53 protein-coding genes (1 of these 53 only partly in view) are annotated in these 56,723 nt (G+C 64.7%); 38 read left to right on the top strand and 15 right to left on the bottom strand.

The window, feature by feature from the left end; genetic code table 11:
- Positions 1-344: the 5' portion of an RNA polymerase sigma factor gene (locus tag ACYCVF_RS18035; protein ID WP_459599664.1), read on the bottom strand. 217 nt of this gene lie to the left of the window's left edge; the window shows 344 of its 561 coding nt (coding positions 1-344); it begins with the start codon at positions 342-344; the stop codon falls past the left edge of the window.
- A gap of 139 nt (positions 345-483) precedes the next feature.
- Positions 484-1,215, bottom strand: coding sequence for an outer membrane protein (locus tag ACYCVF_RS18030; protein ID WP_459598498.1), 732 nt, complete (start codon positions 1,213-1,215; stop codon positions 484-486).
- Positions 1,216-1,373: 158 nt separating this feature from the next.
- Here ACYCVF_RS18030 and ACYCVF_RS18025 point away from each other — a divergent pair, with 158 nt between their 5' ends.
- Genes ACYCVF_RS18025 through ACYCVF_RS18015 form a run of 3 tightly spaced genes read left to right on the top strand, consistent with a single transcriptional unit; the run spans position 1,374 to position 3,906 of the window.
- The gene (locus ACYCVF_RS18025; protein ID WP_459598496.1) at positions 1,374-2,774 is read left to right on the top strand and encodes an MATE family efflux transporter; all 1,401 of its coding nucleotides are present in this window, start codon (positions 1,374-1,376) and stop codon (positions 2,772-2,774) included.
- The gene (locus ACYCVF_RS18020) at positions 2,771-3,259 is read left to right on the top strand and encodes a DUF2867 domain-containing protein (protein WP_459598494.1); all 489 of its coding nucleotides are present in this window, start codon (positions 2,771-2,773) and stop codon (positions 3,257-3,259) included. The genes ACYCVF_RS18025 and ACYCVF_RS18020 overlap by 4 nt, the downstream gene beginning before the upstream one ends.
- Entirely contained in the window at positions 3,256-3,906 is a 651-nt protein-coding gene (locus ACYCVF_RS18015) for a DsbA family protein (RefSeq protein ID WP_459598492.1), read from the top strand. Before ACYCVF_RS18020 ends, ACYCVF_RS18015 begins: the two co-directional genes overlap by 4 nt.
- Positions 3,907-3,936: 30 nt before the next feature.
- On the opposite strand, the gene ACYCVF_RS18010 is transcribed toward ACYCVF_RS18015, so the two are convergent.
- Together ACYCVF_RS18010 and ACYCVF_RS18005 are read right to left on the bottom strand one after the other, a co-directional pair.
- Positions 3,937-4,347: a barstar family protein gene (locus ACYCVF_RS18010; RefSeq protein WP_459599662.1), complete on the bottom strand. Its 411-nt coding sequence runs from the start codon at positions 4,345-4,347 to the stop codon at positions 3,937-3,939.
- A 26-nt stretch (positions 4,348-4,373) separates the two neighbouring features.
- A complete protein-coding gene (locus tag ACYCVF_RS18005) occupies positions 4,374-5,489 on the bottom strand; it encodes an FUSC family protein (RefSeq protein ID WP_459598490.1) in 1,116 nt (371 codons plus the stop codon).
- A 118-nt stretch (positions 5,490-5,607) separates the two neighbouring features.
- On the opposite strand from ACYCVF_RS18005, the gene ACYCVF_RS18000 reads away from it, so the two are divergent.
- Positions 5,608-6,975 (top strand): MmgE/PrpD family protein, encoded by a 1,368-nt coding sequence (locus tag ACYCVF_RS18000; protein ID WP_459598488.1) that lies wholly within the window; start codon positions 5,608-5,610, stop codon positions 6,973-6,975.
- Between the two features lie 65 nt (positions 6,976-7,040).
- Here the strand turns inward: ACYCVF_RS18000 and ACYCVF_RS17995 are convergent, their stop codons facing one another.
- Entirely contained in the window at positions 7,041-8,468 is a 1,428-nt protein-coding gene (locus tag ACYCVF_RS17995; protein ID WP_459598486.1) for a serine hydrolase domain-containing protein, read from the bottom strand.
- Between the two features lie 143 nt (positions 8,469-8,611).
- Positions 8,612-9,673, bottom strand: coding sequence for a helix-turn-helix domain-containing protein (locus ACYCVF_RS17990; RefSeq protein WP_459598484.1), 1,062 nt, complete (start codon positions 9,671-9,673; stop codon positions 8,612-8,614).
- A gap of 281 nt (positions 9,674-9,954) precedes the next feature.
- Here ACYCVF_RS17990 and ACYCVF_RS17985 point away from each other — a divergent pair, with 281 nt between their 5' ends.
- Together ACYCVF_RS17985 and ACYCVF_RS17980 are read left to right on the top strand one after the other, a co-directional pair.
- The gene (locus ACYCVF_RS17985) at positions 9,955-10,872 is read left to right on the top strand and encodes a pirin family protein (protein WP_459598482.1); all 918 of its coding nucleotides are present in this window, start codon (positions 9,955-9,957) and stop codon (positions 10,870-10,872) included.
- Between the two features lie 77 nt (positions 10,873-10,949).
- Positions 10,950-11,864 (top strand): phosphoribosylaminoimidazolesuccinocarboxamide synthase, encoded by a 915-nt coding sequence (locus ACYCVF_RS17980; protein ID WP_459599660.1) that lies wholly within the window; start codon positions 10,950-10,952, stop codon positions 11,862-11,864.
- A 214-nt stretch (positions 11,865-12,078) separates the two neighbouring features.
- On the opposite strand, the gene ACYCVF_RS17975 is transcribed toward ACYCVF_RS17980, so the two are convergent.
- Together ACYCVF_RS17975 and ACYCVF_RS17970 are read right to left on the bottom strand one after the other, a co-directional pair.
- A complete protein-coding gene (locus ACYCVF_RS17975; protein ID WP_459606571.1) occupies positions 12,079-13,572 on the bottom strand; it encodes an NAD-dependent succinate-semialdehyde dehydrogenase in 1,494 nt (497 codons plus the stop codon).
- 190 nt (positions 13,573-13,762) lie between these two features.
- Positions 13,763-14,083: a hypothetical protein gene (locus ACYCVF_RS17970; RefSeq protein WP_459598478.1), complete on the bottom strand. Its 321-nt coding sequence runs from the start codon at positions 14,081-14,083 to the stop codon at positions 13,763-13,765.
- Positions 14,084-14,430: 347 nt separating this feature from the next.
- Between ACYCVF_RS17970 and ACYCVF_RS17965 the strand changes: the two genes are divergently transcribed.
- A complete protein-coding gene (locus ACYCVF_RS17965) occupies positions 14,431-15,624 on the top strand; it encodes a serine hydrolase domain-containing protein (RefSeq protein WP_459598476.1) in 1,194 nt (397 codons plus the stop codon).
- 158 nt (positions 15,625-15,782) lie between these two features.
- On the top strand, positions 15,783-17,477 hold the full coding sequence (locus tag ACYCVF_RS17960; protein ID WP_459599658.1) for an AMP-binding protein: 1,695 nt from the start codon (positions 15,783-15,785) through the stop codon (positions 17,475-17,477).
- Between the two features lie 107 nt (positions 17,478-17,584).
- On the opposite strand, the gene ACYCVF_RS17955 is transcribed toward ACYCVF_RS17960, so the two are convergent.
- The gene (locus ACYCVF_RS17955; RefSeq protein WP_459598475.1) at positions 17,585-18,586 is read right to left on the bottom strand and encodes an adenosine kinase; all 1,002 of its coding nucleotides are present in this window, start codon (positions 18,584-18,586) and stop codon (positions 17,585-17,587) included.
- Between the two features lie 124 nt (positions 18,587-18,710).
- On the opposite strand from ACYCVF_RS17955, the gene murJ reads away from it, so the two are divergent.
- The 16 genes from murJ to trmB all read left to right on the top strand — a co-directional run bounded on the left by murJ (position 18,711) and on the right by trmB (position 33,734).
- Positions 18,711-20,261, top strand: a complete 1,551-nt coding sequence (murJ, locus tag ACYCVF_RS17950; RefSeq protein WP_459598474.1) for a murein biosynthesis integral membrane protein MurJ — start codon at positions 18,711-18,713, stop codon at positions 20,259-20,261.
- A gap of 73 nt (positions 20,262-20,334) precedes the next feature.
- Entirely contained in the window at positions 20,335-21,387 is a 1,053-nt protein-coding gene (trpS, locus tag ACYCVF_RS17945) for a tryptophan--tRNA ligase (RefSeq protein ID WP_459598472.1), read from the top strand.
- Between the two features lie 90 nt (positions 21,388-21,477).
- Entirely contained in the window at positions 21,478-21,972 is a 495-nt protein-coding gene (locus ACYCVF_RS17940) for a universal stress protein (protein WP_459598470.1), read from the top strand.
- A 195-nt stretch (positions 21,973-22,167) separates the two neighbouring features.
- Positions 22,168-22,737: a NifU family protein gene (locus tag ACYCVF_RS17935; protein ID WP_459598468.1), complete on the top strand. Its 570-nt coding sequence runs from the start codon at positions 22,168-22,170 to the stop codon at positions 22,735-22,737.
- 89 nt (positions 22,738-22,826) lie between these two features.
- Complete coding sequence (gene tsaB, locus ACYCVF_RS17930; RefSeq protein WP_459598466.1) at positions 22,827-23,522, top strand: tRNA (adenosine(37)-N6)-threonylcarbamoyltransferase complex dimerization subunit type 1 TsaB; 696 nt, start codon at positions 22,827-22,829, stop codon at positions 23,520-23,522.
- Complete coding sequence (gene rimI / locus ACYCVF_RS17925; protein ID WP_459598464.1) at positions 23,519-24,004, top strand: ribosomal protein S18-alanine N-acetyltransferase; 486 nt, start codon at positions 23,519-23,521, stop codon at positions 24,002-24,004. Before tsaB ends, rimI begins: the two co-directional genes overlap by 4 nt.
- A gap of 40 nt (positions 24,005-24,044) precedes the next feature.
- A complete protein-coding gene (locus ACYCVF_RS17920) occupies positions 24,045-24,500 on the top strand; it encodes a Fur family transcriptional regulator (RefSeq protein WP_459598462.1) in 456 nt (151 codons plus the stop codon).
- Positions 24,501-24,525: 25 nt separating this feature from the next.
- Positions 24,526-25,206 (top strand): HAD family hydrolase, encoded by a 681-nt coding sequence (locus ACYCVF_RS17915; RefSeq protein ID WP_459598460.1) that lies wholly within the window; start codon positions 24,526-24,528, stop codon positions 25,204-25,206.
- Between the two features lie 192 nt (positions 25,207-25,398).
- Positions 25,399-26,793, top strand: coding sequence for a tRNA (N6-isopentenyl adenosine(37)-C2)-methylthiotransferase MiaB (gene miaB / locus ACYCVF_RS17910; RefSeq protein ID WP_459598458.1), 1,395 nt, complete (start codon positions 25,399-25,401; stop codon positions 26,791-26,793).
- A gap of 64 nt (positions 26,794-26,857) precedes the next feature.
- The gene (locus ACYCVF_RS17905) at positions 26,858-27,853 is read left to right on the top strand and encodes a PhoH family protein (protein ID WP_459598456.1); all 996 of its coding nucleotides are present in this window, start codon (positions 26,858-26,860) and stop codon (positions 27,851-27,853) included.
- A gap of 78 nt (positions 27,854-27,931) precedes the next feature.
- Positions 27,932-28,420: an rRNA maturation RNase YbeY gene (ybeY, locus tag ACYCVF_RS17900; protein ID WP_459598454.1), complete on the top strand. Its 489-nt coding sequence runs from the start codon at positions 27,932-27,934 to the stop codon at positions 28,418-28,420.
- 1 nt (position 28,421) lies between these two features.
- On the top strand, positions 28,422-29,540 hold the full coding sequence (locus ACYCVF_RS17895; protein WP_459598452.1) for a hemolysin family protein: 1,119 nt from the start codon (positions 28,422-28,424) through the stop codon (positions 29,538-29,540).
- A complete protein-coding gene (lnt, locus tag ACYCVF_RS17890) occupies positions 29,537-31,150 on the top strand; it encodes an apolipoprotein N-acyltransferase (RefSeq protein ID WP_459598450.1) in 1,614 nt (537 codons plus the stop codon). The genes ACYCVF_RS17895 and lnt overlap by 4 nt, the downstream gene beginning before the upstream one ends.
- A gap of 219 nt (positions 31,151-31,369) precedes the next feature.
- Positions 31,370-31,783 (top strand): helix-turn-helix domain-containing protein, encoded by a 414-nt coding sequence (locus tag ACYCVF_RS17885; protein ID WP_028133651.1) that lies wholly within the window; start codon positions 31,370-31,372, stop codon positions 31,781-31,783.
- An 86-nt stretch (positions 31,784-31,869) separates the two neighbouring features.
- Positions 31,870-33,027, top strand: a complete 1,158-nt coding sequence (locus tag ACYCVF_RS17880; protein WP_459598448.1) for a M20 family metallopeptidase — start codon at positions 31,870-31,872, stop codon at positions 33,025-33,027.
- Positions 33,024-33,734: a tRNA (guanosine(46)-N7)-methyltransferase TrmB gene (gene trmB, locus ACYCVF_RS17875; protein WP_459598446.1), complete on the top strand. Its 711-nt coding sequence runs from the start codon at positions 33,024-33,026 to the stop codon at positions 33,732-33,734. The genes ACYCVF_RS17880 and trmB overlap by 4 nt, the downstream gene beginning before the upstream one ends.
- A gap of 114 nt (positions 33,735-33,848) precedes the next feature.
- Here trmB and ACYCVF_RS17870 read toward each other — a convergent pair whose 3' ends face one another.
- On the bottom strand, positions 33,849-34,931 hold the full coding sequence (locus tag ACYCVF_RS17870; protein WP_459598444.1) for a DUF2336 domain-containing protein: 1,083 nt from the start codon (positions 34,929-34,931) through the stop codon (positions 33,849-33,851).
- A 359-nt stretch (positions 34,932-35,290) separates the two neighbouring features.
- Here ACYCVF_RS17870 and rimP point away from each other — a divergent pair, with 359 nt between their 5' ends.
- The 8 genes from rimP to pnp all read left to right on the top strand — a co-directional run bounded on the left by rimP (position 35,291) and on the right by pnp (position 45,636).
- A complete protein-coding gene (gene rimP, locus ACYCVF_RS17865; RefSeq protein WP_459598442.1) occupies positions 35,291-36,046 on the top strand; it encodes a ribosome maturation factor RimP in 756 nt (251 codons plus the stop codon).
- 2 nt (positions 36,047-36,048) lie between these two features.
- Positions 36,049-37,659 carry a transcription termination factor NusA gene (gene nusA / locus ACYCVF_RS17860; RefSeq protein WP_459598440.1) on the top strand — a complete coding sequence of 537 codons (1,611 nt, stop codon included), beginning with the start codon at positions 36,049-36,051 and terminating at the stop codon, positions 37,657-37,659.
- Between the two features lie 23 nt (positions 37,660-37,682).
- A complete protein-coding gene (locus ACYCVF_RS17855; protein WP_459598438.1) occupies positions 37,683-38,366 on the top strand; it encodes an RNA-binding protein in 684 nt (227 codons plus the stop codon).
- A gap of 69 nt (positions 38,367-38,435) precedes the next feature.
- Positions 38,436-41,120, top strand: coding sequence for a translation initiation factor IF-2 (gene infB / locus ACYCVF_RS17850; protein WP_459598436.1), 2,685 nt, complete (start codon positions 38,436-38,438; stop codon positions 41,118-41,120).
- Between the two features lie 155 nt (positions 41,121-41,275).
- Entirely contained in the window at positions 41,276-41,710 is a 435-nt protein-coding gene (gene rbfA / locus ACYCVF_RS17845; protein ID WP_459598434.1) for a 30S ribosome-binding factor RbfA, read from the top strand.
- Positions 41,707-42,825 carry a tRNA pseudouridine(55) synthase TruB gene (truB, locus tag ACYCVF_RS17840; RefSeq protein WP_459598432.1) on the top strand — a complete coding sequence of 373 codons (1,119 nt, stop codon included), beginning with the start codon at positions 41,707-41,709 and terminating at the stop codon, positions 42,823-42,825. The genes rbfA and truB overlap by 4 nt, the downstream gene beginning before the upstream one ends.
- A gap of 2 nt (positions 42,826-42,827) precedes the next feature.
- Positions 42,828-43,097 (top strand): 30S ribosomal protein S15, encoded by a 270-nt coding sequence (gene rpsO, locus ACYCVF_RS17835; protein WP_124162439.1) that lies wholly within the window; start codon positions 42,828-42,830, stop codon positions 43,095-43,097.
- 376 nt (positions 43,098-43,473) lie between these two features.
- On the top strand, positions 43,474-45,636 hold the full coding sequence (gene pnp, locus ACYCVF_RS17830; protein WP_459598429.1) for a polyribonucleotide nucleotidyltransferase: 2,163 nt from the start codon (positions 43,474-43,476) through the stop codon (positions 45,634-45,636).
- A gap of 346 nt (positions 45,637-45,982) precedes the next feature.
- Here pnp and katG read toward each other — a convergent pair whose 3' ends face one another.
- Positions 45,983-48,148, bottom strand: a complete 2,166-nt coding sequence (katG, locus tag ACYCVF_RS17825) for a catalase/peroxidase HPI (RefSeq protein ID WP_459598427.1) — start codon at positions 48,146-48,148, stop codon at positions 45,983-45,985.
- Between the two features lie 113 nt (positions 48,149-48,261).
- Between katG and ACYCVF_RS17820 the strand changes: the two genes are divergently transcribed.
- The 5 genes from ACYCVF_RS17820 (at position 48,262) to ACYCVF_RS17800 (ending at position 52,246) form a co-directional block, all read left to right on the top strand.
- Positions 48,262-49,188, top strand: coding sequence for a LysR substrate-binding domain-containing protein (locus tag ACYCVF_RS17820; protein WP_459598425.1), 927 nt, complete (start codon positions 48,262-48,264; stop codon positions 49,186-49,188).
- A 6-nt stretch (positions 49,189-49,194) separates the two neighbouring features.
- A complete protein-coding gene (locus tag ACYCVF_RS17815) occupies positions 49,195-49,659 on the top strand; it encodes a GNAT family N-acetyltransferase (protein ID WP_459598423.1) in 465 nt (154 codons plus the stop codon).
- Positions 49,660-49,750: 91 nt separating this feature from the next.
- Positions 49,751-50,584: a hypothetical protein gene (locus ACYCVF_RS17810; RefSeq protein WP_459598421.1), complete on the top strand. Its 834-nt coding sequence runs from the start codon at positions 49,751-49,753 to the stop codon at positions 50,582-50,584.
- A gap of 220 nt (positions 50,585-50,804) precedes the next feature.
- A complete protein-coding gene (locus tag ACYCVF_RS17805) occupies positions 50,805-51,533 on the top strand; it encodes a hypothetical protein (protein ID WP_459606570.1) in 729 nt (242 codons plus the stop codon).
- Positions 51,534-51,649: 116 nt separating this feature from the next.
- Complete coding sequence (locus ACYCVF_RS17800; RefSeq protein WP_459598417.1) at positions 51,650-52,246, top strand: glutathione S-transferase family protein; 597 nt, start codon at positions 51,650-51,652, stop codon at positions 52,244-52,246.
- A 50-nt stretch (positions 52,247-52,296) separates the two neighbouring features.
- Here the strand turns inward: ACYCVF_RS17800 and fabI are convergent, their stop codons facing one another.
- The 3 genes from fabI to fabA form a co-directional block, all read right to left on the bottom strand.
- Positions 52,297-53,097: an enoyl-ACP reductase FabI gene (gene fabI, locus ACYCVF_RS17795; protein ID WP_459598415.1), complete on the bottom strand. Its 801-nt coding sequence runs from the start codon at positions 53,095-53,097 to the stop codon at positions 52,297-52,299.
- Between the two features lie 122 nt (positions 53,098-53,219).
- Entirely contained in the window at positions 53,220-54,443 is a 1,224-nt protein-coding gene (gene fabB, locus ACYCVF_RS17790; RefSeq protein ID WP_459598413.1) for a beta-ketoacyl-ACP synthase I, read from the bottom strand.
- A gap of 39 nt (positions 54,444-54,482) precedes the next feature.
- The gene (fabA, locus tag ACYCVF_RS17785) at positions 54,483-55,004 is read right to left on the bottom strand and encodes a bifunctional 3-hydroxydecanoyl-ACP dehydratase/trans-2-decenoyl-ACP isomerase (protein WP_459598411.1); all 522 of its coding nucleotides are present in this window, start codon (positions 55,002-55,004) and stop codon (positions 54,483-54,485) included.
- Between the two features lie 354 nt (positions 55,005-55,358).
- On the opposite strand from fabA, the gene irrA reads away from it, so the two are divergent.
- Positions 55,359-55,850: an iron response transcriptional regulator IrrA gene (gene irrA / locus ACYCVF_RS17780; RefSeq protein ID WP_028133631.1), complete on the top strand. Its 492-nt coding sequence runs from the start codon at positions 55,359-55,361 to the stop codon at positions 55,848-55,850.
- 124 nt (positions 55,851-55,974) lie between these two features.
- Here irrA and ACYCVF_RS17775 read toward each other — a convergent pair whose 3' ends face one another.
- Positions 55,975-56,505, bottom strand: coding sequence for an SH3 domain-containing protein (locus tag ACYCVF_RS17775; RefSeq protein WP_459598408.1), 531 nt, complete (start codon positions 56,503-56,505; stop codon positions 55,975-55,977).
- Positions 56,506-56,723: the final 218 nt, after the last annotated feature.

Here is a 56,723-nt window from a genome sequence, read left to right as displayed (position 1 = left end):
GCGATCATGCTTTCGGCCGCATGCGGCGCCGTATCGGGCACGTCGCCCGCCTCATCGAGGGGATGGAAGCTACGCCGCCTCGTGCGGTCGAACGTCAGGTTGAGGACGATCCGGTAGAACCACGTCGTGAACTTCGCGACCTGCGGATCGAATGAGGCTGCGTGGGACCAGACACGCAGGAACGCTTCCTGGCCGATATCGTCGGCCTCGGCCGGGTCGCGGACGATCCGTTGCGCGACCCGCAGCGCCCGCGGCATGTGGCGTCGCATCAGGATACGAAACGCGTGCTGTTGCCGCGCCGAAACCTCCACCATCAAGGCCTCGTCCGATGGCTCTTCCGTCATCTCGCCCTGTTGCCCTGGCCTGCGGTCATCGTTGCTGCGGAGTACGTCCCGGTCCCGGCCAGGGGAGATATGCCGCATTGCCGGCGCGCACCGCCGCTTCAATTGAGGCACCTGCGGCAACAAGCCGCGACCGCCCCGGTCAAAAGCGCCAATATACGCCGGCTCGAACGGTATGCGTATCGAGCTTGGACTCGCGCTCACCGAAGGCGGTCGCCCCGACCGTCTGCGCGCCGAGCATCTTTGATCCATAATTGTCATAGAGGTATTCGAGGCGAACCGATCCCTGAGGTGCGACCCGAAACTCCGCTCCCGCTCCGATCGACCAGCCAATTCGGGTGTCGCTCCAGTTCGCGACAGCGCCGCTCGCATTGTCGAAAGCCTTGCTCTCGACGCCTGCAATCGCAAGGCCGCCGCTGGCGAACAGCAGCGTCCGGGGGAAAGCGTAGCCGATGCGCCCGCGCAGATGGCTATTCCAGTTGACGGCCGATTGCAGCTGCGTGACGGATGGCACGGGCGCGAAGCCGGTATCGACCGTCGCTCGCGCATCGACGAAGTTCACATCGCCCTCGAGGCCGGCGACGATCCGGCCCCATTGCGCCGAGAAGCCCGCCGTTGCACCCACGGTCGCTCCCTTGGGATCGACGAAATGAAACTCACCGGTTGCGGGAAACGAGACTTCGGAGCGGCCCGACAGATAGCCACCCTGCACGCCGAAATAGGGCCCGGCCCAGCTCAAGAGCGCCGCTGACGCGGCCAGGGCTGGCGGCGGGGGAGAGGCAGGCAGCCTCAGATCGGCGGCAGCGACGTGGCCAGCACCCGGGACAGCACAGAGGATCAACGCGGCGAGCGTCAGTCCAAATCTCGTTATCATGCTCAACTTCCCAATCTAGGACCGGCGGAGGTTCGCCGCACATGACGAATACGGCGCAGGCCACACTTTCCTTCGTCAGCGCGCGCCTTTTTTACGGGACCGACCCGCCTCTCTTTCTTTGCCGTTACTTCGCCAAGCGGGGCTGCTATGCCCCTGCCATGACTGACCTTGTGGATACCAAGCAGCCGTACCGAGCACGATCGGACGCGCCGTCGAACCATCTCGCCCGAGAATTCGTCGAGACGCTGCGCCTGGCCGTGCCGCTGATGCTGACCCAGCTCGGGCAGATCGCGATGATCACCACCGATCTCGCGATGATCGGGCGGCTCGGCGAGGACGCGGTGGCCGCGGCGGCGCTAGCCCATACAGTCTATTTCGTCAGCTTCACCTTCGGGCTCGGATTGACGTCCGCGGTGTCGCCGCTGGCGGCGCAGGCTTTCGGAGCCGGCGATGTCAGGCTGATCCGCCGCTCCTTGCGCGTCGGGCTTTGGGTCGCGCTGCTGATCTCGCTGCCGATGATGGCCTCGCCGCTCTATGGCGAGCAGATCCTGCTCGCGCTCGGACAGGCGCCGCATTCAGCCAACCTCGCCCAGCGCTACCTGAACGGACTGGCCTGGGGCATTGCACCAGCGCTCGGCTTCATCGCGCTGCGCGGCATGATGAGCGCGGTGAACCGGCCTCAGGCGCCACTGTGGATCACGGTCGCGGCGATCCCCCTCAATGCCGCGCTGGTCTATGCCCTGATCCACGGCCTGTTCGGCCTGCCGGAGCTTGGCCTGTTCGGCGCGGGGCTCGCGACCTCGCTCGTCAATCTCGGCACCTTCGTGGCTGCTCTCGCCATCGCAGGGCTGCGCAGGCCGTTTGCGGACTACCGCCCGCTCGCCCGTCTGTGGCGGATCGACTGGCCCTTGATGCGTCAGCTGATTGCGATCGGCGCGCCGATCTCGTTTTCGCTGCTGCTGGAATACGGCCTGTTCTCCTCGGCCGCACTGCTGATGGGACTGATCTCGACCGCCGCGATTGCCGCGCACCAGATCGCGCTCCAGGTCACGGCCGTGCTGTTCATGGTGCCGCTCGGCATCGGCATGGCCGCGACGGTGCGGGTCGGCCATGCCTTCGGCCGCGGCGATCCCGCCGCGGTGAAGCGCGCAGGGCTGGCCGCGGCCGTGCTCGGCATCGTCCTGGTCTTCGTGCTGACCATCGCGATCATCCTCGGGCGCTACCAGCTCGGCCGGCTGTTCTTCGGCGGCGGCAGCGAAAGCGCGTCCACCATCGACTTGACCGCGACACTGCTGGTGGTCGGCGCCACCTTCTTCATCGCCGATGGCCTCCAGACCATCATGGGCGGCGCGCTGCGCGGCATCAACGACACCAGGATGACGCTGCTGTTCGCGGCGATCGGCTATTGGGGCGTCGCCTTTCCCATCGCCTGGGTGCTGGCGTTCAATGCCGGGCTCGGCGCGGTCGGAGTCTGGATCGGGTTCTCGGTCGGGACCTTCGTCTATGCCGGGCTGCTGATCTTGCGCTTCCGGTTGCTGACGCGCAGATTGGCGGGATGATAGGGACCGTCCGCGAAGTCACCCCTGACGTCGATGCCAGTACACTGCTGGCCGGCGCCCAGTTTATCGACGCGTTTCGCGTCGAAATCGGTGCGACGGCAGTGAATGCCCGCGAGGCCTGCAGCAGGATGGTGCTGAACGGGCCGCGCTGGATCGACGCCCTGCTGCGCCTGCGCAACATCCTGGTGAGACCGTTCGGGCTGAAGACATCGGGCGAAGGCGCGCCGGCGCCGGGCGGGTTGATCGGCCTGTTTCCGGTGCTGAGTGAAACGCCCGAACGGCTGGTCGCCGGCTTCGATGATTCTCATCTCGACTTTCGCATCGTGGTCGATGTTTCAGGCAATGCCGCGAGCGGCCAGGTGACCTCGACGACGCTGGTGCGAACGCATAACCTGCTCGGCAGAACCTATCTCACCCTCATCATGCCCTTCCACAAGCTGGTGGTCCGCAACATGATGGGACGGATCGTGGAGCCGGCGCGATGAGCTTGTCAGTCGATCTCTTCTTCTCTTTCCGCAGCCCCTACAGCTATCTCGCGCTGCCCAAGACGCTGAAGCTCGTCCAAGACTACGATCTCGCGGTGAACCTGCGTCCCGTCTACCCACTCGCGTTGCGCGTGCCCGGCTTCTTCAAGAAAGCCAATCCGCAGTTCGCGCGCTACGTTGTCCGCGATTCCACCCGCGTGGCGGAATACGAGGGCATTCCGTTCCGCTTTCCCCGCCCAGACCCGATCGTGCAGAACATGACGACGCTGGAGGTCGCGGCCGAGCAGCCCTACATCCACCGACTGACCCGGCTGGGCGCCATGGCGCAGCTAGAAGGCCGCTCACTCGTATTCACCTCTGAGATCGCACGCGTGCTATGGGACGGGTCGGTCACCGGATGGAACGAGGGCGATCATCTCGCGCGCGCGGCGGAGAAGGCTGGCTTCGATCTTGCCGCCATGGACGCCGCGATCACCGCCGACCCGGACCGCTACGAGCGTGTGATCGCAGAGAACGAGAAGGACCATGCAGCCTCGGGCCATTGGGGCGTGCCGACCTTCGTGTTCGAGAAGGAGCCGTTCTTCGGCCAGGACCGCATTGACCTCCTGGTTTGGCGCATGCGGAGCAAGGGCCTCGTGCAGCGCTAATTGGGCGCGCACTCACGAGCCGAGGTCCGGTCACCGAAGAGTGAGTTCGATGCCATCCTCAGCTTCATCGCCGCCAGGACAATGGCATCCGATTATTTCGATAAGCCAGTCGAATACTGTGGGTCCTTCGTGTCTGAGCGCCTCAGTCAGCTGACTTTCGACTCGCGCTCTGTTGGAAGGGTGACATCGTTCCAGCCTCGTCCGCAGTTGGCGAGCGGTCTCGTCATATCCGAGATTCCGCTTCGAGATTTCATGATTGTCCCAGCAGAAAACGAAACCCTCGTCAGGCGTCCCAAAGCCACCTCGCAGAATGTCATTGAAGGCGTCAAGATTTCTGCCCCACTTAGCACCCGGGATAATGCGAAGGCTGACCTGCTCATAAAATCCTTCGAGCGTCGAAAATTCGGAACCGTCGATGCGTAGCTCCGGCTTCGAGGCCATCATGGTTGCACCTCGGATCCTTTCACTCATTCCGCCACGCGCACAGACTTGTCGGTGGCGACTTCCGACCATTCACCGACGACGCGGTCGAGATCGCACAGATTCTGGTGCATCTGCTCCAGGGAGAATCCGAGCGCGAAGAAGCGCTCGGCGGTGTCGCCGGGCTGGCCGCGAATCAGGCCGTCGTGACGGACGGCGGCGACCGCCTCGGCATAGTGCTGGAGCGCGACGTGGACGGGATGGATCGGCGGCGCACCGGCGCCTTCGCGCAAGGCCGCGGCGGCCGAACGCAGGAAACGCGCGATCACGGTGGAGACCTCCGTCAGCGGAGCTGCGAGCCGCGTCTGCACGTCGGCGGGCAGCGGCACCACGGTGGCGCGACCGATCATCACGACGTCATGGCGCAGCCTCAGGACGGTCCGCAGCAAGGGGCCGGTATCGGGCCCGCTCGACAGGCGTGCGGCGCGCTCGCGTTCGGCCTCGGCGCCGATCGCGTTGAGGTTGACCATGGCGGTGCCGATGCCGTCCTGGATCCGGTGCAGCGCGTCGTTGTCCCGGCCGCGCGTGAGGCCCGCGAGCAGCTCGGCGAAGGCATCCGCGATCAGCTCGAGCAGTTTCGCCGCGCTGGCGCGAATCTGCCGCACCGCGCGCGAGGGCAGCACCAGGAAGGAGACGAGCAGACCCGTGATGGCGCCGACGGCGACCTCGCTGACCCGGTCGATCGCCGAAGCCAGGGGATCCGAGTGGTTCATGGTCGGGACCAGGAGCACGATCACGGCCGTGACCGTGGCCGCGCTGAGGCTCGGATTGATCGCGGCGATGAAGGCGAGCGGGGCGACGGAGAGCACCAGGAGCCCCAGCAGCCCGGCTTCGCTGGAATAAGGGATCAGGATCGCGATGGCGCCGCCATAGACGGCGCCGCCGATGGTGCCGAGCATGTAGTCGCGCGTCGCCTTCAGCGAGCGGCCGACGCTCATCTGGGTCACGATCAGCGAGGTCAGCACCGCCCAGAGCGGCAGCAGCAGATGCAGGGCGGTGGCGATGGCATAGGCCGCCGTCGCCGCCACGGTGACCCGGATCGCCAGCCCCAGCTGCGTCCGCCGCGACCGGATGCGGTCGAACAGCTCTCTTGCGCCTGTCATGATCAACCTTCCGGTCCTCTCGAGCCAGGCAAAAAGCATGGCTGGTGCCCGCCCCCGCAAGGCCGCTTGAAAGGCCAAATCAGCCCGCCTAACTTGCGCGCCAAAACGAGGAAACACGATGGCCCACGAAACCGCAACGCTCGCCGCCTATGTCTTCAATCTGAAATACCAGGATATTCCGGCGGAAGTGCTGGATCGCGCCAAAGTGCTGACGCTGGACTTCCTCGGCAGCGCCATCCGCGCCCGCCGCGAGGCGGAATCGACTCCGTCGATCCTGAAGATGCTGGAGGCGCTCGCGCTCGACACCAAGGGCGAATCGACCGTGTTCGGCGACAGCAAGACCTGGACGCCGGCGGTCGCGGCGCTGCTGAACGGCGCGCTCGGCCATTCCCTCGACTTCGACGACACCCACGCCGATTCCTCGCTGCATCCGAGCGCGCCGGTGGTTCCGGCCGCCTTCGCCGTCGGCGAGATGGTCGGCGCGTCCGGCCGTGACGTGCTGACCGCGATCGTGGCGGGCTATGAGGTCTGCTGCCGGCTCGGCAACGCGCTCGACCCGACCTCGCATTATGCACGCGGCTTCCACCCGACCGCGACCGCCGGCACCTATGGCGCGGCTGCGGCGGCCGGCAAGCTGTTCGGGCTCAACGAGAAGCAGCTCATCGCCGCCTTCGGCGTCTCCGGCAGCCAGGCCGCGGGCTCGCTGCAATTCTTGGTCAACGGCGCCTGGAACAAGCGCTACCAGGTCGGCGCCGCCGCGATGAACGGCGTGATCGCCGCAACGCTGGCGCGCAACGATTTCGTCGGCGCGACGGAATCGGTCGAGGGCAAGCACGGCCTGCTCGCCGGCTATACCGACGACGCGCATCCGGACAAGGCGGTGGCCGAGCTCGGCAAGACCTACGAGACCATGAAGATCGGCGTAAAGCCCTATCCGAGCTGCCGCTACACCCATGCCGCGATCGACGCGCTGATCGCGATGCGGCGCGAGCACAATCTGACACCCGACCAGGTCAAGCGCGTCGAGATCGGGCTGCACCGCAACGGCATCACGTTGACCGGCGATGCAACAACCAAGCGCCATCCGCGCTCGATCGTCGGCGGCCAGTTCTCGATGTTCTTCACCGGCGCGCTCGCGCTCGACCAGGGCTCGTTCGGCTGGGACGACTATAGCCGCCTTGGCGATGCTGCGATCGACGCGCTGGCCGACAAGTTCGACGTGGTGCAGGACGACCGGCTCGAGATCGGCCGCACCCATCCGTTCGGCGCCCGCGTCAGCATCACCACGGACGATGGCGTGCATGAGCGGCTCTATGCCGATCCCTCCGGCGAGCCGACATCCTTCCCGGACACGCAGGCCATGCAGCAGAAATTCTTGACGCTGGCGCGGCCGGTGCTGAACGCGCGGGCGGAGAAATTCGCGGATGCGATCATGACGCTCGAGCGGTTCGACCGCGTGGCAAAGGCGACAGAGCTGGGACGGTGAGACCAGCGCCGCGGCCTCTTCTTACCCTCCCCTTGAGGGCCCTCCAGGGGCGGGTAAGAAGGACATCAATCCGCACCCACCACCTTCCCCTCCTCCCGCGTCGCCGCGACCACATCGCGCACCAGATCGAAGACGCCGTCTGCTTCCGGCGGCGCGTTCGGCGAGCGGCCAAGCCGCACGATCACCAGGCGTTCTGACGGAATCACGATCGTGTACTGCCCGATGGTGCCCTTGGCGAAGAAGGCATCGCGGGGCCAGCCATGTTCGATGCGGAAGGTTGCGCCGTAGCTATTGCCCTGGTTGGTCCAGAAGCCGGCGCCGATGCCGACCCAGGCATTCGGCGTGGGCGTAGCCGTGTAGCTCACCCACCCCTCAGGCAGGATGCGCTTGCCGCCGGCGACGCCACCGTTGAGATAGAGCTGGCCGAAGCGTGCCCAGTCGCGCGCGGATGCCAGCATCTCGCTCGACCCTTCGATCGTGCCCGAACCATCGAGCTGGAGGACGACGTGGCGCATGCCGAGCGGGCCGAACAATTCGCGGCGCGCGAAGCGGAGCGCGTCAGCGGGGCTGCCGCCGACGGCGTTACGGATCAGCTGCGAGACAATCATGGAATTGCCGTCGTGATAGTTCCAGGCGGTGCCCGGTGCGGTCTCGAGCGGGATGCTCGCCGCATAAGCGGCCATGTCGGTCTCCACGAACTTCATCCTGTTGACCGGCTCGAACGTCGAGCCGAGCGAGGCCTGCAACGAGCTGCCGAGCGCAAGCCCCGCGGTGTGACGCAACAACTGATCGACGGTGATGGCATGACGCGGATCATCGCGATCCTTCCAGGTGGCGACCGGCGCCGGCCCTTCGAGCTTCAGCTTGCCCTGGCGCACCAGCATGCCTGTCAGCGCCGAGATCACCGACTTGGTCATGGAGAAGCCGAGCAGCGGCGTCTCAGGTCCAATTCCATCCGCATAGCGCTCAGCAACGACGCGGCCCGCCTTCATCACGACAATCGCGCGGGTGCGGCGATACGGCGGCCGTGTAGGCTCGGCAAAAGCGCGCTCGAGCGCTGCGGCCAGCGCCGCGCTCTGCGGCGGCACGATCCCTGGACCGGCGATCTCGGGAAGCAGCACGGGCTGCCTGTCGTCCACCGGCGGTGCCACGGCTTCAATCCTCGCATCATGCTCGAGCGTGCAGCCAAGACCCTCGCGGTAGACAGCGCGGCTGCGGCCAAGGCCGAACAGCGTCACAGTGACATCCTTGCGCGTGCGGTCCACCTGGTAGTCCATCGCCCAGCCGATCAGGCCGGCGCCAGGCATCGCATCGGTGGTCTCGGTGAAACTGCGGCTGGCATCGAGGCCGGAGACGAAGGTCTCGGAGCACAGGACGTCGGCGACGAAGCCAGTGGCGACCTTGGGCACGTCGCGGGCTCGCGCGGCGCCGAGTGCGAGGCCTGCAGAGGCTATGATGGTGACGAGGAGGACGAGCTTGCGGCGGCGGGTCACGGGCTATCTCCGGCTGGGGTGGTGCCGCCAAGGAAGCCTGAATGTGCAGGGAAGCGCCCGCCGGATTTGAAACTAACCTGGCTGAAACCCGTGCCGAGGCTCGCCGATTCTGAAATTTCGACGTAATTACAAGGCAGTGGAATCTAGGCGGCGTTCACCTTCAGCCGCCGGTACTCCGTCGGCGTCACGCCCGTGACCGCCTTGAAGGCGCGGTTGAACGGGCCGAGCGACTGGAAGCCGGCATCCATCGCGATGGTGATGACGGGGACCTCGATCTGGGCGGGGTCGGCGAGCGCGGCCTTGGCCTCCTCGATCCGGTGGTTGTTCAGGAACACATTGAAGTTGCGATAGCCGAGCCGTTGATTGATCAGTCGGCGCAGGCGGTATTCGGGAATCTTGAGCCGGCCCGCCAGCGCACCGATGGTGATGTTCTCCTGACGGTAGATGCGCTCGTCGGCCATCAGCCGCATCAGCGCATCGACGAGTTTCCGGTCGGCAGCGTCCTCGATTGCAGCGGCATGGCTCGGAGCAGTCGCCGGCGCCGGCTCCGCAACAGGCAGAAACAGATCGGCGCCATCGACACGCATCATCGCATAGGCGATGGCCGCGACGACGCAGGCGAGCACGCCGGTATTGATCGTGTCGGCGACATCGCCAGCGCTGCCGGCAACGAGGATCTGGAGCACGGCATTCAAGCTGCCATAGAGGGCCGCCGCACACACAATGAAGACGCGAACACGGCGACGACGTTCGACCAGATCGGCCGACCACGAATTGATCGTCTGCGCAACCGCGAGGCCGATGAAGCCGAGCACGATCAGATCGGCCGCAATGACCTGGAAGCGCATGTTTCCGCCGGGGGCGACCCAGAGGCACCCGACAAGGCTGAAGGCAGTCACCGCCGCCCAGATCAATCCGTGCCACCATTGCAGGCGAAACTCGTCATCGAACAGCGCGCGCGTGAATAGCCAGAACACCACGATGTTGCCAGTCGAGAGCGCAATCAGCGGTGCATGCCAGGCCGGGACCAGCGACGATACGCCGATCGAATAGCTCGCCGCATGCGCGGCCGAGCCGAGCGCGAAGGCAGCGCCGAGGCGGGCGGCGAGGACATTACGGAAATCCGCGACGAGTGAGGCCGTCAAAACCAGCAGCAACGCGACGCTGGCGGAACGGAAGGCAAGCTCGGTTGCGGCAAGGGTCATCGGCTGCGGCGATCGGTCGTGGTTGGAAGCAGCCGAACATCGTTCGTCACGCTCGACTTTTCAAGGACCATCCACACCACAACTGTCATCGTCCGGCTTGCCGTCTTCGCCAGAGCTTCGCCGGCCGAGCACCGCTATCGCCCGGGATGCCCGGTCGAGCCGGGGCATGACAGCAGAGCATGGAGCTATTGTCGTCCGCGCCATCCGGGCCCGGCTTTGCCGCGACGATGCCGCGAAATCCTGCTACGATCGGACTCACTGAGATACAGAAGGAGTCCCCCATGAGCTGGCAACCCTCGAACGATCCCGTGCTCGGCGATCCCATGTCCTGCGATGCGCTCGATCTCGTCATCGTGCCGCGGACGCGCGATCTCGGCGATGGATTCGCGGTGCGCCGCGCGCTGCCGCATGGCAAGCGGCAGATGGTGGGGCCCTTCATCTTCTTCGATCATTTCGGCCCCGTGCAGTTCGTCTCCGGCAAGGGCATGGACGTGCGGCCGCATCCGCATATCGGGCTCGCGACCGTCACTTATCTGTTCGACGGCGCGATCATGCATCGCGACAGCGAGGGTAACGTCCAGGAGATCGCGCCAGGCGCGATGAATCTGATGACGGCCGGCCGCGGCATCGCTCATTCCGAACGCACGCCGGATACGCAGCGCGCTTCGGGTCAGAAGATGCTCGGCCTGCAGAGCTGGATCGCGCTGCCGGTCGGATCGGAAGAGATCGCGCCGTCGTTTCAGCATTATGCTGCGGGAGACTTGCCGATGATCACCGAACGGGATTTCACGGCACGCGTGATCGCGGGCTCGTCCTTCGGCATCGCCTCACCCGTCACGATGGTATCGCCCTGGTTCTACACCGAGGTCACGGCAGTGGCGGGCGCGAGCGTTCCGCTCGATCCTGATCACGAGGAACGTGCGATTTACGTGGTGGACGGCGAGGTCGAGATCGCGAACGAACGTTACGAGGGGCCACGGCTCCTGATCTTCCGACCGGGCGACCGCATCACCGTGAAGGCGCTCAAGGCGACTCGGATGATGTTTCTTGGTGGTGATGCGCTGGAAGGCCCGCGCCACATCTGGTGGAATTTCGTGTCCTCCAGCAAGGAGCGCATCGAGCAGGCCAAGCAGGACTGGAAAACAGGTCGCTTCGCGGCAGTTCCACAGGAACACGAGTTCATTCCGCTGCCGGAATAAGCTATCCCGGTGTCCGGCTGCGCCATCCGGCGTGGCCGGATTATTGCCTGAAGGCCCTGCCTGCGAAAGCCATGCCGATGACCACCATGCTCTCCAGCGACCTGCCGCTGCCCAAGATCGGACGCGGCAAGGTGCGCGACATCTACGCCATCGACGACGACCGCCTGCTGCTCGTCACCACGGACCGGATCAGCGCCTTCGATGTGGTGATGGGCGAGACCATACCGATGAAGGGCGCGGTGCTGACGCAGATCAGCGCGTTCTGGTTCAACGAGCTCGAAGGCGTTGTGCCGCATCACATGATCAGCGCCGACACCGACGAGATCATCGCGGCCGTGCCGGCGTTGCAACAGCATCGCGCCGATATCCTCGGCCGCGCCATGCTGTGCAAGCGGACCACCGTTTTCCCGATCGAATGCGTGATCCGCGGCTATCTTTCAGGCTCGGCCTGGAAGGAATATGCCGCGAGCGGCACGCTGGCCGGCGAGAAGCTGACGGCGGGCCTCGTCGAGACCGAGAAGCTGGAGCCTGCGATCTTCAGCCCGGCGACCAAGGCCGAGAGCGGCCATGACGAGAACATCACGATCGCGCGGATGCGCGAGGTCGTCGGCGACGAGGTCGCCTACACCCTGGAGAGCATGACGCGCGCGATCTACACGCTCGGCGAGGAGCTGGCGCGCGAGCAGGGCATCATCATCGCCGACACCAAGTTCGAGTTCGGCCGCGACAAGGAGGGACGCATCATCCTCATCGACGAGGTCATGACGCCGGATTCCTCGCGCTTCTGGGCGGTGGATGCCTACAAGCCCGGCCAGCCGCAGGCGAGCTTCGACAAGCAGCCCTTGCGCGATTATCTCGACGTCGAACGCCGCGCCGGCCGCTGGAACGGCGACGCCCCGCCGCCCCCGCTGCCAGCGAGCGTCGTGGACGCAACCAGCAAACGATATCTGGAAGCGTATCGGCGCGTGACGGGGACAGAGCTGAAGATTTAGGCTTCGGCATCCTCTCGCTCCGTCATAGCGAGGAGCCCTCGACAAAATTGCGTAGCAATTTTGCGCTGGTGCGACGAAGCAATCCAGGTTGCCTCTGTGGAGGGTCTGGATTTGCTTCGCGGAGCCTGTCATCGGGCCGCGCTTCGCGCGGACCCGTTGACCCGCAATGACCTGGAGAGATCGGTGCTCCCCGATGAAGGAGGGAACGAGCCCCTCAAACTCCGGCCATCATCACGTATTTGATCTCGACATATTCCTCCATGCCGTGATGCGAGCCTTCGCGGCCGAGGCCACTCTCCTTGACGCCGCCGAAGGGCGCGACCTCAGTCGTGATGAGGCCGGTGTTGACGCCGACCATGCCGGATTCCAGCGCCTCGGCGACGCGCCAGACGCGGCCGAGATCGCGGGAGTAGAAGTAGGAGGCAAGGCCGAACGGCGAGGCGTTGCACATCGCAATCACATCGGCTTCGTCCTTGAAGCGGATGACCGGCGCAAGCGGGCCGAAAGTTTCTTCCTGCGCCACCGGCGAGTCCGGCTTGACGTCGGCGAGCACGGTCGGCTCGAAGAAGGAGCGTCCGAGCTCACTGCGCTTGCCGCCGGTGACGACCTTGGCGCCGCGCTTCACGGCATCGGCGATGTGGCGCTCGACCTTGTCGACCGCTTTCAAATTGATCAGCGGGCCCTGGGTGACGCCGCTCTCGGTGCCGTCGCCGATCTTCATCGCCGCGACCTTCTTCGACAGCTTTTGCACGAACTCGTCGTAGATCTTGTCCTGGGCGTAGAGACGGTTGGCACAGACGCAGGTCTGCCCCATGTTGCGGTATTTCGAGACGATGGCACCTTCGACCGCGGCGTCGATATCGGCGTCGTCGAACACCACGAACGGCGCGTTGCCGCCGAGCTCGAGGCCGAGCCGCTTCACGCCGACGGAAGCCTGCTGATAGAGGATCTTGCCAACCGCGGTCGAGCCGGTGAAGCCGACGAAGCGTACGGCCGGATGCTCGCACAACACCTTGCCGATCGGCGGCGCGTCACCCGTGACGATGTTGAAGACGCCCTTGGGCACACCAGCCTTCTCGGCCAACGCGGCAAGCGCGAGCGCCGACAGCGGCGTCTCGTTGGCGGGCTTGAGCACCACGGTGCAGCCGGCCGCCAGCGCCGGCGAGACCTTTCGGGTGATCATCGAGTTCGGGAAATTCCACGGCGTGATCGCGCCGCAGACGCCGATCGGCTGCTTGATCGCGAGCAGCCGCGCATCAGGCCGCTGCGTCGGAATGGTCTCGCCATAGACCCGCCGCGCCTCCTCGGCGAAGAACTCGACATAGGCGCCGCCGATATCGACCTCGCCGAGCGCCTCGGTGAGCGGCTTGCCCTGCTCGGAAGTGAGGATCAGCGCGAGGTCCTCGCGATTGGCGATGATCAGCTCGAACCATTTGCGCAGGATGTTGGAGCGCTGCTTGGCCGTGTGCTTCGCCCAGGCCGGAAAGGCGCGCTCGGCGGCTTCGACCGCCTTGGTCGTCTCCTCCGCACCGAGCTGCGGAACCTTGGCAAACTCGACGCCGGTGGCGGGATTGTTGACGGCAAAGACCGGCGTGCCGACCCAGGCGCCGTCGATATAGCAGGCTTCCTTGAGCAGCGACGGGTCTTTCAACCGGTCGCGCAGATTGGACGAGGCTTGCGGAGCGCGTGCGGCGGCGGTCTGGGTCATGGCGTTACTCCTGTAGCGATCGGATCGGGCCGGAATATAGGGATAGACGGCGCGCAATGCACCGCCCGGCAACGCACATCAGATGGCAGCGAGGCTCGGAGCCGAGTGTCCCTGACCTCTCCCCAAGTGGGCCCAAGTGGGAGAGGTCGGCAGCGCGGGCACGGAAACAGCTCTGCGCGCCGCGGCCTAGTTACGCCGCGCCGCTCATATAGGTTTCGCGGCGGCCGATCATGCGCTCGGCCGCTGCCTTGGCGTCGGCCTTCGTGGACGTCGCGCACGTCCGATACTCGAGATCGGGGACATGTGAGGTGTCGCGGCGGCCGAACCATGATTTTGAGCCGACCGGCAGCAGCGCCAGTGCCTGCGCCAGATTGTCGACCGCGCCAAAGGAATAGAGTGCGCCGGTGCCGGCGATGCGGACCTCGTAGACGCCGGGCGAGATGGGCGCCTCCAGGTTCTCGCCGCGTCCCGGACGGGGATAGCGCTTCCATTCACTCCAGGTCGAAATCATCTGAGGTCCCCCTTGCCGCCCATCCGCGGCCGCAACATTTGCATCAAGTCTTAATCGGCCATCGATCAGGCCGGGTGCAGAACGCGGCCGCTCACGAAATGTTTCATGCGTCTGAAAACTCACGAAGCATATCGTCCGAAGCCCATCGAAGGTGAGGGCGAACTCCGGTCATCCACCGCAGATTGTGAGCGAGCGCCGCCGATCGTCCCTGTTGTCGTCGTGCTTCGGACCCAGACCGTCAAGTCACGACATCGCGACCACCGCGGGCATCTTTACGCGCTTGCCGTACGGGGCGTGCAGTAGGACAATCCATCACTTCCAACAATAATCAAAACGGAGGATTCACCATGCAAAGCAAAGCCGAGATCGACGAGATTCTGCGCCAGAAGAGCGACGCCAAGGAGATTCCCGGCGTCGTCGCCATCGCCGCCAGCGGTAACGACGTGCTGTATCAGGGCGCGTTTGGCGAGCGTGACCTGTCGAAGCCCGACGCGATGACCGCGGACAGCGTGTTCTGGATCGCCTCGATGACGAAGGCGGTGACCACGGCGGGCGCGATGCAGCTGGTCGAGCAAGGCAAGCTGTCGCTGGACGCGCCGATCGGCGATGTGCTGCCCGACCTCGCCAAGCCGCAGGTGCTCGAAGGCTTCGACGCCAAGGGCGAGGCGAAGCTGCGCCCGGCGAAGGGACCGATCACCCTGCGCCAGCTCATGACCCACACCGCCGGCTTCTGCTACAATATGTGGAACGGCGATCTCGCGGTCTATCTGGACAAGAACGGCATTCCCGCCATCACCACCTGCCAAAACGCGGCACTGAAGACTCCGATCATGAGCGACCCCGGCACGCGCTGGGAATACGGAACGAACATCGATTTCGTCGGCAAGGCGGTGGAAGCCGTCAGCGGCAAGCGGCTCGACGCTTACCTGCGCGACAATCTGTTCGCCCCGCTCGGCATGAACGACACGGCCTTCAAGATCACCGACGACATGCGCAGGCGCCTCGTCGGCATGCACGCGCGCGGCGAGGACGGCCAGCTGGCTGCCATCCCGTTCGAGCTCGAACAGGAGCCGGAATTCCACATGGGTGGCGGCGGCCTCTACTCGACCGCGGCAGACTACATCAGGTTCACCCAGATGATCCTGAACAAGGGTCGCGGCAATGGCAACCAGGTGCTGAAAGCCGAGACTGTCGCGACCATGGGGCAGAACCAGATCGGCGACCTCGCCATGGGCAAGATGACCACGGCGGCACCGATGTACACCAATGACGTCGATCTCTATCCGGAGCAGGTGAAGAAATGGGGCCTCAGCTTCATGATCAACACCGCCAAGACTGCGGAAGGGCGCAGCCCCGGTAGCCTCGCCTGGGCAGGCCTCGCAAACACCTACTACTGGATCGATCCGGCACGCGATGTCACCGGCGTGATCCTGATGCAGCTATTGCCGTTCGCGGACGCGAAATGCCTAGAGGCGTTCGCGGGCTTCGAGCGCGGGGTCTATGCCGGGCTCGACGCCGGGAGCGGCCAGAAGGCGGCGTAACGGTGCGACTCTCACCACCCGTCATGGCCGGGCTTGTCCCGGCCATCCACGTGCAGCCGCAGGCCACAAAGACGTGGATGCCCGGGTCAAGCCCGGGCATGACGACTGAGGGACTATGCTGGGTATTTTGACGAGAGGATTTCGACTTGGCTGATAATTTGGCGGTTAAGGCGGACAGCTACGTTTGCGGCATCTCGGACGCGCCGCTGCTCGGCGACACCATCGGTCGCAGCCTCGACCGCGCGGTGCGGCGCTGGGGCGATCGCGAGGCGCTGGTTTCGCCTAGCCACGGCGTCAGATGGACCTGGAGAGAACTCGCCGAACGGGTCGATGCGCTCGCCGCGGGCTTTCTCGCGCTCGGGCTCGAACGCGGGGATCGGATCGGCATCTGGTCGCTGAACCGGCCGGAATGGACGCTGACCCAGTTCGCCGCTGCCAGGGCCGGCCTGATCCTGGTGACGATCAACCCGGCCTACCGGCTCAGTGAGCTGGAATTCGCGCTGAAGAAGGTCGGCTGCTCTGCGATCGTCACCGCAACGGCGTTCAAGACCAGCAATTACATGGAGATGCTCAACACGCTGCTGCCGGAGCTGGCGGACGCCAAGCCCGGACAGTTGCAGGCGGCGCGATTGCCGGCCTTGCGGATGGTGATCCAGATCGGCGGCCCGGCGGCCCCAGGCACTATCGCGTTCGAGGAGGTCGCGCGCATGGGCCGGGCACAGCATCGCGAGCAGCTTGCCGCGCTCGGCGCCGCCCTGCAATTCGACGACCCCGTCAATATCCAGTTCACCAGCGGCACCACGGGATCGCCGAAAGGCGTGACGCTGACCCACCACAACATCCTCAACAACGGCTATTTCACCGGCCGTGCGATGCGTCTCACCGAACAGGATCGCATCTGCATTCCGGTCCCCCTCTATCATTGCTTCGGCATGGTGATGGGCAACCTCGCCTCGGTCACGCTCGGCACCACCATGGTCTACCCGGGCGAGGGCTTTGATCCGCTCGCGACGCTGCGTGCGGTCGAGCAGGAGAAATGCACCGCCCTGTACGGCGTGCCGACCATGTTCATCGCCGAACTCGATCACCCCGAGTTCAAGACGTTCAATCTGAAATCCCTGCGGACCGGCATCATGGCCGGCGCGCCCTGCCCAATCGAGGTGATGAAGCGCGTCAACACCGAGATGAACATGCGCGAGGTCACCATCGCCTATGGAATGACCGAGACCAGCCCGGTCAGCTTCCAGAGCGCCACCGACGATCCGCTCGAGCGGCGCGTCTCCACGGTCGGCCGCATTCACCCGCATGTCGAGGTGAAGGTCGTCGATCTCGAAGGCAAGATCGTCGAGCGCGGCGAACGCGGCGAGCTCTGCACCCGCGGCTACAGCGTCATGCTGGGCTATTGGGAGGAGCAGGAAAAGACGGCCGACGTGCTCGACGCCAATGGCTGGATGCATACCGGCGACCTCGCCACCATCGACGACGAGGGCTATTGCAACATCGTCGGCCGCATCAAGGATCTGGTGATCCGCGGCGGCGAGAATCTCTACCCGCGCGAGATCGAGGAGTTTCTGTACCGTCACCCCAGGATCCAGGACGTGCAGATTTTCGGCGTCGCCGACACCCGCTACGGCGAGGAGCTCTGCGCCTGGATTCGCGTCAGGCCGGGCGAGACGCTGACGGCCGAGGAGGTCCGCGCCTTCTGCGACGGCCAGATCGCCCACAACAAGATCCCGCGCTATGTCGAGTTCGTCGATGAATTCCCGATGACCGTGACGGGCAAGATCCAGAAATTCGTGATGCGTGATGCGGTGGAGCAGCGGCTGGGATTGAAGGCGGCGAAGACGGCGTGAGGCACATCGTCATTGCGAGGAGCTCTCGCGACGAAGCAATCCAGAATCTCTCCGCAGAGGAGACTGGATTGCTTCGCTGCGCTCGCAATGACGGAGAGAGACGAGCCTTAACCCGTCAGCCCGCGCTGCTCGGCCAATTCCTTCAGAGAGACCTGCGGACGCGCGCCGATGTGCTGAATCACTTCGGCGGCGGCGAGCGCGCCGAGTTCGCCGCACTGCTTGTAGGCGAGATTGCGCGCGAGGCCATACAGGAAGCCGGCAGCGAAGAGATCGCCGGCGCCTGTGGTGTCGATCACCTTGTCGACCGGAAAGGCGGGAGCTGCGACGGCGTCTTCCACCGAGACCACCATGCAGCCCTTCTCGCTGCGGGTGACGACGCCGAGATTGACGTCGTTGCGCAGCTGCTTCAGCGCGCTGTCGAAGTCCGAGGTCATGTAGAGCGAATGCAGCTCGGATTCGTTGGCGAACACGATGTCGACGGTCCCGTTGCGCATCAGCGAGAGAAACTCGTCGCGATAACGGTCGACGCAGAAGGAATCCGACAGCGTCAGCGCCACCTTGCGCCTGGCGTCATGGGCGATCGTGGCCGCCTTGACGAAGGCATCCTTGGCGTTCTTGGGGTCCCAGAGATAACCCTCGAGATAGACGATGCCGGCAGAAGCGATCTCGGCCGGGTCGATGTCGGCGGGCGAGAGGTCCTGCGCTGCGCCGAGATAGGTGTTCATGGTGCGCTCGCCGTCGCCGGTGACCAGGATGTAGGAGCAGCCCGTGGCGGGGCCGTCCGTGGCGGCGGGCGTGTTGAAGGCGACACCGGCGGCGCGGATGTCGTGGACATAGAGCTTGCCGATCTGGTCGTCCTTGACCTTGCCGACATAGGCGGCGCGCGCCCCCAGGCTGCCGATGCCGACGATGGTGTTGGCGGCCGATCCGCCCGAGACTTCCGTGGCCGGGCCCATGTCCTTGTAGATGGCCGCCGCCCGCGCCTCGTCGATCAGCGACATGCTGCCCTTGGCCATGCCATGCCTGGCCAGAAAGGCCTCGTCGGTCCTGACCAGCACGTCGAACAGTGCGTTGCCGATGCCGAGGACGTCATATTTCACGTCAGCCATTCACCTTGATCCTGTTTGCCGGATTGCGATTGCCGGGGAAATCCGCTTCCTGTCGGCCTGAAATCTGGCTCGCGGCCTATCACGACCGGGCCGGCGCGGGCAAGCAACGGTATTCTCGAGAGCAATGATCCGCTCCTTCCTCACCGTCTCGACGGGAACATTGGCCTCGCGGCTGCTGGGCTTTGCCCGCGATTCCATGATCGCGGCGCTGCTCGGCACCGGCGCGGTGGCGGACGCGTTTCTCGCGGCGTTTCAGCTCGTCAACGTGGTGCGCCGGCTGCTCAGCGAGGGCGCGCTGAACGCGGCGCTGATCCCGGCCTTGCTGCGGATTCGCGACCGCGACGGGGCGGCAGCCGCAGCTGCGTTCGCCGGACGCGTGCTCGGCACGGTCAGCGCGGCGCTGATCGCGATTTCGATCCTGATCGCATTGCTGATGCCGCTGGTCATCACGGTCGTCGCGCCGGGATTCCTCGGCAGCGGCACGCTCGATCTCGCAGTTGAGTACGCGCGGCTGATGCTGCCCTACCTCGCCTTCGCCGGTCCCGTCACCGTGCTGATGGGGTTGCTCAATGCACAGGGCCGTTTCGCGCTGACGGCGTTCTCGCCTCTGTTGTTCAACATCGCGCTGATCGCCGCGATCGCGATGCTGCTCGTCTGGCATGCAGACGCCAGCTTCGCTGCGTGGATCCTGGCGGGCACCGTCGGTATCGCCGGCCTGCTGCAACTCCTGATGCTGCTGTCGCAGCGAAGCGCACATCTTGCGACGCCGCTGCGCGCCAGTTTCGGCAAGGAGATGCGCGGCTTCTTCGCCAAGGCGATCCCCGGCATGCTCGCAAGCTCGGGACCGCAATGGCTGATGGTGGCGGGCGCGATCATCGCCTCGGCGACGCCTTCCGCAGTGTCCTGGCTCTATTTCGCCAACCGCCTGATCGAGCTGCCGCTCGGCATCGTCGGCGTCGCCATGGGAACGGTGCTGGTGCCGGAGCTGACGCGCGCAGTGAGCAGCGGCGATCGCGATGCGGTGGCGCATGCCGAATCGCGTGCGCTGGAGCTTGCGACCGGGTTGGCGCTGCCGGCCACGCTCGGACTGATCGTCCTGGCCGAGCCGATCGTGCGGCTGCTGTTCGAGCATGGCGCGTTCGGCGCGCAGGACAGCGCGGCGACGGCGCAGGCGTTGATGTGGCTGGCACTGGGCCTGCCGGCGCATGTGCTGATCAAGGCGTTATCGCCTGCCTTTTATGCCCGCAGCGACACGATGACGCCGCTGATCGCCACCGCCCAAGGCTTTGTGGTCGCCGTCGTGCTTGCCGTCCTGCTCGGCCATCTCTTCGGCACGAGCGGGATCGCCGCAAGCATCGCGGCCGGCGCCTGGAGCAGCGCGCTTTCGCTGCTCCGCAAGGGCACGCGCGAGTTCGGCTTCTCGGTCGACGCAAGCGCCCGCAAGCGGCTGCCGCGGATCGTGCTCGCCGCCGCTGCCATGGGCACGCTGCTCTGGCTGACTTCAGGCCTCGTGGCGGCCTCGGCCCATGGCTTCATCGATTTCATCGTGCTCGGCGCGCAGATCGCGGCCGGAATGGCCGTCTACGGCCTGCTGCTGCATATCCTCGGAGCGGTGTCCTGGCGCGAAGCGGCCGTCGTCCTGAAGCGGCCCGCCCCGGACGACCGGCAGGACTGACCTCGCGAATTGCCCTTGACGGGGCAGCGCCGCTGTTGGAAACGACGGCCAAATACCTATGAGAAGGCTGACCATGGCATTCGTTGAACGGGTCTTTTCGGGCGTCCAGCCGACGGGCAATCTGCACCTCGGCAACTACCTCGGCGCGATCGTCAACTTCGTGAAGATGCAGGAAACCCACAACTGCATTTATTGCGTCGTCGACATGCACGCGATCACGCAAGGCGTCGACGTCTGGGGCGGCCCGGCCGAGCTCACCCGCAGCACCCGCGAGGTGACCGCGGCCTTCATCGCCGCCGGCATCGATCCCGAGAAGCACATCGTGTTCAACCAGAGCCAGGTCTCTGGACATGCCGAGCTCGCCTGGATCTTCAACTGCGTCGCACGGATGGGCTGGCTGGGCCGCATGACCCAGTTCAAGGAGAAGGCCGGCAAGGATCGGGAGAACGCGTCGGTCGGGCTGTTCGACTATCCCGTGCTGATGGCGGCCGACATCCTGCTGTACCGCGCCACCCACGTTCCGGTCGGCGAGGACCAGAAGCAGCATCTCGAGCTCTCCCGCGACATCGCACAGAAGTTCAACAATGATTTCGGCGACTCGATCCGCGCGCAGGGCGCCAACGACGGCCTGTTCTTCCCGCTGCCGGAACCCCTGATCACAGGCCCGGCGACGCGCGTGATGAGCCTGCGCGACGGCACCAAGAAGATGTCGAAGTCGGATGCCTCCGACAATTCACGCATCAACCTCACCGACGACGCCGACACCATCGCGCAGAAGATCCGCAAGGCCAAGACCGATCCGGAGCCGTTGCCGTCAGAGGAGAAGGGCCTGGAAGCCCGCCCCGAAGCCGACAACCTCGTCGGCATCTTCGCCGCGCTCTCCGGCCGCCCCAAGGCGGACGTGCTGCGAGAATTCGGCGGCGGCCAGTTCTCCAGCTTCAAGAACGCGCTGGCGGAGCTGTGCGTCACAAAGCTCGCGCCGATCGCCGGCGAGATGAAGCGCCTCGTGGCCGATCCCGGCCATATCGACGCGATCCTGAACGACGGCGCCGATCGGGCGCGCGCCATCGCCGACGAGACCATGAAGCTCTCGAAGGACATCGTCGGCTTCATCCGCCGGCGCTAGAACGGTCGGCGCCATGGCGCCGATCGCGTCTCCTCTCCCCAAGCGGGAAGGAGTGTGGCAGCATACGGCCATGCACTCGCCGGGACATGCATGACCAGCAAGCGACTTTGCTTCGAGCCGGGTCACAAGCCCAAATGCCTCGTCGTCGTCGACGACACCGCTGAATGGGATCGCGCGGTTTACTATGCCAGCCGCTGGGCGATCCGCGCCGGCGGCGGCGTGGTGATGCTGCGCATCATCGAGCCGGAGCAGCAGAGCCAGGAATGGCTTGGGGTCGCCGACATCATGCGCGCCGAGGCGCATGAAGCGGCGGAGGCCGCGCTCGACCGCGCCGCCGGCCGCGCCAACGGCATCGCCGCGATCACGCCGGAACGGGTGATCCGGGAGGGCGGCGCGATGGAACAGCTGCTCGCTGTCATCGACGAGGACCCCGACATCGCCATGCTGGTGCTCGCCGCCAATCCCGGCGCGGAAGGGCCGGGACCGCTGGTCTCGCTGCTCGCGCATGAGCTGGGTGCGTTTCCGATACCGGTAACCATCATCTCGGGCGCGCTGAGCGACGAAAGCGTGGATTCGCTGTCGTAGATCCCTTGGGAGGCGGCCTGTTGCTGCTCATGGCCGGGACAAGCCCAGGTCATGAAGCCTTGCGGTTTCAGCACCCTAACCTACTGATACAACAACGAAACAGCCCCCTGCCCCCTTGATCGTGCGTTCGCCGTCGCCATCTGCTAGTGGATAGGGTACGCGCCGGCCTTGAACCGGCGACGTCTGGAGAAAACCATGTTCATTCAAACCGAAGCCACCCCCAATCCCGCCACGCTGAAATTCATTCCCGGCCGCGTCGTGGTCGACGGCAGTCCGGTGGAGTTTTCGAGCCGTGAAGCCGCTTCCCGCTCGCCGCTCGCCGAAAAGCTGTTCGACGTGCCCGGCGTCACCGGCGTGTTCTACGGATCGGATTTCATCACCGTGACCAAGGCGAACGGTGAATGGCAGCAGCTCAAGCCGGCGATACTCGGTGCCATCATGGAGCACTACATGTCCGGCGCGCCGCTGCTCGCCGACGGTGCGGCTGCCGATGATGCCGATCTCGACGATGAGGACGAGTTCTTCGACGAGGCCGATGCCGAGACGGTCGACATGATCAAGGACCTGATCGAGACCCGGGTGCGGCCGGCGGTCGCCAATGACGGAGGCGACATCACTTTCCGCGGATTCAAGGACGGCATCGTCTATCTCAACATGAAGGGTTCTTGCGCCGGCTGCCCGTCATCGACCGCGACGCTCCAGCACGGCATCCAGAACCTCCTGAAGCATTTCGTGCCCGACGTGGTCGAAGTCCGGCCGATGTGATCGGCCAGCGAAATGGCGAGTAGCGAATGGCGAACGGCGTTTCGATCGGCTAGACTGTTCGACATTCGCCACTCGCCATTTGCTTTTTCATGCTGATCCTCGCCATCGATACTGCGCTCGACGCCTGCGCGGCCGCCGTGCTCGACACCGAAACGGCCGAGCTGCGCGCGCAGGAATCGATGCTCATGAAGCGCGGCCACGCCGAGGCCCTGATGCCGCTGATCGCGCGGGTGATGCAATCCGCCGATCTCGCCTTCACCGCGCTCGATCGCATCGCCGTCACCGTCGGTCCCGGAAGCTTCACGGGCCTGCGCGTCGGCATTTCGGCGGCGCGCGGCCTTGCGCTCGCGGCCGAGCGGCCGGCCGTCGGCCTGACCACCCTGTCGGCCTATGCCGCCGCCGTCGTGGGGCAGAGCGGAACGGCGCCCGTGCTCTCCGCAATCGATGCGCGGCACGATCACGTCTATTTCCAGATCGTCGCCGGCGACGGCAGCCAGTTGGTGCGACCTAAAGTCGCCTCCATCGACGAGGCGATCGCGGCCTCGCAATTCGGCGCGCCGCATCTGGTCGGCAATGCCGCAAAGATCCTCGCCGATCGCTGGCCGAAGGATGCAGCGCAACCCATTGCGGTCGACGCGCAAGCCGCACCCGATATCGGCTGGGTCGCCTGGCTCGGCGCCGCCGCCAATCCCGACACCACGCCGGCAAGGCCGTTCTATCTGAAGGCGCCCGACGCAAAGCCGGCGTCGCAGAAGCCGCTCGCAGCACAAGCCGCAACCTCATGATGGGACGGCTGTCGGAGTGGTGGCACGGCGGCAGCGCCGTCGTCGAGCCGGCGACCTTGAGCGATGCCGCGCGGCTCGCGCAGCTGCACGGCGCCTCGTTCGCGCGCGGCTGGGGCGAAGGCGAGTTCGAGAGCATGCTCAGCGAGCGCAACACGCTGGTGCAGCGCTTGCGTCTCGGCCGCAAGACGATCGGCTTTGCGGTGTCGCGGATCGGTGCGGACGAAGCGGAGATTCTCTCGATTGCGGTGGACGGGGCTTATCGCGGCCGCGGCCTCTCCCGGACGCTGCTGATGACCCATCTCGGCCACCTCGCCGGGCGCGGCGTGCGCACAATATTTCTCGAGGTGGAGGAAAACAACCAGCCGGCGCGGCGGCTCTACGATCGGGCCGGATTCGTGGTGGTCGGGCGCCGCGATCGCTACTATAAGCAGCCTAACGGGGAACAATTGAATGCCCTTCTGATGCGACGTGACTTGTCGTAACATTGGTGGCAGAAAGCGCCTCCGCCAGGCAGACAACCCTATGACCGCACTGAAACCCTCTTCCGCCTCCAAGGCGTCCGGCATCGAGGCGCGCTGTGCCGCCACAGGCATGCGCATGACCGAGCAGCGCCGCGTCATCGCGCGCGTGCTCGCGGAATCGGTTGATCATCCCGATGTCGAAGAGCTGTACCGGCGCTGCGTTGCCGTCGACGACAAGATCTCGATCTCGACCGTCTATCGCACCGTGAAGCTGTTCGAGGATGCCGGCATCATCGAGCGCCATGATTTCCGCGAGGGCCGTGCGCGCTATGAGACGATGCGCGACAGCCATCACGACCATCTCATCAACCTGCGCGACGGCAAGGTGATCGAGTTCACCTCCGAGGAGATCGAGAAGCTCCAGGCGGAAATCGCTCGCAAGCTCGGCTACAAGCTGGTCGACCACCGGCTCGAACTCTATTGCGTCCCGCTCGACGACGACAAGCCGGCCTCTTGAGCATGCTTTTCGGAATCATGCTCTAGTGCCCATCGACCTCATCATCTTCGATTGCGACGGCGTGCTCGTGGACAGCGAGGTGATCTCCTGCCGCGCGCATGCGGATGTGCTGACGAAACACGGCTATCCGATCACCCCGGAGCAGGTGTTCGTGCGCTTCCTTGGCCGCTCGACGCGGCAGGCCAATCTCGAAATCGAATCCGAGCTCGGCCGCAAGCTGCCTGACGCCTATCACACCGACTTGCAGGACGAGCTGTTTCGCTCGTTCGAAGCCGATCTCGAAGAAATCCGTGGCATTCACGACGTGCTCGATGTCGTCACGCAAGCCGTCTGCGTCGCCTCCAGCGGCTCGCATCAGCGCATGCGTGTGAGCTTAGGGAGCACCGGGCTCTACGAGCGCCTCGCACCAAACATCTTCTCCGCCTCGCAGGTCAAGAACGGCAAGCCGGCGCCGGATCTGTTCCTGTTCGCGGCCAATGAAATGGGCGTGCCGCCCGAGCGCTGTGTCGTGATCGAAGACAGTCTCGCGGGCATTGCCGGCGCGCGGGCAGCCGGCATGACCGTATTTGGCTTCCATGGCGGCAGCCATTGCCGCGACGATTATGCCGAGACGCTGCGCCAGGCCGGCGCCGACCTGCTGTTTGCCGACATGCACCAGCTGCCGGAGTTGGTCAGGCAGGTCGAAGCGGCCGCCGTGGCAGGCTGATTCTCGCCCTCTCACCGTCGTTCCGGGGCATCCGCACGCGCGTGAGGTGCGGAATCTCGTGCCAGAACCTCTGAATTCCGGGTTCTCGACTGCGTCGCGCCCTGGAATGAGGCTGAGGCCCCCCCATTCGCTGGATTTTCGCCTCTCCAGCCTATATCTGAGGGCCGTCCTCCATCTCCATTTTCGGGTTCCATGACGCCGCCGCGCAAGCTGCACATCAAATCATATGGTTGCCAGATGAACGTCTACGATGCCCAGCGCATGGTGGACACGCTGGCTCCAGAAGGATTCGTGGAGACGGCCAGCGCTGAGGACGCCGACCTTGTCATCCTCAACACCTGCCATATTCGCGAGAAGGCCTCCGAAAAGGTCTATTCCGAACTCGGCCGCCTGCGCGTCGCCAAGGACGAGGCTGCGCGCGCGGGCCGCGCGATGCAGATCGCCGTCGCGGGCTGCGTGGCCCAGGCCGAGGGCGAGGAGATCGTGCGCCGCGCGCCCGTCGTCGACGTCGTGGTCGGACCGCAGAGCTATCATCACCTGCCGGCGCTTTTGAAACGCGCCGGCCATGGCGGCCGCGCGATCGAGACCGAATTTCCTGCCGAGGACAAGTTCGGCTTCCTGGCCCAGCCAAAACCCGACGCGATCCGCGCGCGCGGCATTTCCGCCTTCGTCACGGTGCAGGAAGGCTGCGACAAGTTCTGCACCTTCTGCGTCGTGCCCTATACCCGCGGCGCCGAAGTCTCGCGCCCGGTGGCAAAGATCGTCGATGACGTGAAGCGGCTCGCCGACAACGGCGTACGCGAGCTCACGCTGATCGGGCAGAACGTCAATGCCTATCACGGCGAGGGGCCTGACGGGAAAAGCTGGCCCCTGGGCCGATTGCTCGAGCATCTGGCGACGATTCCCGGCATTGCGCGGCTGCGCTATTCGACCAGCCATCCGCGCGACGTCGATGACAGCTTGATCGCAGCGCACCGCGATCTCGGCGAGCTGATGCCGTTCGTGCACCTGCCCGTGCAGTCGGGCTCGGACCGGATTCTGGCCGCCATGAACCGCAAACATACCGCCGATGATTACCTCGGGGTCATCGACCGTTTCCGCGCCGCCCGCCAAGACATTGCTTTTTCATCAGATTTTATCGTGGGCTTCCCCGGCGAGAGCGAGCAAGATTTTCTCGCCACCCTCGCGCTTGTCACGCAAATCGGCTACGCTGCGGCTTATTCGTTCAAATATTCCGCCCGACCGGGAACGCCGGCCGCGGACATGCAGGAGACGGTGTCCCCCGCCGAGATGGACCAGCGATTGGAGCGGCTCCAGGAACTGATCGACAGCCAGCAATCGGCCTTCAACAAGGCTGCGATTGGCTCGACGGTCGATGTGCTGTTCGAGCGTCCGGCCCGCAAGGAGGGCCAGATCGTCGGCCGCACCGCTTACCTCCAGCCCGCCCATGTGATGGCCTCGCCCGACATCATCGGGAAGATCCTGCCAGTCCGGATCGACAGCCTCGAACGCTACAGCTTTCTCGGCGAGCTCGTAACGCCGCGTGGCGCGCGCGAGCCCGCTTTATCGCAAGCCAGTGGAGCCTGAACCCTTGCCCAAAAGCGCATCGGATTCGTCTTCGTTCGCTCCCAGCCGCAAGTTTGACCGCGACATGCAAGTTCCGCCCGAGACCCAGGTCGTCATCGATTTCGACGACAACCGCGCCGCGTCCGCCCTGGTCGGCCCCTACGGCCAGCACCTCGCGCAGATCGAGCGGCGGCTCGGGGTGGTCGTCGATTCCAAGGGCAACCACATCACCATCGGCGGCACCCGCGACGGCTGCGATGCCGCGCGCCGCGTGCTGGAGATGCTCTACGCACAGGCCGTGAAGGGCCATGATCTCGACCAGGGTGAAGTCGAAGGCGCGATCCGCGCCGTGATCGCGCAGGGTTCGCTCTTCGAGTTCGACGCCAAGTCGGCGAAATCGACCTTCGACAGCATCAACCTGCGCAAGCGGCCGGTGCGCGCGCGCACGGCCGCGCAGGATTCCTACATCCGCGCGCTGAAGCGCCACGAGCTCGTGTTCGGCATCGGCCCCGCCGGCACCGGCAAGACCTGGCTCGCGGTTGCACATGCCGCGCAGCTGTTCGAGCGCAAGGAGGTCGACAAGATCATCCTGTCGCGTCCGGCGGTGGAAGCCGGCGAGCGGCTCGGCTTCCTGCCCGGCGATCTCCGGGAGAAGGTCGACCCTTATCTTCGGCCGATCTACGATGCGCTCTATGACCTCATGGATGCGCGCATCGTCGAGCGTGCGCTCCAGACCGGCGAGATCGAGATCGCGCCGCTCGCCTTCATGCGCGGCCGCACGCTCACCAACGCCGCCATCATCCTGGACGAGGCCCAGAACACGACGTCGATGCAGATGAAGATGTTCTTGACGCGTCTCGGCGAGAACAGCCGCATGATCGTGACGGGCGATCCCTCGCAGATCGACCTGCCGAACGGCCAGACCTCGGGTCTGGCCGAAGCGACCCGGCTCTTGAACGGCGTCGAGGGGATTGCCCAGGTTCATTTCAAGGCCGAGGACGTGATCCGCCACGAACTCGTGGCGCGGATCGTGGCCGCCTACGAAGGGCCGCCGCAGCGGCCGGCAACCGGTCAATCCTGACGAGGCAACACCGGACGCGAAGGCGCGAACACGGCGTCTTTCGTCCCAGACAGCACAATGTCCCATCCGAACCTTCCCATGACCGAGGTCCTCGTCGTCGCCGATTGCTGGCAGCGCGAACCCGATTCCGAAGCCGTGATCCAGCGCGCGGTGGCGGCCGCCGCCGAGAGCGTCGACGAAGACGTTGCGGATGCGGAAGTGGCCGTGATGCTGACCGATGACGCCGGCATCCGCACCCTCAACAGCAACTGGCGCGGCATCGACAAGCCGACCAACGTGCTGTCGTTCCCCGCGCTCCAGCCGGAGGGCGGCCGGAAGCCGGACGATGCGCCGCGCATGCTCGGCGACATCGCGATCGCCTACGAGACCATGCGGCGCGAGGCGGACGAGGAACACAAGCTGTTCGACCACCATCTGAGCCACCTCGCCGTGCACGGCTTCCTGCACCTGATCGGCTACGACCACGAGAACGACGGCGACGCCGAGGAGATGGAAGCGCTGGAGACGCAGATCCTGGCCCATCTGGGCATCCCCGACCCCTATGCCGACCGCGATGGGACGCACTGAGATGCCGGATTCCGATCCAGTCCAGGACAACCCGCGCAACACGCGCAACCTGCCCGCCGTCGTGGCCCATGGCGAGGTGATGCGCCCGGCTTCCGAAGGCTGGCTCGTGCGCGCTATCCGAACGCTGTTCGGCTGGAAGGCGGGATCGGTCCGCGACGACCTCCAGGTCGTGCTCGACGCATCTACGCCCGACGATACCGGCTTCTCCGCGGTCGAGCGCACCATGCTGCGCAACATCCTCGGCCTGCACGAGCGCCGCATCGCCGACGTCATGGTGCATCGCGCCGACATCATCGCAGTGAAGCGCGACATCCCGCTCGGGGAATTGATGGACCGTTTCGAGAGCGCCGGTCATTCGCGTCTCGTCGTCTACAACGAGACGCTCGACGATCCCGTCGGCATCGTCCACATCCGCGACCTGCTCGCCTTCATGACCGCACGCGCGCGGGTGCCGGAAGCCGCCAAGACCAAGCGCAAGAAGCCGCTGCCGGCCGGGCTCGACCTCCGCGCCGTCGATCTCGCGCTGCCGCTTGATGAGGCGCGCATCATCCGCAAGCTGCTCTACGTACCACCGTCGATGCGGGCGATCGACCTGCTCGCACAGATGCAGGCCACGCGCATCCATCTTGCCTTGGTGGTCGACGAATATGGCGGCAGCGACGGGCTGGTCTCGCTCGAGGACATCGTCGAGCAGATCGTCGGCGAGATCGACGACGAGCATGACAGCGACGAGCCGCCCTCGATCGTGCGGCTGCCCGACAACGCCTTCATCGCCGACGCCCGTGCCAGCCTCGACGACGTTCGCTCGGTGATCGGCGAAGATTTCGTCACGGGCGAAGCCGGCGAGGAAGTGGAGACGCTGGGCGGCTATCTCGTCAGCTTCGTCGGACGCCTGCCGGTGCGCGGCGAGGTGATCTCGGGTCCCGGCACTTACGAGGTCGAGGTGCTCGATGCCGATCCGCGTCGCGTCAAACGGCTGCGCATCTCGACGCGGAAGGAGCGTCCGGCGCCGCGCACGCCGCGCGAGACCCGGCGCCGTGAGGCCACGCCGGAGAGCGGACAGCCATCGGCCAGCGATACGCCCACGCCGCCGCCGAGCGACGGGGCCGGCCCGCAGTGAATCCATCGCAGCGATTTCGGCAGATTGCGCTTGCCATCATCCTCACCTGGGGATGGCAGCGTGCTGTCATCGCCATGGCGGCCGGGGCGCTGTCGGTGCTGGCGCTGGCGCCGTTCAACCTCTTCCCGGTGCTGTTCGTCACCTTCCCGGTGCTGGTCTGGTTGATCGACGGCGCCGGGGCCGGCCGGTATGGCGGCGTCCCGGCCGCCGCGTTGACCGGCTACTGGTTCGGGCTCGGCTATTTCGTGCCCGGCCTCTATTGGATCGGCTACGCCTTCTTCGTCGACGCCGACATGTTCGCCTGGCTGACGCCGTTCGCCGTGCTGGGCCTGCCGGCCTATCTCTCGATCTTCACGGCGATCGGATTTGCGCTGGCACGCCTGCTCTGGACTAAGAATGCCACGCGCTTGCTTGCGCTTGCAGCCAGCCTCACCATCAGCGAATGGTTGCGCGGTCATGCGCTGACCGGCTTTCCCTGGAACGCGTTTGGCTATGCGCTGTCCGAGCCACTGCCGCTGGCGCAGACGGCGTCACTGATCGGCCTGTGGGGCATGACGTTCCTGACGGTTGCGATCTTCGCAAGCCCCGCGACTCTGATCGACCGCAGCCCCGACCGGCGCCTGCAATGGCGTGTGCCGGCGGCAGCCGTCGCGATCCTGGTTGTCATGAGCATTTTCGGCGCAGTCCGCCTGTCACTGCATCCGACCATGATGGTCGCCGGCGCCAAGCTGCGCCTGATGCAGCCGAACCTCCAGCAGGATGCGAAATTCAACTACGCCGCCAAGGCGGAGGTGATGAAGAAGTACCTGGCGCTGTCGGACCGCGCCTCCGGCCCGCAGTCGACCGGCGTGCGCGATGCCACCATCCTGATCTGGCCGGAATCCGCCTTTCCGTTCTTCCTGACCCGCGAAGCCGATGCGATGGCGCAGATCGCCGACCTCCTGCCGAAGGGCACCGTGCTGATCACGGGATCGGTCCGTGCGCCCGACCTGCCGCGGGGCACGCCGATCACGCGCGCGTACAACTCGATCTACGTGATCGATCACGACGGCAGCGTCCTGGCAGTGTATGACAAGGTGCATTTGGTGCCGTTCGGAGAATTCCTGCCCTATCAAGCGTTGATGGAGAAGCTCGGATTCGAGCAACTGACGCGTGTGCGCGGCGGCTTTATTCCCGGTACCGTGCGTCACGCGCTGCCGGTTGCCAGCGCGCCGCCCGCGCTGCCGCTGATCTGCTACGAGGCCATCTTTCCCGGCGAAGTGGCTGGACGCAACGAACGTCCGGGCTGGATCGTGAACCTCACCAACGACGGCTGGTTCGGCATCTCGACCGGTCCCTACCAGCATCTGGAGCAGTCGCGAATGCGCGCGATCGAACTCGGATTGCCGCTGGTCCGCTCCGCCAATACCGGCGTCTCGGCAGTCGTCGACCCGATGGGACGAACCGTTGCAAGCCTCGGACTCGGGATCGAAGGCATTTTGGATTCAGGCCTGCCCGCGGCAATCGCGCCGACTCTTTATGCGCGAGTCGGCGACATACCCGCAGCGATGCTCGTCGCGATCGCCGTCATTGTGGCGGTACGACGACGCGTTGCCAAACGGCCCCCCTGATCTACCCTCACCGCTGCGGGACCGGATTCCTTTGACAACCGTAGTACCACGGTTGACAGACTGCAGGCGGCCTCCTCATTCTGCACCGGCTGCGAAAGACAGTTGGCATTGCTAAATTTCTCCGCAATGTTTCCCAATAAGAGGGTCTGATTTGACGATGCTGGCACCCGAGGCATTCTCGTTGATTGCGCCGAAGGTGATGTTTGGAGGGCTGAGGAAATGTCGAAAGCGCCCAACCCTGTTGACAAATATGTCGGCAGTCGCGTGCGCATGCGCCGCATCATGTTGGGCATGAGCCAGGAGAAGCTCGGTGACGCTTTGGGCCTGACTTTCCAGCAGATCCAGAAGTACGAGAAGGGCACCAACAGGGTCGGCGCGAGCCGCATCCAGCAGATCGCCGAGATTCTCCAGGTGCCCGTGTCGTTCCTGTTCGAGGGCGGCCCGAGCGGCGTGCCCGGTCCGGACGGCTTCAGCGAAGGCGCCTCGCCCTCTTATGTCTCGGACTTTCTCGCGACCTCCGAAGGTCTCGCCTTGACCAAGGCGTTCACGCGAATCACCGATTCGAAGATGCGCCGCTCCATCGTCGATCTCGTCGAGCAGATCGCGGCCCGCGAGGGTCCCGACAAGCGCTGACGCGACACCTCGATGGTGATTTGAGGCTGCGCTGAATCTGGCCTATGTCGTCGTTTGCGACTGCGCTTTGGTGCGCGCCCGCTTCGATGATGCGATTCAAAGGCACAGATGCGTCCATGACCGGCTCCAATTGGTTCGATTCCCAAACCATCCTCGATGGCATCCGCCGCTGGGTCGAAATCGAGACGCCGACGGAAGCGCCTGAACAGGTCAACAAGCTGGTCTCTTTGGTTGCGGAGCAATACCGCGACCTGCCGGTCACGCTCGAGCGCGTCGCCGGCGTGGATGGCTGCGGCGATCATCTCGTGGCGCGCACGAATTGGGGGCAGGATCGACCGGGTATCCTGGTGCTGAGCCACCTCGATACCGTTCATCCTATCGGCTTCATCGAGCGCCTGCCTTTCAAGGTCGAGGGCGACAGCGCGTTCGGTCCCGGCATCTACGACATGAAGGGCGGCGCCTACATCGCCCATCACGCCTTTGGCGCGCTCTGCGCCGCCGGCGACCGTTCGCCGCTCGGCATCACGCACCTGTTTACCTCCGACGAGGAGATCGGCAGCCCGACGTCACGTGCGCTGATTGAGAAGGAAGGGCGCAAGGCCAAATATGTGCTGGTGACCGAGCCGGCGCGCGACGGCGGCAGGATCGTCACCGCACGCAAGGGCGTCGGACGCTTCAAGGTGTTCATCAAGGGAGTGCCCGCGCATGCCGGCACGCGTCCCGAGGATGGCCGCAGCGCGATCCGCGAGCTCGGCAATGTCATCCTGGCGCTGGAAGGGATGAACGATCTGGCGCGCGGCATCACCGTCAATGTCGGCGTGGTGCGCGGGGGCACGCGCCCCAACGTCACGCCGGAAGAGGCTTACGCCGAAGTCGATCTGCGCGTGCCGAGCCTAGATGATGCAAACGAGTTCGTCGGCAGGATTCTCGCCCTGACGTCGAAGACCGACGGCGTCACCGTCGCGGTCACCGGCGAGCTCAACCGGCCGCCTTACGAGAAGAACGATGCGGGCGCTTCGCTGTATGAGCATGCGAAGACGCTCGCCACCGAGCTCGGCTTCGAACTGATCGACACCCATACCGGCGGCGGCTCGGACGGCAATTTCACTGCCGCGCACACCGCGACGCTCGACGGGCTCGGCGTCGACGGCAGGGGCGCGCACACCCATTATGAGCAGCTCTACGTCTCGTCGCTCGCGCCGCGTGCGCGGCTGCTCCATCGCCTGTATCAGACGCTGCGATGAGCGAGCGCAAATCAGATCCCGATCGCGAGGACAGCGAGCGCGCCTTCTTCGGGCGCCGCAAGGGCCACAAGCTCAGGCAACATCAGGCCGAGCTGATCGAGCAATTGCTGCCGCATCTTGCACTCGACATCGAGCGTGAAGCGCCCGCGGATGCCCGCGAGATATTCGCTCCCGCAGCCGAAGACGTCAGGCTCGAGATTGGCTTCGGCGGCGGCGAGCATCTTGCGGCGGAGGCGAAGAACTTCCCCACGACCGGCTTCATCGGCTGCGAGCCCTACGTCAACGGCATGGCAAAGATCCTGGCGCAGATCGAGGCCGCCAACATCGGCAATATCCGCCTGTTTGCGGGCGATGCCGCCGAGCTCCTGGCCTGGCTCCCGATGAATTCGCTGTCGCGCATCGACCTGATCCATCCCGATCCGTGGCCGAAGCGGCGGCACTGGAAGCGGCGCTTCGTCCAGGACCGGACGATCGCCGCGATGGCGCGCGTGCTGAAGCCAGGCGGTGAATTCCGCTTCGTCTGCGACATCGACGATTACTGCGCCTGGACATTGTCGCATCTTGCGCGCTCGCAGGACTTCGTCTGGATCGCCGAACGCGCTGATGATTTCCGCCAGCCATGGCCGGGCTACACCATGACGCGCTACGGCCGGAAGGCCGCGCGGGAAGGACGCAAGGCGGCGTATTTGCGTTTCAGGAGAAACTGATCGTCGTTCCGGGGCGATGCGCAGCATCGAACCCGGAACGACGAGATTCTCAGGTGCGCAAGTGCGCACCATGGTTCGCGCTTTGCGCGCCCCGGAATGACAGGGATAGATGAGTTAAATCGTCCGCCGGTTGCGCCAGAAATTGACGACGCGTTCGGCGGTGGTCGGCATCAGGCGCGTGTAGTTCAGACGCGCGGCCTCGATGTCGGCGTCGGCAGGGGTGCGGTGGGGGCCGTACCAGAGCAGGATGAGCGCGCGCACCGTGGGCCATCCGAGGTTCAGCACGCGACCGAGGATCAGAAGCGGATCGTAGCGGTCGCCCGCGATCAGGCGGTCGAGAATCGAGAGGCGAACGCCGGACATCGCCGAAAGCGATGCGACCGATTCCTCGTATTTCTGCGCCTTGGCGAAGCCGAGCAGCGCGCTCTCGCCGAGATGGCCCCCGCGATGCAGGGTTAGCACCGTGCGCTGTGCCGCGGAAAAATCGCGGCGCGGCCCCGGCGGCAGCGCGGCCTCCTCGATCGCCGCCATCGCGCGCTTGATCTCGGCCTTGCGCGCGGGATTGACCACGCTGGAGAGGCGCCGGCGGATGACGTCGAGCGTTCCATCGAGCAGCTGTTTCAGGTTCTCGCCGGAAAGGTCGTCGCGCTGGCCGATCTTGAGCGTCAGCACGCCGTCCCGTGCCGCGCGCTTGATCATCTCGGAATAGCTCGATGATGAGAACACCGCACCGGCATTGGCTGCGGCGCGGCGCACCACGTCGCGATCGCCGCGTTCGACCAGCACGTCGGTGACGACGGGAGACAGAGCGGGGCGCTCCGTCATCGCCAGGAGATGGCCCTGGCCTTTCAGGCGCGCGATCTCGACAAGGGCTGCGTCGTCGAGCACGGGCGAGCGGCGCAGCACGGGACCGGCCACCATGATCTCGTTTTCGCGGGCGAGCTGTTTGACGAGGTGCGGCGGCGCGTTGTCCAGGTGCGAGAAGCGCTCGGCCAGATCGGCGCGCGAGGCGAGTTCGGCATGCGGAACGAGATCGATCAGGAGATTGTCGAAGAGATCGATCAACTCGGGGCGGAGCTTCTCCGCATCCTGGAAGAACAACTGGGCGATCGCGCGCGCAATCTCGCCGCGTCGCCGCGGATCGCCGCGCTTGACGATATCGTCCAGTCCAGGAATGAGCGACGTGGCAACGGTCATGAAAACGCAACTCGACGGGGCACGCCGCGGGTGCGCCCTTGGTCCAAGCCGCCCCACAATCGGGGAATTTAGGCCGGCTTGATGAAGGAAGCGTTGCGCAGTGGGCGGGCCGAACGGCGCAAAAAGCCTCCTCAGCCCTGCAATGGGCCTTGTCCGGGCGCGGAGAAAGGGCTATATCAGCGCCAATTCATCTTCTCATACGATCCGCGTAGTGAGAGTGGGCCCGAAAGGACCCGCTCTTTTTTATTACCTGAATGCGGCTTGGCGAAAGATGCGGCCCGGAGAGTTGCCGGGAAAGTTCCGAAGCAGGCTTTGAGATCGTAACCAAGCCTTAACCATCGAGCGACCCGACCCTGGATATGACCGAACCGAACCCTGGTTCCACGGATGCCGAATTGCTGGCCGAGCCGCGGCTCGTGGTCGAGCCTGGCGTCGCGGCGCGGGTGTCCGCGGTGGCAGCGCCTGTGCTTCAAGGCATGGGCTACCGCCTGGTGCGGATCCGGATTTCCGGAGAGGCCGGCTGCACCGTGCAGATCATGGCCGAGCGGCCGGACGGCTCGATGCAGATCGAGGATTGCGAGGCGATCTCGCGGGCACTGTCGCCCGTGCTCGACGTCGCAGATCCCGTCGATCGCGCCTACCGGCTGGAGATCTCCTCGCCGGGAATCGATCGCCCGCTGGTGCGCCGCTCCGATTTCGAGCGCTATTCCGGGCATCTGGTGAAGATCGAGATGGCGGTCGCACATGAGGGGCGGAAGCGCTTCCGCGGCACGCTCGGCGCCGTCGAAGGCGACCGCGTGCATCTGCGCCGCGACGATGCCAAGGCAGGTGACGATGCCGACGTTCTCCTGACCATGGAGGATATCGGCGAGGCCCGGCTGGTGCTGACCGACGAACTGATCGCCGAATCCATGCGCCGCGGCAAGGCGCAGGAGCGCCAGATGCGCCGTGATCTCGGGCTGGAGCCGCCGCCGGCGCCGCACGCCAGCATCAGTGAGAAGATTACCAAGAACACCAAGCCGAAGAAGAAGCCGGCACCGACCAACACGAAGAAACATCGCCTTGCCGCCGACCGCGCGCGGCGCGGCGAGACCGAGCCTGACCAAGGAGACTAGCCATGGCAGTCAGCGCCAATCGACTTGAATTGCTTCAGATCGCCGATGCCGTCGCACGCGAAAAATCCATCGACCGCGGCATCGTCATCGCGGCCATGGAGGACGCCATCGCCAAGGCGGCGCGGGCCCGTTACGGCAGCGAGACTGACGTTCATGCCGAGATCGACCCGAAAAAGGGCGAATTGCGGCTGTCGCGCCACATGCTGGTGGTCGACAAGGTCGAGAACCACTCCAACCAGATCTCGCTGGTGGACGCGCAACGCGCCAATCCCGGTGCCCAGGTCGGCGACACCATCGCCGACACCCTGCCGCCGCTGGAATATGGCCGCATCGCCGCGCAATCGGCCAAGCAGGTGATCGTTCAGAAGGTGCGCGAGGCCGAGCGCGACCGGCAGTATCAGGAATTCAAGGACCGCATCGGCGACATCGTCAACGGCGTGGTCAAGCGCGTCGAATATGGCAGCGTGATCGTCGATCTCGGCCGTGGCGAAGCCATCATCCGCCGCGACGAGATGCTGCCGCGCGAAGTGTTCCGCAACGGCGACCGCGTCCGCGCCTACATCTTCGACGTTCGCCGCGAGACGAGGGGTCCGCAGATCTTCCTCTCCCGCACTCATCCGCAGTTCATGGCGAAACTGTTCGCGCAGGAAGTGCCCGAGATCTATGACGGCATCGTCGAAATCAAGGCGGTGGCACGCGATCCCGGCTCGCGCGCGAAAATCGGCGTGATTTCCCGCGATTCCTCGGTCGATCCGGTCGGCGCCTGCGTCGGCATGCGCGGCTCGCGCGTGCAGGCCGTGGTGAACGAGCTGCAGGGCGAGAAGATCGACATCATTCCCTGGTCGCCCGACATCGCGACCTTCGTGGTCAACGCGCTGGCGCCGGCCGAGGTCTCCAAGGTCGTCATCGACGAAGACCGCGAGCGCATCGAGGTCGTGGTGCCCGACACCAACAACCAGCTCTCGCTGGCGATCGGCCGCCGCGGCCAGAACGTGCGTCTGGCCTCTCAGCTCACCGGCTGGGACATCGACATCCTGACCGAGCAGGAGGAATCGGAGCGCCGCCAGGCCGACTTCGAGAACTCCACCCGCGTCTTCATGGAATCGCTCAACGTCGACGAAGTGGTCGGCCAGCTGCTGGCGTCCGAAGGCTTCACCTCGGTCGAGGAACTCGCAATGGTGGACGTCAAGGAACTTGCCAGCATCGAGGGTTTCGACGAGGAAACCGCGCAGGAGCTCCAGAACCGCGCCCGCGAATACCTGGAGCAGCAGGAGGCCGAGCTCGAGGCCAGGCGCAAGGAGCTCGGCGTCGATGACGCGCTCAAGGACGTGCCCGGCGTGACCTCGAAGATGCTGGTGAAGTTCGGCGAGAACGATATCAAGACGGTCGACGACCTCGCCGGCTGCGCCACCGACGATCTGGTCGGCTGGACCGAGCGCAAGGAAGGCAGCGAGCCGACCAAGCACGCCGGCGCACTCGATGGCATCGACATTTCGCGTGACGACGCCGAAGCGATGATCATGCAGGCCCGCGTCAAAGCCGGCTGGATCACCGAGGCCGATATCGCCAAGCCTGCGGAAGAGGCTGAGGCGACCGAAGACCAACCGGCTTAAGGGCCAAGGAGGATGTCGCCCGGATGCTCGCCAGCACTGACAGCGAACTCGACCATGGGCCGCGGACCGAAAAGTCCGCGACCATGCGCATGTGCGCGGTCAGCCGCGAGGTCCGGCCGATCGACGAGCTGATCCGCTTCGTCGTTTCGCCGGACGGGCAGATAGTTCCCGATCTCAAGCGCAAGCTGCCCGGGCGCGGCATGTGGATTAGCGCCTCGCGCAAGGTGGTTGCGGAAGCCGTCCGGCGTCACCAATTTAGCAAGGCCTTCAAGCGCGAGTTGCGCGTCTCCCAGACGCTTCCCACCGACATCGAGGCGCTCCTGGTTCGGAGCGTGGCGGAAGCCCTTGGGATCGCCGCCAAGGCGGGCCAGGTCGTGGCCGGCTTCGGCAAGGTCGAGAGCGCCCTTCGGGAAGGAACGGTCGAGGTCCTGATCCATGCCAGCGACGGGGCCGCGGACGGAATCCGCAAATTGGACATGCTGGCGCGTCAAAATGCCGGAAATCGCGGTGCCCAGCCGCAGATTCCCGTCGTCACCGCACTGAAATCGGTAGAATTGGATTTGGCACTGACCCGGTCAAATGTGATACATGCTGCCCTGCTCGCGGGCCCGGCGAGCAAGTCATTCCTGTCACGTAGCCAGATGCTGGTCCGATACCGGATGGCGGACGATGACAAGACTGCCGAAAAGCCCGGCCAGGATTTCTGAGAGACAAGACGACCCAATTGGACGGTGCGGCAACGCACAACACTGATAAATCAGGATTAGGACTGCTGAATGGTTGATACCAAGACCCCTGGCGACAAGAAGCTGAGCGTTCCGAGCAAGACGCTATCGCTCAAGCCGCGCGTCGAAACGGGCACTGTGCGCCAGAGCTTCAGCCATGGCCGCAGCAAGCAGGTCGTGGTCGAGAAGCGCGGCAAGCGCCGGATCGACGGCGCTCCTGAGCCGCAGGCTGCCGAGGTCGCAAAGCCCGCGCCGGCTGCGCCCGCCGCGGCGCCGCGTCCCGCCCCGAAAGCCGCCCCGCCCCGCAACGCCGGTTCCGGCGTGGTGCTGCGCACGCTGACCGAGGACGAGCGTTCGGCCCGTGCCAGCGCGCTGGCCGATGCCAAGCTGCGCGAGGTCGAGGAACGCCGCCAGGCCGAGGAAGAGGCCCAGCGCCGCGCCGTGCGCGAGGCAGCCGAACGCGCCGAGCGCGAAGCCGCCGAATCCCGCCGCAAGGCCGAGGAGGAGCGCCACCGTCACGAGGACGAGGCCAAGCGCAAGGCCGAGACCGAGGCCAAGAAGCGTTTTGGCGAAGGCGAGCAGCCTTCTGCCGCACGACCCGCAACCGCTCCGGTGACGAGCGCTCCGCGTTCGGCGCCGAGCACGGCGCGACCTGCGGCGACCACCACTGCACGCCCGACCACGACGACCACGCAGCGGCCGGCAGGCCCTGCAGGGCGCGCTCCGGCCGTTGCGGCCGGACCCGACGAGGACGATGGTCCGCGCCAGATCCGTCGTGGTCCCGGCGGCGCCGCGCGTCCTGTGGCGGCCCCCAAGACCACCCACAAGCCCGGGCCGCAGAAAGAGCGCGGCCGCCTGACGGTCGTCACCGCCCTCAATGCCGACGAGGTCCGCGAGCGCTCGATCGCCTCGTTCCGTCGCCGCACCCAGCGGCTGAAGGGCCATGCCGCGAACGAGCCGAAGGAAAAGCTCATCCGCGAGGTGGTCATTCCGGAAGCGATCACGATCCAGGAACTCGCCAACCGCATGTCCGAGCGCGCGGTCGACGTCATCCGCATGCTGATGAAGCAGGGCGCGATGCACAAGATCACCGACGTGATCGACGCCGACACCGCCCAGCTGATCGCCGAGGAACTGGGCCACACCGTCAAGCGCGTTGCCGCATCGGACGTCGAAGAAGGTCTGTTCGACACCGTCGACGATTCCACCGACACTGAGACGCGCTCGCCCGTCGTGACCGTCATGGGTCACGTCGATCACGGCAAGACTTCGCTGCTCGACGCGCTCCGCCACGCCAACGTGGTCTCAGGCGAGGCCGGCGGCATCACCCAGCACATCGGCGCCTATCAGGTGGTTTCGCCCGAAAGCGGCAAGAAGATCACCTTCATCGACACGCCCGGCCACGCTGCGTTCACCGCGATGCGCGCGCGCGGCGCCAAAGTCACCGACATCGTCGTGCTGGTGGTCGCTGCCGACGACGGCGTGATGCCGCAGACGATCGAAGCCATCAACCACGCCAAGGCGGCGCGGGTGCCGATCATCGTTGCCATCAACAAGATCGACAAGCCCGACGCAAAGCCGGAGCGCGTGCGCACCGAACTGCTCCAGCACGAGGTGCAGGTGGAATCCTTCGGCGGCGACGTCGTCGACGTCGAAGTATCCGCCAAGAACAAGACCAATCTCGACAAGCTGCTCGAGATGATCGCGCTCCAGGCCGAAATCCTCGACCTGAAGACCAATTCGCAGCGTCCGGCCGAAGGCACCGTGATCGAGGCCAAGCTCGATCGCGGCCGTGGTCCGGTCGCGACCGTGCTGGTCCAGCGCGGCACGCTTCGTGTCGGCGACATCATCGTCGCCGGCGCCGAAATGGGCCGTGTCCGCGCGCTGATCTCGGATCAGGGCGAGACGGTGCAGGAAGCCGGTCCCTCGGTGCCGGTCGAAGTGCTCGGCTTCAACGGTCCGCCGGAAGCCGGCGATCGTCTTGCGGTGGTCGAGAACGAAGCCCGCGCCCGTCAGGTCACCAGCTACCGCGCGCACCAGAAGCGCGAGAACGCGGCTGCCTCGATCTCCGGCATGCGCGGCTCGCTCGAGCAGATGATGTCGCAGTTGAAGACGGCGGGCCGCAAGGAGTTCCCGCTGATCATCAAGGCCGACGTGCAGGGCTCGTTGGAAGCGATTCTCGGCTCGCTGGAGAAGCTCGGCACCGACGAGGTCGCCGCCCGCATCCTGCATGCCGGCGTCGGCGGTATCTCGGAATCGGACGTCACGCTCGCGGAGGGCTTCAACGCCGCGATCATCGGCTTCTCGGTTCGTGCCAACAAGGAAGCCGCTGCCGCCGCCAAGCGCAACGGCATCGAGATCCGCTACTACAACATCATCTACGACCTCGTGGATGACGTGAAGAAGGCGATGAGCGGCCTGCTCGCGCCGACCTTGCGCGAAACCATGCTGGGCAATGCCTCGATCCTGGAGATCTTCAACATCTCCAAGGTCGGCAAGGTCGCCGGCTGCCGCGTCACCGACGGCACCGTGGAACGCGGCGCCAACGTGCGCCTGATCCGCGACAACGTCGTCGTGCACGAAGGCAAGCTGTCGACGCTGAAGCGCTTCAAGGACGAAGTGAAGGAAGTCCAGTCCGGCCAGGAATGCGGCATGGCCTTCGAGAACTATCACGACATGCGTGCCGGCGACGTGATCGAGTGTTATCGCGTGGAGACGATCCAGCGCTCCCTGTAAGTCCAAATCTTACCGAAGCGTTCGGATCATTTTGAACTGAAATTGCGGGAGTGCGATGGCCGGATTTTTCCGGCCATCCACCCCTTGTTCGTCTCAACAGGACAAATGACGATGCCGGTGTCCCAAGCACGGGCATGACGAGGTGATTTTCGACAATGCCACGCCACCATCAGAAAAAGAGTTCCACGCCCGGCGGAGGCTCGCAACGCCAGTTGCGCGTCGGCGAGCAGGTTCGCCACGCGATGGCCGATATTCTGGCGCAAGGCAATGTGCATGATGCGGACCTCGAAGGTCACATCATCACCGTGCCGGAGGTGCGGATGTCGCCCGATCTCAAGCTCGCGACAGTCTACGTGATGCCGCTCGGTGGCCGCGACACCGAGATCGTGATCGCGGCGCTCGAACGCAACAAGAAGTTCCTGCGCGGCGAGGTCGCGCGGCGCGTTAACCTGAAATTTGCACCTGACATTCGCTTCCGCGTCGATGAGCGATTCGACGAAGCGGAACGGATCGAGAAGCTTTTGCGAACGCCTGCGGTGCAGAAGGACCTGGAACAGAATCCGGCTTCGGATCGGGAAGAAGAGCAATGACCATGGACCCGGCTCACGGCACGATCGGCGGCAACGATGTCGATCAGCGAGACATGCAGAAGAATAATTTCGCGGAGGCGGGAAGCGATGCCCGGCCGCTTCAGGAGCCGCGCCGCGTCAACAACGATCCGCGCGCCAAGCAGCAGAAGGGCAACCAGCCGCGCCGGGAGCGCCGCGACGTTCATGGCTGGGTCGTGCTCGACAAGCCGATCGGCATGACCTCGACGCAGGCGGTTGCCGTGCTCAAGCGCCTGTTCAACGCTAAGCGCGCCGGCCACGCCGGCACGCTCGATCCGCTCGCCTCGGGCGGGCTGCCAATCGCCCTCGGCGAAGCTACCAAGACCGTTCCCTTCGTCATGGACGGCCGCAAGCGCTACCAGTTCACGGTCTGCTGGGGCGAGGAGCGCGACACCGACGATATCGAGGGCCGGGTGACCGCGACCTCCGACCAGCGCCCGACCCGGGAGGCGATCCTGGCTCTTCTGCCCCGCTTCACCGGGGTGATCGAGCAAATCCCGCCGCGCTATTCCGCGATCAAGGTCCAGGGCGAGCGCGCCTATGACCTCGCCCGTGACGGCGAAGTTGTGGAACTGGCCCCCCGGCCGGTCGAGATTCATCATTTAGCCCTTGTAGATCAACCGGATAAGGACCGGGCCGTGTTCGAGGCCGAGTGCGGCAAGGGCACCTATGTCCGCGCCCTGGCCCGCGATATGGGCCGGATTCTCGGCACTTATGGCCATATCTGCGCGCTCAGGCGGACCCTGGTCGGCCCATTTGGCGAAAACGACATGATTCCGCTGGATCAGTTGGAGGCTTTGTGCGATAGAGCCGCGTCCGGCGAGGGTAGCCTCGCCGACGCGCTTTTGCCCGTTGAGACCGCGCTGGACGACATCCCGGCACTGGCCGTCACTCGGGCTGATGCGGCAAGGCTCCATCGGGGCCAGGCCGTTTTGTTGCGCGGACGGGATGCGCCCACTTGTAGCGGCACAGTCTATGTCACGGTGGCAGGCCGTCTGTTGGCGCTTGCTGAAGTTGGCAATGGCGAAATCATCCCCAAGCGTGTGTTCAACCTGACCGGCCTGACTGCCAGTTCCGGTCGCAACGAGAGAAATTGACGATGTCGATTGCCGCAGAACGCAAAGCGGAAGTCATCAAGACGAATGCCACCAAGGCCGGCGACACCGGCTCGCCCGAGGTTCAGGTCGCGATCCTGTCGGAACGCATCACCAACCTCACCAACCATTTCAAGACCCACGTGAAGGACAACCATTCGCGTCGCGGCCTCTTGAAGCTGGTCTCGACCCGTCGCTCGCTCCTCGACTATCTCAAGAAGAAGGACGAGGCGCGGTACAAGGCACTGCTCGAGAAGCACAACATTCGTCGTTAAGAGTTCCTGCGCGCGCCACTGGCGCGCGTTTTCGCGCGTGGTTTCGAACGAAAGCGTTTCCTTAAAGGTTTTTGATCGAGGTTGCGTGCGCGTCGGATGCGGGCCGTTGAGGATTCGCATCCGGGCATGAAGAGCGAGGACCGCGGTTCGGTGTTCGCATTCGTGCCGACTGACAGTCCAGCAGCAATCCGGCGGCTGGGCACAACGGGCAAGGCGCCCGTATGACCCGAAAGGATGGACGCCATCCGAAATCCAAAAACCATGGCAGGATCGCAGGACGCTGATCATCCGCTCCGATCAGCGCCCCGCAATCTTGCGCATGGTTTTTGTTTTTCGAAGCGTCCCTTCTTTCGAGAACCCATGAAAGAAGACCTCCATGTTCAATAAGCATTCAGTCGAGATCGACTGGGGCGGACGCCCACTCAAGCTCGAAACCGGCAAGATCGCCCGCCAGGCTGACGGCGCCGTCGTCGCCACCTATGGCGAGACCGTGGTGCTCGCCACCGTCGTCGCGGCGAAGGCGCCGCGCGAGGGCGTCGACTTCCTGCCGCTGACCGTCGACTACCAGGAGAAGACCTACGCTGCGGGCCGCATCCCCGGCGGTTATTTCAAGCGCGAGGGCCGTCCGACCGAGAAGGAGACGCTGGTCTCCCGCCTGATCGACCGTCCGATCCGTCCGCTATTCGTCGACGGCTGGCGCAACGAGACCCAGGTGATCGTCACCGTGCTGTCGCACGACATGGAGAACGACCCCGATATCGTCGCGCTGGTCGCGTCGTCGGCAGCGCTGACCCTGTCCGGCGCCCCGTTCAAGGGCCCGATCGGCGCAGCGCGCGTCGGCTTCGCCAATGACGAGTTCATCCTCAACCCGACGCTCGACGAGATGGTCGATACCCAGCTCGACCTCGTCGTCGCCGGCACCGCCGACGCCGTGCTGATGGTGGAATCGGAAGCCAAGGAGCTGAACGAAGACATCATGCTCGGCGCCGTGATGTTCGGTCACCGCCACTTCCAGCCGGTGATCAACGCGATCATCGAGCTCGCCGAGAAGGCCGCCAAGGAACCGCGCGAAGTCACCGTGATCGACAATGCCGCGCTCGAGAAGGAGATGCTCGGCCTGGTCGAGCAGGAGCTGCGCGCCGCCTATGCGATTCCCGTGAAGCAGGATCGCTACGCCGCTGTCGGCAAGGTCAAGGAAAAGGTGATCGCCCATTACTTCCCGGAAGGGCAGGAGCCGAAATACGACAAGCTCCGTATCGCCGGCGTGTTCAAGGAGCTCGAAGCCAAGATCGTTCGCTGGAACATCCTGGACACCGGCAAGCGCATCGACGGCCGTGACAGCAAGACCGTACGCAACATCGTCGCCGAAGTCGGCGTGCTGCCCCGCGCCCACGGCTCGGCGCTGTTCACCCGCGGCGAGACCCAGGCGATGGTCGTGACCACGCTCGGCACCGGCGAGGACGAGCAGTACATCGACGCGTTGTCGGGGACGTACAAGGAGACGTTCCTGCTGCACTACAACTTTCCGCCCTACTCGGTCGGCGAGACCGGCCGCCTCGGCGGCACCAAGCGCCGCGAGATCGGCCACGGCAAGCTGGCCTGGCGCGCAATTCATCCGGTGCTGCCACCGCACCATGAATTTCCCTACACCGTGCGCGTGGTCTCGGAGATCACCGAATCCAACGGCTCCTCGTCGATGGCTTCGGTCTGCGGCGCCTCGCTGGCGCTGATGGATGCGGGCGTGCCGTTGAAGCGGCCGACCGCGGGCATCGCGATGGGCCTGATCCTCGAAGACAAGCGCTTTGCGGTTCTCTCGGACATCCTCGGTGACGAGGACCATCTCGGCGACATGGACTTCAAGGTTGCCGGTACCGAGCAGGGCATCACCTCGCTCCAGATGGACATCAAGATCGAGGGCATCACCGAAGAGATCATGCGAGTCGCCCTGGGCCAAGCCAAGGACGGCCGCATCCACATCCTCGGCGAGATGGCAAAGGCGCTGACCAACGCCCGCGCCGAGCTCGGCGAATATGCGCCGCGCATCGAGACCTTCAAGATCCCGACCGACAAGATCCGCGAAGTGATCGGCACCGGCGGCAAGGTGATCCGCGAGATCGTCGAAAAGACGGGCGCCAAGGTCAACATCGAGGACGACGGCACCGTGAAGGTCGCCTCCAGCGACGGCGAGGCGATGAAGGCCGCGATCAAGTGGATCAAGTCCATCGCGTCCGAGCCGGAAGTTGGCCAGATCTACGACGGCACCGTCGTCAAGGTGATGGAGTTCGGCGCCTTCGTGAACTTCTTCGGCTCCAAGGACGGTCTCGTCCACATCAGCCAGCTCGCTTCGGCGCGCGTGCAGAAGACCTCCGACGTTGTCAAGGAAGGCGACAAGGTCAAGGTCAAGCTGCTCGGCTTCGATGATCGCGGCAAGACCCGCCTCTCCATGAAGGTGGTCGACCAGACCACCGGCGAGGACCTCGAGGCCAAGGAAAAGGCCGCCGAGGGCGAGAATGCCCCGCGCGAAGCGGCCGGCGAGTAGGTTCTCCCACAGCCAGAAACACGAAGGGCGGCCGAGAGGCCGCCCTTTTTGTTGGCCGTTGGCTGCCTGCGTCATCGCAATGGCCGTGCGCGATTCCGCCGCAGTGTCACGGTGACTGCAATCGAAACCGGCGACGGGAGCAGCTGCGTAACTATTCGTACCGCCGCTCGCGTCATCAGCGGATCGTCTCCAGACAGGAGATCCCCATGTCATCCATATCCCGGCGCGCCGTCTCATGTTCGCTGCAACGGCTTCGCCGCGACGCGCACTCGACGTGTGAGGATAATCAGAAACAAAGAAGGGCGGCCTCTCGACCGCCCTTCTATCTATCGCTTGCTGATCGGAATCACGCCACGATGTCGTACCGGTCGAGGTTCATCACCTTGGTCCAAGCCTTGGCGAAGTCCTTGACGAACTTCTCCTTGGAGTCCGAGGTGGCGTAGACCTCGGCGAAGGCGCGGAGCTGCGAGTGTGCGCCGAAGATGAGATCGACACGCGTGCCGGTCCACTTCACCGCGTTGGTCTTGCGGTCACGCCCCTCATAGGCGCCATCAGCCGACGGCGTCCACTGCGTGCTCATGTCGAGAAGGTTGACGAAGTAGTCGTTGCTCAGCGTGCCCACCTTCGACGTGAGGACGCCGTGCTTCGAACCGTTCGCATTGGCACCGAGCACACGCAGGCCGCCGACCAGCACCGTCATCTCCGGACCGGTCAGCCTCAGCAACTGCGCGCGATCGACCAGAGCCTCTTCCTCCTGCATGAACTGATGCCGCTTGCCGATGTAGTTGCGGAAACCGTCGGCCCGCGGCTCCAGCGGCGCGAAGGAGGCGGCATCGGTCTGCTCCTGCGACGCATCCATCCGACCCGGCGTGAAGCCAACCTTCACATCGACGCCTGCGTCCTTTGCCGCCTTCTCGACCGCGGCGGTACCGCCGAGCACGATCAGGTCCGCCAGCGAGACCTTCTTGGCGCCGGACGACGCGTTGAAGTCCTTCTGGATCGCTTCGAGCTTGCCGAGCACCTTGGCGAGCTGAGCCGGCTCGTTGACCTCCCAATCCTTCTGCGGGGCAAGACGGATGCGTGCGCCGTTGGCGCCGCCGCGCTTGTCGGAGCCGCGGAACGTCGAGGCCGACGCCCAGGCGGTCGAGACCAGCTCGGACACCGAGAGGCCGGAGCCCAGGATCTTCGTCTTCAGGGCGGCAATGTCCTGATCGCTAACCAGCTCGTGATTCACCGCCGGAATCGGATCCTGCCAGATCAGCGTCTCCTTCGGCACCAGCGGGCCGAGATAGCGGTGGATCGGACCCATGTCGCGATGGGTGAGCTTGAACCAGGCGCGGGCGAAGGCGTCCGCGAACTGATCCGGGTTTTCAAGGAAGCGCCGGGAGATTTTCTCGTAAGCCGGGTCGAAACGCAGCGAGAGATCCGTCGTCAGCATCGTCGGCCGATGCTTCTTCGACTTGTCGAAAGCATCGGGGATGATCGCCTCGGCGTTCTTGGCCGTCCACTGCTGCGCACCAGCCGGGCTCTTCGTCAGCTCCCATTCGAAATTGAACAGGTTCTCGAAGAAGTTGTTGCTCCACTTCGTGGGCGTCGTCGTCCACGTCACCTCGAGGCCGCTGGTGATGGAATCAGCACCCAGGCCCGACCCATGCGTGCTCTTCCAGCCGAGGCCCTGATCTTCCAGCGCGCCCGCTTCCGGCTCCGGGCCGACCAGCGACGGATCGCCGGCGCCGTGAGTCTTGCCGAAGCTGTGGCCACCGGCGATCAGCGCGACGGTCTCTTCGTCGTTCATCGCCATGCGGGCGAACGTCTCGCGAATGTCCTTGGCCGCAGCGACCGGATCCGGCTTGCCGTTCGGCCCCTCCGGATTGACGTAGATGAGGCCCATCTGCACCGCACCGAGCGGCTCGGCGAGCTGACGTTCACCGCTGTAGCGCTCATCGCCCAGCCAGGTGCCTTCAGGGCCCCAATAGAGCTCTTCCGGCTCCCAGACGTCGACGCGACCGCCGGCGAAACCAAAGGTCTTGAAGCCCATTGATTCCAGCGCGACGTTGCCGGCGAGCACCATCAGATCGGCCCAGGAAATCTTGCGGCCATATTTCTGCTTGATCGGCCACAGCAGACGGCGCGCCTTGTCGAGGTTGGCGTTGTCGGGCCAGCTGTTGAGCGGCGCGAAACGCTGCTGACCGGCCCCGGCGCCACCGCGGCCGTCGGTGATGCGGTAAGTGCCCGCACTGTGCCAGGCCATGCGGATCATGAGACCGCCATAGTGACCGAAATCGGCCGGCCACCATTCCTGCGAGTCCGTCATTAAAGCGGTCAGGTCCTTGATGACCGCATTCAGGTCGAGCGACTTGAACTCCTTGGCGTAATCGAAGTCCTTGTCCATCGGATCCGATTTGTCCGAGTTCTTGTGCAGGACCTCGATGTTGAGCTGGGTTGGCCACCAGTCGCGGTTCGCGCGCGTCGGTTTGCCGCCCGAAAACGGGCACTTCGAAGTGTCGTCCATGAATACCTCCTCTGGTGGCGTCGACTTGCGCCTTGGACCAGGTAGAACCACTCTAAGCGTCGCATTCGATCAGGTAAAGTTGACTTTAATGATCGCTGCGATAGGATTTTCTGATGATCAATGTGACGCTGCGCCAGCTCCGGTATTTCGATGCGCTGGCGCGTCATGGCCATTTCGGCCGTGCAGCCGAGTCCTGCTCCATCTCGCAACCGGCCTTGTCGATGCAGATCAAGGAGTTGGAGGAGGCGCTCGGCGGCCTGTTGCTGGAGCGCAGCGCGCGCCAGGTGGCGCTGACCCGGTTTGGCGAGGAACTCGCACAGCGGGTCCGTGACATCTTACGCTCGGTCGATGAGCTCGGCGATTTCGCGCGGGCATCGCAGGACCGTTTCGCCGGCCGGCTGCGCATTGGCATGATCCCGACCATCGCGCCCTATCTCCTGCCCAAGATCACCAAGAATCTCACGCGCATGCATCCGGAGCTCGACATCCGGGTGCGCGAAACCATGACCCCGCGGCTGATCCAGGAACTCGTGGAAGGGCGCCTCGACACCGCCATCGTCGCGCTGCCGGTCTCGGAGCCCTCGCTCACCGAGGTCGCTCTGTTCGAAGAGAAATTCCTGCTGGTACGGCCGGGCTCCGACGAGGGGAGCCCAGTGCCGTCGCGGGAGATGATGCGCGAGATGCGGCTCCTGCTGCTCGAGGAGGGGCACTGCTTCCGCGACCAGGCACTCTCCTTCTGCAACATGCAGTCGGCGCCCCCGCGCGAGATGCTGGATGCGAACTCGCTGTCGACGCTGGTGCAGATGGTCAGCGCCGGCATCGGCGTGACGCTGATCCCGGAGATGGCTGTGCCGGTCGAGACGCGATCGGCCTCGGTCTCGCTGGCGCGCTTCCGCGATCCCGAGCCGTTCCGCACCATCGGCATGGTCTGGCGCAAGACCAGCCCGTTGGCACGGCAACTGCTGCAGATTTCCGAGGTGGTCTGTCTGTCGGCCGGCAAGGTGCGCGCGCACCAATCCGTGCGCAGCCACCGGCCTTGAGCGACGATGTCGCATCCGATCATCCGCGCCGCCCGCCCCGAGGAGTATGACGAGATCGGCCGCGTCTGGATGGAGAGCTGGGTCTCGACCGGGCTTGCCGAAGCGAGCGACTTCCTCCTGGCCAACCTGCGTGCACGCATCAGGCGCGAAATCGCGGACGGCTGGAGCCTGTTCGTCGCCGACGATCGCGGCACGATCGCCGCGATGCTGGCACTGCATCTGCCCAAACTCTATCTCGACATGCTCTTCGTTGCGCCCGCCTATCAGGGGCAATCGCTCGGACGGAAGCTGCTCGCCTTCACGCGCACGCAAATGCCGGAGGAGATGTACCTGCGGTGCGTCCGCGAGAATGAGAAGGCCTGGCGCTGGTACGAACGCGAAGGTTTTGTGTTCGAGAAGGAGGAGGTCGAACCGTCGAACGGGTTCGTGATGAAGTACTACCGGTGGAAGCGGCAACGGCCGGCCGGATAGGCAGCAACACGCGGGTGCAGCTTGCGGTTGTCACCGTCCTAATCTAGGGTGGCGTGATCGATATTCTCCCGCTGCTGATACCCTGGAATCCATGATTCGATTTGCTGCTCCCGCGATCGTTTTGCTGTCTTCTCTAGCTCTGGCAGCAGCTCAAACTCCTCCTGCGACCACCGCGCCACCCACGCCTCCCTCAAAGCCGACCGTCAAGAAAGCGGCGACGAAGCCGAAAGCTGCGGCAGTCAAACCGGCCGAGCAGATGAACAGCGGTCCGTGCCGTCTCGGCGTAATCTCGGCAATCGGCGAGCATTACTCCGTACAGAAGTTCGGCGTCACAATCTTCGAGGCGGAAGCAAAAGAGGTCCCGATCGACTGGGGCCTCGATGATCTCGTTTTTACGCGCGTGCGCGCGGCAACGAACAACGATTCCTCGATACGCAGGATCGCTTATCCCAAGGGCGCCTTCGATCCCTTCTATCATGCGAAGGCGATCTTCATCCCGGACCCCAAAGAGACTCTGCCGGTGATCGTGAAGGGGTTCACCGCGAATGCGAATTGCGATCGCTATCTCGTCGCAACCACTTTCAAGACGAAGCTGCCGAACTCGAACATGACGCTGAACGGCATCGGCACCTACAACCAGGGGCTCGGCAGCTTGATTCGACACTCACACCTTTTCGCCAATGTCGCGATCACGCTGATTGACGGCCGCAGCTACGAACAGATCAAGCGTCCCCTTACGGATATCGGCGCGAACCTCGCCACTAGCATGCGTCTGTTTGAAGACCCGATCACGAAGCTCGACAATTCGCTGTTCCCAGATCCGCCCGAGACAGCTTCGACCAACGCGGCGTTGCGCGAGAGAACGCGTGCGCTCGTCTTAGAAAGGCTCGACCGGAGCCTCCCCGGCTATCTAAAGGAAGAGTAAGCTCCTTTGCCGACGCGAGGCGACAAAGGATCAAGTTTGGCTGCGCCTGCGAACACAGCCGTTCAGCATCATCGCCCGACTGCTCGTCATTGTGATTGTCCTGTGGTGTTTTTCCACTCAGGCGCGGGCACAAGCCCAACCGGAGACAGGACAACCAACTGTCAAACAAGCCAATGGCAAGCTAGGCACTCGGCGTGAATCGACGGGCAGGCCCGTTCCCGTGGCCGGCGGCTCGTGCGACTTCGGTGTCGTCGTCACCACCGGCGGTGAGTTCACCGTGCAGACAACCAGCCTGACCATATTTCAGAACAAGAAGACGGTGGTCCCGATCCCAGGCTGGGGACTGAGCGATCTGATCTTCGCGCGGGCTCGCGCCGCGATCCCTGTCGGCGCGATCGTTCTGAGAATCCCCTACAGCCCGGCGAAATTTCCTCCCCGCGATGAGTCAAAGGACACGTTGAAAGGCGGGTTGATCCGCGATCCCAACGCGGAGCTGGCCGGATACATGCGCGAGGCCGTGAAAGGAACGAATTGCCGGCACTACATCCAGATCCTCAATGCAATCAGTCCGATCGGGTCATCAAGCTATACGGTCCGCGGCTTCGGCATCCTCAACCAGGATGTGGTGCTCGGGCGTCGCATCTTTCTCCACGCCCTGGCGTTTATCCGTATCTTTGACGGGCGCGACTTTGCCATCGTCAGACAGAGCTCTGCGCTGATCCACCTGGATCATTCGCTGGCGGTGCAGAGGTTTTTGGGCAAGCTCGTCGGCGGCCCTTATCGCGAGTTGCCCGCAGAATCGTTTCCAACGCGCCCTGAAGATGCCGCCGACCATCCCGCACTGCACGACGGCGTGCGCGCCATGCTGGCGGAAAGCCTCGACAAGACGTTGCCGCTTTTGCTTGGACGTCGACCGGCAGAGCGCCAAAGCGACACCGGAGAACGTTGACCCACATGTCGTTTGCGTTGGTTGGCTTCAACCTAGGCGTAGAGCGTTGCGGATGCGCGGCAAACGCGGCATGAATTGCGCCCTGTTCGCCTCTCGCCTCCGGAAGGTTCCGCCCCATGATCAAGCTCTACTGGTCGCCCCGCTCGCGCTCCTTCACGACGCTCTGGCTGATGGAAGAAAGCGGCCTGCCCTATGAGCGCGTGCTGACCGACATTTCGACCGGAGCGCAGAAGGCGCCGGATTATCTGAAGATCAATCCGATGGGAAAGGTGCCGGCGCTGACCGATGGAGACGCCGCGCTCGGGGAAGCTGCGGCCATCTGCGCCTACATCGCCGACCGCTATCCGGAGACCAAGCTCGCGCCCGCCGTCACCGATCCGCTCCGTGCGCGCTATCTGCAATGGCTGTTCTTCTCGCCCGGCTGCATCGAGCCGGCCATCATCCAGATCTTCACCAAGATCGAGATCCCGACCTCGACCGCGGCGTGGGGCAGTGCGACGCAGGTGTTCGACGTGCTGGAAGCCGCGCTCGACAAGGGGCCGTGGATTCTCGGCGAGGAATTTTCCGCGGCGGACATCGCGGTCGGCGCCGGCCTGAATTTCGCGGTGCGCCTGTTCAAGATGGTGCCGTCGCGCCCGGCCTTCGATGCCTATCTCGCGCGCTGCATGGCGCGCCCGGCGTTCCAGCGTGCGGAGAAGATCGCGGCAGGTTAGAGCATGATCGGAAAAGTGTGCAGCCGCTTTCCGAAAGGTCATGCTCCCATCTAGTCTTCCGTCTTCAAATCGTCCGGCCTCGGCATCAGGATGACGTTGTAGCCGGAATCCACGTAGTGGATCTCGCCGGTCACGCCGCCGGAGAGATCCGACAACAGATACAGCGCCGATCCGCCGAGGTCGTCGAGCGTGACGCCGCGACGAAGCGGCGAGTGCTTCTGCATGAAGGCGAACATCGCCCGCGCCTCGCCGATGCCGGAGCCGGCGAGCGTGCGGATGGGGCCGGCGGAGATCGCGTTGACGCGGATTCCGCGCGGTCCGAAATCGGAAGCGAGATAGCGCACGGAGGCTTCCAGCGCCGCCTTTGCCACGCCCATCACGTTGTAATTCGGCATCGCGCGCTCCGACGCGCCGAACGTCAGCGTGATCATGCTGCCGCCTTCCGTCATCAGTTCGGCGGCGCGTTTTGCGACTTCGGTGAACGAGAAGCAGGAGATCACCATGGTGCGCGAAAAATTCTCGCGGCTGGTGTCGGCGTAGCGGCCCTTCAGCTCGTTCTTGTCGGCGAAACCGATCGCGTGGATCACGAAGTCGAGGCGGCCCCATTTGTCGCGGAGCGCCGCGAAGGTGGCATCGACACTGGCGATGTCCTCGACGTCGCAAGGCAGCACCAGATCCACGCCGAGTTGCTCCGCCAGCGGCTTGACGCGCTTGCCGAGGGCGTCGCCCTGGAAGGTGAAGGCAAGCTCGGCACCATGGGCATGCAGCGTCTTCGCCATGCCCCAGGCGATCGAATGATCATTGGCGATGCCCATGATCAGACCGCGCTTGCCTTTCATCAAACCTTCCATCTCACCATCACCTTCCGCTTCGCCGTGGCCGGGCTCATCGCTTCGATGCTTGAGGCCAAGACGTGGATGGCCGGGACGAGCCCGGCCATGACGAGAAAATCAACAGTGCAGCCAACAAGGCGTCACGCATCCAGCCGGCTGAACACCAGCGTGGCGTTGGTGCCGCCGAAGCCGAAGGAGTTCGACAGCGCGGTGCCGATCTTGACGTTGTCGATGCGCTTGCGCACGATCGGCATGTCGGCGAACACAGGATCGAGCTCCTGGATGTGCGCACTCTCGCAGATGAAGCCGTTATTCATCATCAGTAGCGAATAGATCGCCTCCTGCACGCCTGTTGCGCCCAGCGAGTGGCCGGTCAGCGCCTTGGTCGCCGAGATCGGCGGGCACTTCTCGCCGACGCCGAATACTTTTCGGATCGCCTCGATTTCCGGCGGATCGCCGGCGGGCGTCGATGTCGCGTGCGGATTGATGTAGTCGACCTTGGTCTTCACCGTCGACATCGCCATGCGCATGCAGCGCTCGGCGCCTTCGCCCGACGGCGCCACCATGTCGTGGCCGTCCGAGGTCGCGCCGTAGCCGACGATCTCGCCATAGATGCGCGCGCCGCGCGCCTTGGCATGCTCGAGCTCTTCGAGCACCAGCACGCCAGCGCCGCCGGCGATGACGAAGCCGTCGCGATTGACGTCGTAGGGGCGCGAGGCCGTGGCCGGCGTGTCGTTGTACTTCGAGGACATCGCGCCCATGGCGTCGAACAGCACCGACAACGACCAGTCCAGCTCCTCGCAGCCGCCTGCGAAAATGATGTCCTGCTTGCCGATCTGGATGGTCTCATAGGCGTTGCCGACGCAATGGTTCGACGTCGCGCAGGCCGAGGAGATCGAATAGTTCACGCCCTTGATCTTGAACCAGGTCGCGAGCGTCGCGGAAGCCGTGGAGGACATCGCCTTCGGCACCGCAAACGGGCCGACGCGCTTTGGTCCCTTGGAGCGGGTGATGTCGGCAGCTTCGACGATCGTGCGCGCCGAGGGACCGCCGGAGCCCATGATGATGCCGGTGCGGATATTGGAGACTTCGTCTGGCGACAGGCCGGAGTCCTGGATCGCCTGCTCCATCGCGACGTGATTCCACGCCGCACCCTGACCGAGGAAACGCATCGCGCGGCGATCGACCACCGTCGAGGGATCGAGCGTCGGCTCACCTTGCACCTGCGAACGGAAGCCCAGCTCGGCGTATTTCTCAGCCCGCGAAATGCCCGACTTCGCCTCGTGAAGGCTCGCAAGCACTTCCTGGGTGTTGTTTCCGATGGACGAGACGATGCCCATTCCGGTGACCACAACCCGCCTCATGACAGCCTCGCCTCAATCGTTGCCTTCTTGGTGATGCGTTCAGCCCAGGTTCGTGCCTTGCTTGAACAGGCCGACCTTCAGATCCTTGGCGCGATAAATAATCTGGTCATCGACCGAAAGCCACCCGTCGGCAATCCCGAGCACCAGCTTTGCCCGCATCACGCGTTTGATATCGACGTTGTACACAACCTTGCGGGCCTCGGTCAGCACCTGGCCGCCGAACTTCAGCTCGCTGAGGCCAAGCGCGCGGCCCCGGCCTTCGCCGCCGATCCAGCCGAGATAAAAGCCGACCATCTGCCACAACGCATCGAGGCCAAGGCAGCCGGGCATCACCGGATCGTTCTTGAAGTGGCAGCCGAAGAACCACAGGTCAGGTTTGACGTCGAGCTCGGCGCGCACGAGGCCCTTGCCGAACTCACCGCCATTGTCGGTGATTTCAGTGATGCGGTCGAACATCAGCATCGGCGGCAACGGCAGCTGGGCATTGCCCGGGCCGAACATCTCGCCGCGGCCACAGGCCAGCAGATCTTCGTATTCGTAACCGTTACGCCTGTTCAGCATTCACTAGCCTCTGTTCAAATCCCGGTTGAGCGGCGTTCTTTGGCGAAAACGGGCCCCGTCTCGATCGGAAAGCAACGCCAACTGCCACCGCCGGCCGCGACTTGCGCAAACTCCCGGATGGATTGCGCGCCAAGCCCCCAAGGCCGGCTGCACCAACATCGGCTGAGCGGAACCGCGCGCTCTCTAACACAGGCCATTTCAGGTAGCAAAGCGCATGCATGAAGGTAAAATGACGCGCTGGTCGCGCAGTTCCAAGCCTGATTAGAACCTCTCTAGTTGCGAGAAACTTGCATCTGCATCTTTCTGTTCTTATATTACAGAGAGATATTGTTCACGCGTGCCCGAAATCTGGAAATGACCGAGAATACCGCGTCCCATCACGACGACGACGTTCATGCCGCGGCCCTCCTGTCCGGCCGCCAGCCGGCCTTGACCGGCTGCCCCTGGCACGACGTCAACGAAATGCTCCAGTCCGCGGGGCTCCGTCCGACGCGCCAGCGCATGGCGCTCGGCTGGTTGCTGTTCGGGAAGGGGGCTCGTCACCTCACGGCTGAAATGCTGTACGAGGAAGCTACGCTGGCCAAGGTCCCGGTGTCGCTGGCGACCGTCTACAACACGCTGAACCAGCTCACCGATGCCGGCCTGCTCCGCCAGGTCAGCGTCGACGGCACCAAGACCTATTTCGACACCAACGTCACCACCCACCACCACTACTACCTCGAGAACAGCCACGAACTGGTCGACATCGAGGATCCGCATCTGGCGCTGTCCAAGATGCCCGAGGTGCCCGAGGGTTACGAGATCGCGCGCATCGACATGGTCGTGCGCCTGCGCAAGAAGCGCTGAGATCGATCCGAAACTGCTGAATTCGTCGTCATGGCCGGGCTTGTCCCGGCCATCCACGTTTTTGGACCACGCGCGAAGTCCGTGGAAGCCCGGGCATGACGGGGAGCAGCTCGCCTCTACCGCGTCAATTCACCTGCTCGTCCGAATAGACGCCCCAGAGGCGCTCCTGCTGGATCCAGCCGTCAAAACCGTTGCCGGTGACGCGACACCAGTTTGCGGTGCATTTCTTCACCTGCGTGACGACACCGGCCTGGAGCTTTGCCGCAACCGCGCTGTCGGGATCGGGCCGGTCATAGATCGGGGCGAGGTCGTCCTTGTGCTTCATGGTGACGACCGCGGTGCGGCGGCCAGACAATAGCGAGTGATAGACCCAGCCCTCGGCTCCTTCGGAATCGCGCACCCTGCGCCAGTTCTCGAATTCGGCGGTGATTTCGACCGGCAGGCCGGCACGGGTGTAGACCCAGGCGACGTCATTGTCCTTGGTTGGGCCGGCGCGGACGTTCACGTGATCCGATTTGAGGCTGACATAGCGCGGCACCGGCAAGCCGCTGGCGGTCTGCGGGGTGTTGTCCTTCGCCGAATGCGAGGGGCTGACCGAGGCACTCAACCAGGTGCAAACGAGCGCCACCACCGAACAGAAACGCCCCAACGCCATCAACCCGTCTCCTGTCGAAGACCCGGCCAGGCCGGATCCTCACTCCAATTCCAAACCCTGCCGCGTCTGCCCCTTCTCCCCGCCCCACGCGGGTTCCAAGCCTTGAGCCGTGGTTCTTGTCTTGGCCCGGCCTTCTGCTAGAGAGGACGAGCACTTGAACAACCAGTTTGCCCCGATTTTCCGGCCGGAAATGTCGGGAGAGCTTGGAGGAAACGCCG

The organism is Bradyrhizobium cedriense (assembly GCF_054602315.1).
Note: the sequence above shows the minus strand (reverse complement) of the source record. Positions and strands in the feature narration are given on the sequence as shown.

Coding starts and splice junctions, on each gene's coding strand:
- ACYCVF_RS17965 (WP_459598476.1), top strand. CDS start 14,431: ATGCAAAGCAAAGCCGAGATCGACGAGATTCTGCGCCAGAAGAGCGAC.
- ACYCVF_RS18000 (WP_459598488.1), top strand. CDS start 5,608: ATGGCCCACGAAACCGCAACGCTCGCCGCCTATGTCTTCAATCTGAAA.
- ACYCVF_RS17880 (WP_459598448.1), top strand. CDS start 31,870: ATGATGCGATTCAAAGGCACAGATGCGTCCATGACCGGCTCCAATTGG.
- ACYCVF_RS18020 (WP_459598494.1), top strand. CDS start 2,771: ATGATAGGGACCGTCCGCGAAGTCACCCCTGACGTCGATGCCAGTACA.
- ACYCVF_RS17775 (WP_459598408.1), bottom strand. CDS start 56,505: ATGGCGTTGGGGCGTTTCTGTTCGGTGGTGGCGCTCGTTTGCACCTGG.
- ybeY (WP_459598454.1), top strand. CDS start 27,932: ATGACCGAGGTCCTCGTCGTCGCCGATTGCTGGCAGCGCGAACCCGAT.
- murJ (WP_459598474.1), top strand. CDS start 18,711: ATGATCCGCTCCTTCCTCACCGTCTCGACGGGAACATTGGCCTCGCGG.
- miaB (WP_459598458.1), top strand. CDS start 25,399: ATGACGCCGCCGCGCAAGCTGCACATCAAATCATATGGTTGCCAGATG.
- ACYCVF_RS17975 (WP_459606571.1), bottom strand. CDS start 13,572: ATGACCCAGACCGCCGCCGCACGCGCTCCGCAAGCCTCGTCCAATCTG.
- ACYCVF_RS17970 (WP_459598478.1), bottom strand. CDS start 14,083: ATGATTTCGACCTGGAGTGAATGGAAGCGCTATCCCCGTCCGGGACGC.
- rimI (WP_459598464.1), top strand. CDS start 23,519: ATGATGGGACGGCTGTCGGAGTGGTGGCACGGCGGCAGCGCCGTCGTC.
- nusA (WP_459598440.1), top strand. CDS start 36,049: ATGGCAGTCAGCGCCAATCGACTTGAATTGCTTCAGATCGCCGATGCC.
- katG (WP_459598427.1), bottom strand. CDS start 48,148: ATGGACGACACTTCGAAGTGCCCGTTTTCGGGCGGCAAACCGACGCGC.
- ACYCVF_RS17940 (WP_459598470.1), top strand. CDS start 21,478: ATGACCAGCAAGCGACTTTGCTTCGAGCCGGGTCACAAGCCCAAATGC.
- ACYCVF_RS17870 (WP_459598444.1), bottom strand. CDS start 34,931: ATGACCGTTGCCACGTCGCTCATTCCTGGACTGGACGATATCGTCAAG.
- rpsO (WP_124162439.1), top strand. CDS start 42,828: ATGTCGATTGCCGCAGAACGCAAAGCGGAAGTCATCAAGACGAATGCC.
- rimP (WP_459598442.1), top strand. CDS start 35,291: ATGACCGAACCGAACCCTGGTTCCACGGATGCCGAATTGCTGGCCGAG.
- fabI (WP_459598415.1), bottom strand. CDS start 53,097: ATGGAAGGTTTGATGAAAGGCAAGCGCGGTCTGATCATGGGCATCGCC.
- trpS (WP_459598472.1), top strand. CDS start 20,335: ATGGCATTCGTTGAACGGGTCTTTTCGGGCGTCCAGCCGACGGGCAAT.
- irrA (WP_028133631.1), top strand. CDS start 55,359: ATGACCGAGAATACCGCGTCCCATCACGACGACGACGTTCATGCCGCG.
- ACYCVF_RS17810 (WP_459598421.1), top strand. CDS start 49,751: ATGATTCGATTTGCTGCTCCCGCGATCGTTTTGCTGTCTTCTCTAGCT.
- ACYCVF_RS17920 (WP_459598462.1), top strand. CDS start 24,045: ATGACCGCACTGAAACCCTCTTCCGCCTCCAAGGCGTCCGGCATCGAG.
- infB (WP_459598436.1), top strand. CDS start 38,436: ATGGTTGATACCAAGACCCCTGGCGACAAGAAGCTGAGCGTTCCGAGC.
- ACYCVF_RS17885 (WP_028133651.1), top strand. CDS start 31,370: ATGTCGAAAGCGCCCAACCCTGTTGACAAATATGTCGGCAGTCGCGTG.
- ACYCVF_RS18025 (WP_459598496.1), top strand. CDS start 1,374: ATGACTGACCTTGTGGATACCAAGCAGCCGTACCGAGCACGATCGGAC.
- ACYCVF_RS17815 (WP_459598423.1), top strand. CDS start 49,195: ATGTCGCATCCGATCATCCGCGCCGCCCGCCCCGAGGAGTATGACGAG.
- ACYCVF_RS17955 (WP_459598475.1), bottom strand. CDS start 18,586: ATGGCTGACGTGAAATATGACGTCCTCGGCATCGGCAACGCACTGTTC.
- ACYCVF_RS17935 (WP_459598468.1), top strand. CDS start 22,168: ATGTTCATTCAAACCGAAGCCACCCCCAATCCCGCCACGCTGAAATTC.
- fabB (WP_459598413.1), bottom strand. CDS start 54,443: ATGAGGCGGGTTGTGGTCACCGGAATGGGCATCGTCTCGTCCATCGGA.
- truB (WP_459598432.1), top strand. CDS start 41,707: ATGACCATGGACCCGGCTCACGGCACGATCGGCGGCAACGATGTCGAT.
- ACYCVF_RS18010 (WP_459599662.1), bottom strand. CDS start 4,347: ATGGCCTCGAAGCCGGAGCTACGCATCGACGGTTCCGAATTTTCGACG.
- fabA (WP_459598411.1), bottom strand. CDS start 55,004: ATGCTGAACAGGCGTAACGGTTACGAATACGAAGATCTGCTGGCCTGT.
- ACYCVF_RS17980 (WP_459599660.1), top strand. CDS start 10,950: ATGACCACCATGCTCTCCAGCGACCTGCCGCTGCCCAAGATCGGACGC.
- ACYCVF_RS18005 (WP_459598490.1), bottom strand. CDS start 5,489: ATGACAGGCGCAAGAGAGCTGTTCGACCGCATCCGGTCGCGGCGGACG.
- ACYCVF_RS17855 (WP_459598438.1), top strand. CDS start 37,683: ATGCTCGCCAGCACTGACAGCGAACTCGACCATGGGCCGCGGACCGAA.
- ACYCVF_RS18015 (WP_459598492.1), top strand. CDS start 3,256: ATGAGCTTGTCAGTCGATCTCTTCTTCTCTTTCCGCAGCCCCTACAGC.
- ACYCVF_RS18030 (WP_459598498.1), bottom strand. CDS start 1,215: ATGATAACGAGATTTGGACTGACGCTCGCCGCGTTGATCCTCTGTGCT.
- trmB (WP_459598446.1), top strand. CDS start 33,024: ATGAGCGAGCGCAAATCAGATCCCGATCGCGAGGACAGCGAGCGCGCC.
- ACYCVF_RS17985 (WP_459598482.1), top strand. CDS start 9,955: ATGAGCTGGCAACCCTCGAACGATCCCGTGCTCGGCGATCCCATGTCC.
- ACYCVF_RS17905 (WP_459598456.1), top strand. CDS start 26,858: ATGCAAGTTCCGCCCGAGACCCAGGTCGTCATCGATTTCGACGACAAC.
- rbfA (WP_459598434.1), top strand. CDS start 41,276: ATGCCACGCCACCATCAGAAAAAGAGTTCCACGCCCGGCGGAGGCTCG.
- ACYCVF_RS17895 (WP_459598452.1), top strand. CDS start 28,422: ATGCCGGATTCCGATCCAGTCCAGGACAACCCGCGCAACACGCGCAAC.
- tsaB (WP_459598466.1), top strand. CDS start 22,827: ATGCTGATCCTCGCCATCGATACTGCGCTCGACGCCTGCGCGGCCGCC.
- ACYCVF_RS17990 (WP_459598484.1), bottom strand. CDS start 9,673: ATGACCCTTGCCGCAACCGAGCTTGCCTTCCGTTCCGCCAGCGTCGCG.
- ACYCVF_RS17820 (WP_459598425.1), top strand. CDS start 48,262: ATGATCAATGTGACGCTGCGCCAGCTCCGGTATTTCGATGCGCTGGCG.
- ACYCVF_RS17800 (WP_459598417.1), top strand. CDS start 51,650: ATGATCAAGCTCTACTGGTCGCCCCGCTCGCGCTCCTTCACGACGCTC.
- pnp (WP_459598429.1), top strand. CDS start 43,474: ATGTTCAATAAGCATTCAGTCGAGATCGACTGGGGCGGACGCCCACTC.